Below are 54,579 nucleotides of genomic sequence, written 5' to 3'. Positions count from 1 at the left end.
ACCCGCTCGACGCTGCGCGACTGGGGGCTGCACGACCTGAGCGACGACGCCGCGCTGGTGGTGTCGGAGCTGGTGACCAACGCCATCAGGTACGCGATGTACGCACGCGGGCGGCGCGGCATCGAACTGCTGCTGATGCGGGTCGCCCCGCACGTCCTGCTGGCGGTGGCCGACCCGAGTGACGAGGTGCCGCGGCCCAAGGAGCCCGACTTCATCTCCGAGAACGGGCGCGGGCTCTACATCGTCGAGACGTACAGCCAGTGCTGGGGCTGGGACCCGCTGGCGAGCGGCGGCAAGGCCGTCTGGGCGCTGTTCCGCGCCGACGCCCCTTAGAGGACCCCTTACTTTCCGTACGACCCCCTTGACCTGCTTTCATGCGCGGTCGTGCGCTTATGCGTGCACATCTGCGTGACCAAAACGCTATATTGGTCACCAGTCAACAGTCACCGGGAGGCGGGGCATGCGGGGCGAGCACGACGGGCGGGCCGACCGGATCCTCGACGCGGCCAAGGAGTTGCTGCTGCGCTGGGGATACCGGCGGGTGACGATCGACGAGATCGCGAAGCTGGCCGGAGTCGGCAAGGGCACCATCTACCTGCACTGGCGCACGCGCGAGCAGCTGTTCTTCGCCGTGGCGGCCCGCGAGGCGGTCGCGATGCTGGACGCGGTGGCCGCGGCCATGCGGGCCGACCCCGACGAGATCATGCTGCACCGCTACATGCGCAGGTTCTTCCTGGAGGCGATGGACCGGCCGGTGCTGCGGGCCCTCTTCACCAGGGACGCGGAGACGCTCGACAAGTTCCTCTCCAGCCCGGCCAGGAGACCGCTGGAGGGCGCCAAGCTGATCGCCTCGCGCGACTACCTGCGGGTGCTGGCTAGGCACGGGCTGCTGCGCGCCGGGCTGCGTCCCGAGGATCTGGACTACTCGCTGCCGACGATCGTGTTCGGGTTCTTCGCGATCGAACCGCTGCTGCCCGCCGACGTGCCGCTCGGGCTGGAGGAGAAGGCCGGGCATCTGGCCGACACCCTGCGCAGGACGTTCGAGCCCGAGCGGCCGTCCGCACGCGAGCCCGCGGCCGGCGAGGTCGTCGAGATCTTCGAACGGCTCTCCCGTGACTTCGAAGACGCCGCTTACGGAGGCAAGCATGGATCATGACATCGGCGGGCTGCACCACGTCGGCCACCTCGTGCACGACATGGACCAGGCGCTCGACCGCTACCGGCGGCTCGGGTTCAGCCTGCCGGGCCCGGCCTATCCGGTGCTCGGCGAGCCTCCCGAGCCGTTCGGCCTGGGCAACACGCACGCGTACTTCCCCGGCAACTTCGTCGAGCTGGTCACGGTCGCGGGATCCGGGCGGGTGCCTGGCGACGCCAGGCTGATCCCCCTGAAGGCGCCCGAGGAACGGCTGGCCGCGCTCAAGGATGCCGTCCGCGGCACCGCGGCCACCCTGGAGGCCTGCCTGCGGCGTTTCGAGGGCGTGCACATCCTGATGTTCGACGCGCGGGACATCGACCGGGCCGCCGCGCGGCTGGCGGCGGCCCGCGTCGGGCACGGCGGCGTACATGCCGCGCAGCGCCCGGTCGAGACGGCGGACGGGACCCGGATGGAGCCCGTCCGCTATCTGGAGATCGACGGCGTCGTGCCCGGCCGCGTCCCCGAGGGGCGGGTCGGGCTGGCCGCCAACGACCGCGCCGTGGCCGGCGCCCCGGCCGGCGCCGACCACCCCAACGGCGCGCACGCCCTGGTGGAGTGCGTGCTGTGCGTGGCCGACGACGCGATCGACGAGACCGAGCGGCGTTACGAGCGTTACCTGGGGCGTACGGCACGGCGGGCCGGGCCCGTGCGGGTGTTCGAGCTCGGAGGAGAGGCCAGGGTCACGCTGGCCGCCGCGTCGGGGCTGGGCGAGCTGCTGCCAGGGGGTACCGCGGCGGCGCTGCCCGGCTTCGTGGCCTACGCGGTGGGCGTGAACGACGCCGCGGCGACCGAACGGCTTCTGCGCGCCGGCGACATCCCGCTGGGCAGGACCTCCGCCGGAGAGCTCGTCGTGCCCGCCCGCGCGGCGTTCGGCGCCGCGATCATCTTCCGCGAGACCGGCCGCCCCTAGTCGCCCTTGGCGCCGTCGATGCGCTCGCGTAGCAGGTCGGCGTGGCCGTTGTGGCGGGCGTACTCCTCGATCATGTGGACGAGGATCCAGCGGTGCGAGCACTCGGCGCCCCGGTATTCGCCGACGGCGTCCAGCGGTGCGGCGGCCGAGAGGGCGCGGGCCAGCTCGATCTCCTCCCGCCACGTGGCGAACGCCTCCTCGACGGAGGCGGTGTCGACCTCGTTGAAGTCGGCGTCGTTGTCGCGGTCTTTGTCCCACAGCTTGGGGATGTCCTCGCCGTTGAGCATCCGGCGGAACCAGACCCGCTCGACGTGCGCCATGTGCCTGACCAGGCCCAGCAGGGACAGGGTGGAGGGCGGCGCGGAACGCAGGCGCAGCTGCTCGTCCGTCAGGCCGGCGCACTTGACGGCGAGCGTGGCGCGGTGCCACTCGAGCCAGTTGTCCAGGATGGTTCGCTCGTCGCCGAACCGGGACGGGGGAACGCGGGTGTCGGCATTGGTGTCGGTCACGCGGCCCGACTCTACCCGGCGGCCCGCTCTCGCCTCGGCCGAGCCTGGAGGAGGCGGGACGCCGCCGCGCGCACGGTCTCGTCCCTGACGGTGGCGACGAAGTCGTCCGGCGTGTCGCCGCACAGGCGGCTCAGCCCTGGGGTCTCCTCCAGGAGGGACTGGATGAGCGCTCGCTGGGATGTCAGGCGGCGGGGGCGGCGGCCGGCGTCCATGAGGCATCCGTGCTTTCCCGCGTAGACGAAGGCGGGCGGAAGGCGCAGACCCGGCTCCAGCGTGATCGGGTGCGCGAGCGTGCTCCTCGTGTAGTTGGGCTCGGTGAGGTCGAGGGCGGCGAGCTGCCGCTCGTCCAGCCACAGCACGAACAGCCTGGACGTCTCGCCGGGCGTGTCGATCGGCGCGGCGGGCACGTAGCCCGCCCTGCTCACATGGGCCGAGACGCCGGGGGCGACGCCCGGCACGTCGGCGAGCGTCATGGGGACGACGCTGCACACCCCGTGGCCGCGGAACTTCCTGCGCACCTGGCTCGGCGCGGCGTTGGATCCCACGGCGACGACGCGGTGGCGAGCCGACAGCGGCCGGCAGCCCCGGTGTGCCAGCAGTGTCCTGAGCGGCTCGCCGGCCGCGCGCCACTCCCCCGGGCTGCTGCCCGACGGCTGGAGCGGCACGTACGCGTCGTCGACCAGGACCCCGGAGGTCGCCGGGATCCGGCCCGGATAGGTGAGGGGGCGGGAGATCGGGTCGTCGTCGAACAGCTCGAACATGTCCTTGCCCGTGACGGGGGCGGGACTTCACAGTCTATTTAACGCCGGGTGACCACCGCCCACAGCCGGGCCGTGCTCTGCCGGCGCCCCCAGGCGATCACGGCACAGAGCACGAGCGCCGTCAGCGGCAGCACACCGCCGCCGCCCGACACGAACAACTCGGTCAGCGTCGCGCCCGCCATCAGCCCGACGAACGCCAGACCCGCCAGGCCGGCCAGGCGCGGCACGAACAGCGCCACGGCCCCCGCCACCTCCAGCACGGCCACCAGGTTGCGGAACCAGTCTCCGAACCCGATGGCCTCGAACGTGGACTTCGCCGGTTCCACGTTCGAGAACTTGCCCATGGCCGATATGAGGAAGAAACCGGCCACGACAACCTGGAGGATCCAGAGGATGACGGAAAGGGCGCGCCCACTGGCGGCCGTACGGTCGGCCTTGCTCTCTGCGGTGGTCACGGCGTTCTCCCTCGTCGATCGGCTGCTTGCTTCGACGCTAGGGCCGGGCGCGGCCGGGGAGAATCGGGTTGGCTACCCGGCGGGGGTGCACGTAGATGCACCCCTGCCGGGAGTCGGCACATATCGAAGGCCGCCCACCGTTTCGGTGAGCGGCCTTCGCGGCCTGGTCGGGGCGACAGGATTGAACCTGCGACTTCTTGCTCCCAAATCATTTCAAACAAGGTTCGCTTTGGCCGCGCCACCCCTTGGCCGGCGGCGAGAGTGCGGGACCGTCCGCCAACGTCCATGATTGACCACGGTGATTGTCACGCAGTCCGTCACTCAGCCGACCGCGTGACAGGCACGGACGCCAGTGTCATCAACTCTAGGGACACAGCCATGTAAGGCCGAAGCGTCCCGTCTCGACGGCCATAATGGCGCTTCGCCCACCCCTTCCAGGCCGCGCTTCGCACGCAGAAGCGCTGCAACATGTTGCAGCCGTCCTTCCGCGCGCAACGCCACTGGCCAAGCGTGCCAAGCACCTCTTCGCCTCTGCCGGGGACAGCGGGGACACAACCAGCAGAGGGTGTCCCTCTTGATCTCTTCTCTTTCCGCTGGTGAGACCCAGTCGAGAGACACCGGGGACGCTGGGGACTCCTCCGTCCCGCAGAGTTTCCAACGCCGCCGGAGGTGACAGCGCCGAGCCCTTTCAGTTGCAGGGCATCGGCGATCAACTCGTGTTGCGGTCTCCTGGTTCGGCGCCATCCTCGGGGGGCTTCGGACCGGCGAACGAGCCCAGGCCCGGGACCGTGTAGATCACGCCTTCCTCGCGAAGGTGCGCGATCACCTTACGCGCCGTTCCGCGCGCGATGCCGAACTCCTGCACCATCGACTGCTCGGAGTCCACCAGGTCGCCCGGCGACATGGCCGCGATCCGCCGGCGCATCTCATCGGCCACCTGCCGCCACACGGGGCGGTCCTTCCGAGACTCCATCACAGCTCGACCGTAAGCAGGCATGCACGTGCTCACAAATGCAGCTGGTCACCTCCGAGTGTGATTACTGCGGCAAGGTCACGGACCGCGTCCGCACAGGGCTATGCGTCGTCGGCTTCCCATCCAGCTCGCCTTCCGTCTCTGCCCTGCCTGTACGGCCGGCACGGGAAGCTCGTGAACCGTATCTCGCCCCAGCTGGAGTATGACTGGGAGATGTTCCACAGCTCTCAGATGAGCGTACGGTCCCAGGGGCCTGAAACGACGTTCATCTATGGATGATAGATCACTGGTAGGAGTTCCACATTTGCTGGAACCGCAGCCATCCTCGGGAGTCGAAACCGGGCGGGACGATGTCAAGCCGGTCGTCGAGGCCGGTGAAGTGGGCGAGAGCGTTGACGGTCCTGACGTAGTTGAGCACGTTGAGCAGATAAACCCGATCACCTCTGGTGAGCTCCTCGTTCTCGTCGAGCCGTCGGAGCAGGAGGGACGCCTCTGCCAGGGTCTTGACCGGGTAGGGGTGTAGCGCGTCGACGAGGAGATACGACCGGGAGTCGAGGAAGACGACGTTGCCCCGGCCGACCATGTCCATCGTCTCGCCGGTCCATTGGCTGTAGTGCAGAGCGTTGCGTGTGAATTTCCGGATCTCGGCCATGAGCTCGGGGTTGTCCTGCGCCAGGTGGAACAACCTCGTGAGTGACGGACTTCGTTGCGCGTCAAGGAAAAGCTCCTGGCCGAAGCGAGCCGGGCCGATGTTTTCCAGCCAGCGCCGTCCTGCTTCGAGGTACACGTCAGGAGGTGGATTCCGGTTGGCCTTCTCGGCGTATCCGGTCGCGAGATCCGGGCTGCTGAGGCTTTCCAATCCGTAGTACCGATGCTGGATGGTGACGATGGCGGGCATCTTGTAGATCCGCTCGGGGTCGGCTTTGACTGCGCCGACGATCTCGTTGAGAACGCGTCCAGGCCACGCGACTTCCCATACATAAGACCGCTGGCGGGGGACATGGTGGGCTCCGTGGAGGTCCTGGAGCATCGCGTAGCGGCTTTCCTTATCGCGCAGGATGCGCAGCAGCTCAAAGACCACGTCAGAGCGCCCGATGTGATCGGGATCGAAGTCCGGCGAGCGCCAGTTCATGACTCTGGCGGACGTGTTGTGGTCGATCTTGAGGATGCTGTCCTGGAGTTCGTAGACGAGGTGTTCGCCGCCGCGGGCGATGTAGATCGGCGCCGTGTCGCCGACCCCCATCAGGAATTCCCTCGTCCCTGGGCGCACGGCGTAAATGGAGTCACTCGGGGGTCGCCAGGAGGCCAGAGCCTGGTCCAGGGCATCGGTGAATCGGTTCGTGTCGCGGAGCCGGCCGGAGTTCACGGTGTCGTGCACGCGGCCGAAAGCGGCTGGATCGAGTTCTTCCAGACGGCGCAGCGGGGCCTCGAAGCGGGGATCGCCGATCCTGGTGTTCCAGTGGTGGGGGATCGCTGGAGAGGTCAGGTGCTGCCCGTCGGCGCCGAGCGCGCTGGAAAGGACGGTTTTGCCGAGGGTGGTCAGGTCCAGGTCGCCGTTATAGAGCATGGTGGCCAAGCTCGCCAGGCCGCCGGCCAGGCCGTACTGGGCGGCTTGACCGTAGAGGGAGTGGGTGGCGGCGGCGAGAAGTTTCTCCCACAGGCCCATCTCGGCTCGTGACAGGCCGAGCCCCTTGGCCAGAGCAGGGGTGGACAGCCGGGTCAGTCCGCCGGCCAAGGCACCTTTGAACAGGCCCATCAGGCCGCCGGTGGCTGCCGAGGTCGCGAGCTGGAGCTGGTCGAAGCCGTCACGGCGGCCGCCTTCGATCTGCAGGTACTGCACGGCAGCGCCCACGCCGGCGCTGATCGCGGCGAACAGCGCAATGTGGATCAAAGCCATTTTGGCGATCATCGCTACGGTCAGCCTGGCAAGTTGCAGACGGGCGGGGATGGCCGCGAGGCTGGAGCCGCCGGTGGCCGCGGCGGTGGCAGCCAGGTGGCCGAATTGCACGACCAACAACCACACCGTGGCCTCGATCAGGTACTTCGTGTGCTGGATCAGCACGCCGACCGCGTTCAGCTTGATCGCTGCATGGATCAGCCGGGTGACCAGGTTGGCGACGTGCTTGTCGGCAGTGATGGCGACGTGCTCGGCGAACGCCTGGTGGGCCGCGCCGTCCCAGGCCCGGCCGATCCGGCGGGCGCTGTACGGGTCGGCGACCGCGGTGCCCGCGACGATCTGGTGGGCGGCCGTCACGCAGGCGTCGGCGAGCCGGAAGCAACCTCCCTCATCGCCCTGTGGCCAGTCCGCCCCAACCACCCAGCCGATCGATGGCTTCATCCACGCGGGGATGAGCACGTCGTCGAAGCTCATCCAGCTGAGCTATCGCCGTCGGCCAGCTTGTAGTTGCGCACGCTGACGCGCAGCCTGTCGGCGCCTTCGCCAAGGGCGTGGATATAGGCATGGAAGGCGTCGAAGATTTCGTTCTCGATCTCCGGCAATTGGTTTTCCAGCTCGGCGCCGTACTGATCGTCTCCGAGCGTGCGGCGGTCGCGATCGAAGGCGGCACGCAGGATGTCGCGGGCGCGAGCGATCCGCGTCTGCTGGTCCTCGGCGGAACTGGCGCTGGCTTCTAGCGCGGAATACTCGACGTGCATGCCGTCGAAGGTCACCGGCGTGGCGGCGCGTCGACGCCGAGGTCGAGGGGTTGGGGCAGCAGCGAGTCGAGGGTCATGCCAGGGCCGAAGATCTCCTCGTTAGGCAGGTCGTCGGGGAGCAGCGGGCGTATGAGCTCCTCGGCGCGGGCGGTCGCCTGCGCGGTGGCTTGGGCGATCTGCTCCATGATGGCGGCGGCCAGTTCGGTGGCCGACAGAGTGCGGTGAACGCGCGGGTTCAGCTCGATGGCGTAGACCTGCCCGCGTGCTCCCAGGGTCACGCCGACCATGCCGTCTCGGGACTTGGAGGTGCACCGCAGCTCATTCAACTCGCGGTGTAGGTCGTGGACCTGCTGGGCGCGCCGGTTGTATTCCATGGCCAGTTCGTCGATGGTTGCGCGAAAGCTGTCAGGCATTCCCACTCCCGTTAACTTCATATGTCCAGTGCGTGATCAACCTATCGTGTGAGCTGCCCCGGGTTGGTAGGAGGCTCCCAAGACTGGAAGGCTGGGAGTCGTGCCCGCACCGAGGAAGACGCGGGCCTCGTCGTTACGGGTTTCCAGTCAGGAATGCTGCGCTCCGGACTTGCCGGCCAGCAACTCTTTCGTGTGTCAATCCCCTCAAACCGTGGAGACGGTCCTATGCCACAGCGGCCCTCAGCAGGGCCGATGATGCCTGCCTCTTCTCGATCATCTGACGCTCGAATGTGACAGGCGACAGCCCATCGTTGGCGCTGTTCCTCCGCTTGACGTTGTAGAAGTCCGCGACCCAGGTCGCGATCTTCAGCCGAGCCTCCGCACGTGTCCTGAAGCGCTGCCGGTGCACGAACTCGACCTCCAACTCGCCCACAACGAGGGGATCCATCGCCAAAGCCGCCAAGATGCCTCCACACTGGCCGCCTCGCACTGGGTCGGCCCAGGCGCCCACGTCGACGGCCTGCCCGCCTGCTCCGACGACGCCTGCTACCGGGCGATGGACTGGCTGCACCAGGTCCAAGACTCCGTCGAGCACAAGGTGTTCGACCAGGTCGCCACCCTGCTCAACCTGGAAGTCGACTCTGCTGTTCTTCGACACCACCTCCACCTACTTCGAGATCGACGAACCGGACGAGCCGATCGCCCGCGATCGGCGCGGCATCCGGCTGCCAGACCCCGACAACGGCGACGACAACGGCGATGGCGGTGGTGACGAGGCGGTGATGAAGGGCTTCCGCTCCCGCGGCAAGTCCAAAGACCACCGCGACGACCTACCGCAGATCGTCATCGGCATGGCCGTCACCCGCGACGGCATCCCGGTCCGCATCTGGTCCTGGCCCGGCAACACCACCGACACCGCCCTGATCCGCCAGGTCAAGGACGACATGCGGGACTGGACCCTATCCAAGATCGGTGGGTCGGTGATCGCGGCTTCGCCTCCGCCGACAACCGCCGCTACCTGCGCCAAGGCGATCACCACTACATCATCGGCGAACGGCTGCGTTCGGGCTCGGCCGAGGCCAAGGGCGCGCTGTCCCGCCAGGGCCGCTACCAGGACGTGGCCGAGAATCTGAAGGTCAAAGAGGTCCGGATCGGCGAGGCCGACCGGTTCGTGATCTGCTTCAACCCCGAAGGCGCGATGCGCGACGCCGCCATCCGCCAGCGTCTGATCGCCCAGTGGTGATCGCCGGCACCGACACGCTCAGCGTTACCAAACGCGCCGATTTCGCGGCAGGAGCAGAACCCTCCCGAGATCGAGCAGCGTCTGCCTCGGCGTCGGTCTGGGGCGAAGCGTGATGGGACGACATGAGCGCGTGCGTCCGTGAGCCAGACCCTAGTCACTCACTAGTCACCCAGAAGGCCCCTTCCGGATCGGAAGGGGCCTTCTAGCTGGTCGGGGCGACAGGATTTGAACCTGCGACTTCTTGCTCCCAAAGCAAGCGCGCTGCCAAGCTGCGCCACGCCCCGTCTCGCCGAGTGCGCATGCGGTCCGCGACTCCGGTACGCTTACGCCCTGACGACCGGATGAAGTCTAGACCAGACTTCGACCGGTTCGCGCGGACGTAGCTCAATGGTAGAGCCCTAGTCTTCCAAACTAGCTACGCGGGTTCGATTCCCGTCGTCCGCTCCCATGAGGAGAAGGCCAGGTCATCCGGCCTGAGGGGCCTGGCCTTCGTCGTGCCGGGCACTGGTGCTCAACCGTTGCCGAGCAGATCGTAGCCGACGAACGTGAACATGCGCTTTCCCGTGATCAGGGGCCGTGGGGAGCCGGTGAAGCGGTGCGCGCCGACGCCGAAGCCGGCGTCCGGTCCGGACAGCCATGCGAGGCGGAAGCCGCGTTCCTCGAACCACCGGCAGATCTCCGGCACCAGGTCGGGGGGCTTGCGGTGGCGCGTCCAGATGACCGTGCCGCCCGTCCGGCACAGCTGGGCGCACGTGTCGACCGTACGCTCGACGTCCTCGTCCGTGATGTTGCCGAACACGCCGCAGGCGAGCACGATGTCGGCGGGAGCCATGCCCCGGTAGTGGTCGGTGAGCGCGGCGTCGGCCGTGATCACCTCGACCTGCTCCAGCCCTCTCGTCCTGGCCGTCTCCTCGGCGACCGCGGTGTTGCGCGGGTCGAGCTCCACGAGACGCGCCAGCACGTCCTCGCGGCGGGGATGGCCGGCGAGCACCTCCAGCACGTCACGGCCCTGCCCCGCGCAGAGGCTCACGAGCCTCAGCGGGCCGGGCGGGCAGGCGTCGAGCGCCAGCCGGATCCGCTGCCGCACGACCCGTAACCGTTGCGTCAGCCGCGAGCCGGGGTCGTCGTACGCGTCGTGCCACGTCTGCCAGTCCATGGGCGAACCCTACGATCGAACGCCTCCGGATGTTCTGCACACCTGTTCCGCGCCCTCCGCGCGGCGGGGACGCCGGGCGGAGGGCGCTCGTAAGCTGGTGCCGATGCGTGCGCGACCGATCTCCCGTGACGTTCTCGTCGACGAGCTGGCCGAGCGGATCTCCGGGTGGCCCCGCGAGCGCCGGGTGCGGGTGGCCGTCGACGGTGCGCCTGCCGGACGGCCGGAAGCGCTGGCCGACGACCTGGTCGCGCCGCTCCGGCTGCGCGGCCGGTCCGTGCTGCGGGTTTCCGCGGGCGACTTCCTGCGGCCCGCGTCGCTGCGGCTGGAGCACGGCAGGGCCGATCCCGACGCCTTCTACGAGGACTGGCTCGACGTCAAGGCGCTGCGCAGGGAGGTGCTGGATCCCCTGGATGAGGACGGCTCGGGGCGGGTGCTGCCGGCCCTGTGGGACAGCCGGATCGACCGGGCGTACCGGCTGCCCTACGAGGAGCTGCCGCCGGGCGGGGTGGTGATCGTGGACGGGACGCTGCTGCTGGGGCGGGGGCTGGCGTTCGAGCTGGGCGTGCATGTGTGGTTGTCCGCGGCGGCGCTGGGCCGCCGCACGCCCGAGGAGGAGCGGTGGCGGCTGCCCGCCTACGAGCGGTACGAGCGCGAGGTGCGGCCCCAGGAGGCGGCCGACGTCGTGATCAGAGCCGATCATCCCGACCGGCCGGCGCTCCTCCTGTGACCTCAGGCGCCGGCTGCCGCATCCGGACGGCCGGATGCATGCGGCCATCCGCTCCCGCAGCCGCGCGTCGAGCTGCCGGGATGGGGCCGGAGGTGGCCGCCGGCGGGCGGCCACCTGTCAGCGTGCCGTCGGGCGCTTGCCGTGGTTCGCCTTCTTCTTCTTGCGTGCCTTGCCCTTGCGTGCTCGCCTGGCCATAAGCTCGCCTCCGGATGATCGGTGTTCTCCCAACGTCTCTCGCCCGTGCTGACCAGCGCAAGTGATCCGTACCGAACTAACATTCCCCAACAGCGCCGTGTCATAATTTGGTGGAATCTGTTGGAAGGAGCGGGCGTGCTCGCACAGCAGCGGCAGCAGACGATCCTCGAACGTGTGCGCAGCAACGGCGGCGTCCGGGTCGCCGACCTCGTACGCGAGCTCGGCGTCTCCGACATGACCATCCGCCGCGACCTCGAGGTGCTGGCCGAGCGCGGTCTGCTGGAGAAGGTGCACGGCGGCGCGACCGCTCTCGGTCCCGGATCGACCGAGGAGCCGGGCTTCACCGCGAAGTCCGCCCGCCAGCAGCAGGAGAAAGAAGCCATCGCGCGGCACGCGGCCAGGCTGGTACGCCCCGGCACCGCCGTGGCGCTGTCGGCGGGCACCACCACGTGGGCGCTGGCCCACCATCTGATCGGCGTCCCCGAGCTGACCGTGATCACCAACTCGATCCCCGTCGCCGAGGTCTTCCACCGCAACCCGCGCGCCGACCGCACCGTCGTGCTGACCGGAGGCGTACGCACGCCGTCCGACGCGCTGGTCGGCCCGGTGGCCGTGGCCGCGATCCGCCGCCTGCACGTGGACACGCTCTTCCTCGGCGTGCACGGGATGAGCGTGCGGGCCGGGTTCACCACGCCCAACCTGCTGGAGTCGGAGACTGACAGGGAGCTCGTGACGGCCGCGCACCGGCTGGTCGTCCCCGCCGACCACACGAAGTGGAACACGGTGGGCATCAGCACCATCGCCGAGCTGAGCGAGGCCGACGTGGTCATCAGCGACGCGGGGCTGCCCGAGGACGCACGCACCGAACTGACCGAACGAGCCGGAGAACTGATCATCGCGGAGGGCACGCATTGAAGCGCACCGTCACCCATCTGGCCGACGGCCGAGAGCTGATCTACTTCGACCGGCGTGACGACGCCGACCGGAGCGCGATCGACCGGCGCCCGCTGGAGCCCCGGCCGGTGGCGTCCGAACTGCGCTACGATCCGCTGACCGAGGAATGGATCGCGATGGCCGGGCACCGGCAGACGCGGACGTTCCTGCCGACGGGCACCTCCGCCGAGTGCCCGTTGTGCCCGTCGTCGGACACACGGGCGACGGAGATCCCGGCCTATGACTACGACGTGGCGGTGTTCGAGAACCGCTTTCCCTCTTTCTCCACGAATTTCGGGACATATCACGATGTGGGCGGGCTGAGTGAGGTTCGTCCGGGAGTGGGGCGGTGCGAGGTGGTGTGCTTCACAGCAGATCACTCGTCGTCCTTCTCCAAGCTCTCCGACGCCCAGGTGCGGCTGGTCATGGAGGCGTGGGCCGACCGTACGGCCGAGCTGTCCGGGATCGAGGGCGTGGAGCAGGTCTTCTGCTTCGAGAACCGGGGCGAGGAGATCGGCATCACGCTGGCGCATCCGCACGGCCAGATCTACGCCTACCCGTACGTCACGCCCAGGACGAAACTTCAGCTCGGCGCCGCGGCCCGCTACCAGGGCGCGGGCAACCTCTTCGCCGACGTGCTGGCCGCCGAGCGCGCCGCCGGGACACGGGTGGTCGCCGGCAACGAGCTGTGGACGGCGTTCGTTCCCGCGGCCGCGCGCTGGCCGTTCGAGGTGCACGTGTATCCGCACCGGCAGGTGCCGGACCTGGCGGCGCTCACGGAGGAGGAGCGTGCGGCGTTCGCCCCGCTCTACACCTCGGTGCTGCGGGCCTTCGACGGGCTGTTCGGGGTTGTGATGCCGTACATCTCGGCCTGGCACCAGGCCCCGGTGCGGCGGGACCGCGAGCTCGCGTACCTGCATCTGGAGCTCTTCAGCATCCGGCGGGCGCCGAACAAGCTCAAGTATCTGGCGGGCTCGGAGTCGGCCATGGGCGCGTTCGTCAACGACGTGTTGCCGGAGGAGGCCGCGCGCATGCTCCGGTCACAAGTAGATCAAGAATAGATTTCGGCTTAAGGTCGCATGACTCGTGATCTACCACTAATATCCCCTTATGCATCGGCCGTAACAGCCGTTGCACCGCCTAATCCCGGGCGAGTTGCCCGGGAGCCGGGGACCCATCGCACCTGGGGTGAATCCACTTCGGTGGTAGGGAAACGCAGCTCCCATACCCGAACCCGTCAGCTAACCCGGCCGGCAGAGGGAGAGGAACACCTACGTGGCGGCTTCGTCCCCCGCGAGTCTTGCCATCGGTCTCATCACCGCCGCCGCCGTCGTCGTCTCGGCGACCCCGGCGTCCGCGGCCCCCAAACCCAAGGAGTCGGAGCTGCGCGCGCAGCTCAAGCAGCTCAACAACAAGGTCGACAAGCTGATCGAGGCGTACAACCTCAAGCGCGTCGAGCTGGCCAAGGCGCAGGAGTCCGCCAAGGCGGCCAAGGCCCGGCTGGCCACCGCCGAGGAGGCGCTGACGACGGCCGAGAAGCGCGTCGCCGAGATAGCACGTCTGCGCTACCAGAACGGCAACCCTGCCGTGCCCGCCTTCATGCTGCCCGAGAACAGCGGCGGCGCCGCGGTGCTCAACCAGGTCACCGCCGAGCAGCAGGCGTTCGTGCAGGGCGTGATCAAGGCGCGCGACGAGAAGAAGAAGGCCGCGGTGGAGGCCGACGAGCTCGCCGACAAGATCCGCAAGGACGCGGCCGAGGTGGCCGGCCGGCGCGACGAGGCCGAAGACGTCATCGACGACATCCAGAAGAAGCTCCAGGACCTGGTGCCGTTCGGCACCAACCGCAGGGCCGACGGCGGCTGGGCGCCCGAACTGCCGTCCGGCTCCGACAACATCACCCCGCGCACGCGGCTGATGAAGGAGCAGATCGGCAAGAACTTCGCGCTGCCCTTCACCGTCGGCTGCTTCCGCTCGGGCTCGAGCGGCGAGCACCCCCTGGGCCGGGCCTGCGACTTCATGATGAGCACGGGCGGCTCGATGCCCTCCGCCGCCAACGTCGCCCTGGGCGACCGCATCGCGGAGTGGGCCATCAAGAACCAGAGCAAGCTGGGCGTCAAGTACGTGATCTGGAAGCAGCGCATCAACCACGGCTCGGGCTGGAGCTCGATGTCCGACCGCGGCAGCATCACCGAGAACCACTACGACCACGTGCACATCTCGATGAACTGAGGGCCGGGGGATCACTCGGCGGCGGGCCACCGGTTCGGCGATCAGCGCGACGACGGGTTGACGAGCCCGCCGTCATAGGCGGCGATGACGAGCTGGGCCCGGTCGCGGGCTTGCAGTTTCGCCAGGAGCCGGCCGATGTGGGTCTTGACCGTGCCGACGGTGAGGTGCAGGTGCTCGGCGATCTCGGAGTTGGACAAGCCCGTGCCGACGAGGGTGAGCACCTCGCGCTCGCGCTGGGTGATGTGGCCGAGGTCGCGCGTGGCCGGGGCAGGATGGGAGCGTCGCACGACGTCGGCGATGAGCCGGCGGGTCACGGTGGGCGCCAGCAGCGCCTCGCCGGCGGCGACGACCCGGATGGCGGCCAGCAGCTCGGTCGCCGTGGCGTGCTTGAGGAGGAAACCGCTCGCGCCGGCCCGGAGCGACGCGTAGACGTAGTCGTCCTGGTCGAACGTGGTGAGCATCAGCACGCGCGTGCCGGGAATGGCCGGGTCGGCACAGATCCGCCTGGTCGCCTCGATGCCGTCCATGTCCGGCATGCGCACGTCCATGAGGACGACGTCCGGACGATGCCGGCGGGCCAGGTGCACGGCTTCGGCGCCGGTGCCCGCCTCCCCCACGGTGGCCAGCCCCGGCGTGGTGTCGATGAGGACCTTGAAGCTGTCGCGTACGAGGACCTGGTCCTCGGCGAGCAGCACCCGGATGGGCGCGGACTGACTGTGCGGGGCGGCGTCGATGCTCATGCCGGGTCGCCGTTCGGGTCGTAGGGCAGCCGGGCCGCCACGCGGAAGCCCCCTTCAGGCCGCGATCCCGCGCTGAACGTGCCTCCGTACGCCTTCGCCCGTTCCCGCATGCCGATGAGGCCGTGTCCGCCGTGGCCCGGTCGCGACGGCCGGCCGTGGCGGGGGCCGTCGTCGACGACCTCGATCACGGCTTCGCGCCCGTCGACGTCCACGGTGACCGAGCAGCGCGTCGGCCCCGCGTGGGTGACGACGTTGGTCAGGGCCTGTTGCACGATCCGGTAGACCGACACCGCGACCGCGGGAGGGAGCGCGGCCTCCTCGCGGACGGACAGAGCCACCTCGACCCCGGCGGAACGGGCGTGTGCCGCCAGCTCGGGCAGGTCCGCCATGCCGGGAACAAGCAGGCCGGCCTGCTGGGGATCGGCGTCGGAGCGCAGGAGGTCGAGCACGCGGTGGATCTCGGTGAGCGTGCTCCGGCTGGTCTGCTCGATGACGGACAGCGCGGCACGGACCTCCTGCGGGCGGGCGTCGGCGACGTGGTTGGCGACGGTGGCCTTGACCGCGATCAGGCTCATGCTGTGGCCGATGATGTCGTGCAGCTCCCTGGCGATGCGCCTGCGCTCGTCGCCCACCGCGGCCTCGGCGAGGTGGCGGACGAGGCGGGTGGTCGTGTCCCGCTTCCAGCGCACGGCCGTGCCGAGCGTCCAGGCGGCCGCCAGCAGCACGCCGATCATGCCGATCTCGATTGGCCAGTAGGGAGGCAGCTCGCTGGGCGTGCCCGCGGGCGAGAGGCCGGGAAACACCTGGGCGTAGAAGATCAGGACCGTGATCGCCGCGACGGACAGGCAGGCCGCCAGGCCTGCCAGCGACCAGGCGATCGAGGCGGTGGAGGCCACGAGGTACAGAACGAGCACGGTCGGCAGGAAAGACACCGAGAGCGCGCCCGCCGCGGCGGCGCCGGCCACGATCGCCGCCGCACCCCCGGCGCATGCGAGAGCGAGCATGGCCGGCGGCCGGCGCCGCCGGAACGCGACGGGAAAGCTCACGACCGCCGCGACCGGCCAGGCCGACCAGGCGGGCCATGACGGCGACGGCCCCGGCGGATCGACCAGGGTGTAGCCGACGAGCAGCGTCACGATGACCGCCACCACCGCGTCGGCAGGACCACTCCGGCCGAGCCGCCGAGCCCAGTTCATGACGAGAAGTTATCGCCTCACCACGTCATCCGGCATCTGCCCACGGTAGGACAACCGCGTCTGTCCGGGGTCGTACCGGCCTCGTGCATGCCGCACCAAGATGCGACCCCAGCCGGACGCGCTCCCGCCGCGCCGCCCATCACCATGCTGCTGGGCCCGGCACACAGAGCCGCGCCGACACCGACAACGACGGGCAGGAACGCATGCATGTTGAGCTTCGCCGGCGGATCACGCGATGGCGACGGGCCGGCGCGGAGCGACGGGCCGTCAACGCCACGGCCAACCTGAGCCGGCAACCGCCGTTCCCCGGACGATGGGTGAGCGCCGTCGCGCTGATCAGCGGCCCTGCCCTGCTCATGACCGGGATTCTCCTACGCTCCCCGTTCCACTTCTTCTTCCCTGATCAGCTCGCCGCCTACACCAGGCACCCCACCCTGGTCACCGCCGCCTATGCCTGCTTCGCCTGCGGGATCATCCTGCTGTGTCCTGCGATCATGACGCTGGCGCAGAGGATCGCCGCCACCGCACCGCTGTGGGGGTTGTGGGGCGGCTGCCTGGTGATCGCCGGCCTGTTCACCCGGACCTTCCAGTACGGCACCGACCACCTGGCCTTCCACCTGACCGACAGCCTGGGCCTGTCGTCGATGATCAACGGCATCGACGACTATTACCTGGCATGGCGGGACACGCGCTGGCATCCGTTCAGGACGTTGTCGGGGCCGGCCTTGCTGGGCTGGATCGTGCTGGCCGTCGGCGCCTACCGCTCCGGCGCGCTGGGTCTGGGCCGCTCGGTCGCGCTCGGCCTGATGTCGGCGCTCGCGCTCGGGACACTCAAAGGCACCCAGATCCCGCAGTCGGTCATCGCCGCGGGCGGGATCTGCGTCGCGCTGATCCCCCTCGGAATCTCGCTGCTGCGCAGCGGCCCCCCGCCGGGCAGACGCGCCATGATCTGGCTCGCCGTCATCCTCGGCTGGCTCATCCTGGGTGCGGCCTTCGGCCCCGCCTTGGCGCCGTTCACGCGGGGCTGAGAAAGCCCGGCCGTCAGCTCACGCAGAGCTGAGACAGCCCGGCCGTCAGCTCACGCAGGGCTGAGACAGCCCGCCGGTCAACCCGTCAGCCCGTCAGCCGCAGCGGGTTGACCAGGTCGGCGTAGATGAGCAGGCCCGCCATGATCATCATGACGATCGCGATCGCGTAGGTCAGCGGCAGCACCTTGGCGATGTCCACGTAGCCGGGCTCGGGCCGGCGCATGATCTTGGCGTAGGCCCGCTTGAGGCCCTCCCACAGGCCACCGGCGATGTGCCCGCCGTCGAGCGGCAGCAGCGGGATGAGGTTGAACATGCCGATCGCCAGGTTGAACCCGGCCAGCAGGTTGACGAAGATGGCGATCTTCTTCTCGTTGGACAGGTCGGAGGCGAGGATCTCGCCGCCCATGCGGCCCGCGCCGACGACGCCGACCGGGCCCTCGGGGTCGCGCTCCTCGCCGGAGAAGGCCGCGTGCCAGACGCCGACCATCTTCTCCGGCAGGTTGAGCAGCGAGCCCGCCACCCTGCCCGTCAGCTCGCCCATGTAGCCGATGACCTGCCCGAGGTTCTGTTGCTGCATGACCTCGGTGGGCAGCACGCCGAGGAAGCCGACGTTCCTGTCGATCTTCTGCGGGTCTTCGAGGTTGGGGCGGTCCTGGGCGATGAGCGTGACGTTGAGCGTCATCGGCTTGCCGTCGCGGACGATGCCGAGCCGCGCGGCACCCGGCCCGTGGGAGCGGATCAGGTGGGTGGCGGCGGCCCAGTCGGCGATCTTCTTGCCGTCGAGGGAGACCAGCCGGTCGCCGGACTTCAGGCCGGCCTGGGCGGCGGGGGTGGGCCTGTCGGTGGGCTTGCACGTGGTGCGCTGCTCCGAGACGGGGATCACGCACGTGTTGGTCTCGGGCGAGACGATCGGGGCCCACGTGGGCAGGCCGATGCCGACCAGCAGGATGCTGAAGAAGACGAAGGCCAGCACGAAGTTCATCGCCGGGCCGCCGGACATGATGATGACCTTCTGCCACCACTTCTTGCGGTAGAAGACGCGGTCCTCGTCGCCCGGCCGCACCTCTTCCAGGGCGGCGTCGCGGGCGGACTCGATGAGCCCCTGGAACGGGCCCGTCGCGGTGCTCCTGGCCTTGGAGGGGTCGTCACCCGGCCGCGGAGGCAGCATGCCGATCATGCGGATGTAGCCGCCGAGCGGGATCCACTTGATGCCGTACTCGGTCTCGCCCTTCCGCCGCGACCAGGCCGTCGACCCGAAACCCACCATGTACTGGGTCACCCGCACACCGAAGATCTTGGCGGGCACCAGGTGACCGAGCTCGTGCAGCGCGATGGAGAACATCAGCCCGAGGAGGAAAAGGATGATCCCCACGAGATAGAGCCAGTTCATCTAGTCGCGCTCCACGGCAGACGGCAGGACCGGCGAAAAAACCGCCAACCCAAGGGTAGTCGAATCTGCCGCGCGGTACGGCTTGCCCGCTTTTTGGAACGCATTGACAGTACGCGATCAAACGATCACCCTAAGAGACGATGAAGGGGGAGTCCTTGATCCGCATACTGATCGCCGAGCACCTGCCGTTGGTGCGTCGTGGCCTGCTGGCCATCCTTGGAGCCGAGCCCGATCTGCGGGTCGTGGCGCAGGCGGGATGCGCGGACGACGCGGTGCGGGCGGCCATCGAGAGCTGCCCCGACGTGGCCGTCGTCGACGCCGGCCTGCCGGGGAGCCCCGTTCTGGCGGGGCTCTCCGAGCAGGCGCCGGGATGCAGGGTGCTGATGTTGTCGGCCGATCCCCATCCAGGGCAGGTGCGCAGGGCGCTGGCCGAGCGCGCACTGGGGTTCATGAGCCTCTGTGTGCCGCCGGAGCGGCTGGCCGAGGGGGTGCGCCTGGTGGCTGCGGGCCGCCGGGCCATCGAATCCGAGCTGGCCGCGGCCGCGCTCCAGTGTGAGACGAATCCGCTCACCAGGAGAGAGCTCGACGTGCTGCGCGTCGCGGCCGGCGGGGCCCGCTCGACCGAGATCGCCGACCAGCTCTTCCTGTCGGTGGGCACCGTGCGCAACCATCTGTCGCGCATCATGTGCAAGACCGGGGCCCGCAACCGCCTCGACGCCGTGCGCATCGCCAGCGACCAGGGCTGGCTGTGACGGGACCCGGTGGAGCCGCGCCGCTCCGCCGGGGCCCGAACCTCTAGAGGATCCCAGCAGCGTCGAGCACGCTGCCAGTGACTGCCAACACGACCTGAACCATGTGGTTCGTCATCAGGGGCGCCAGATCAGCACCAATGCGCAGTCGTCGTTGTGGCCGGAGGCCATGGCGTTGACCAGCGGCCGCGCGCCGTCGCGGAAACCGGACGGCAGCAGCCGCTCCGCCTCGCCGAGCAGCCGGTCGAGCCCGGCGTCGATGTCGCGCCCCGGTTGTTCGATGAGGCCGTCGGTGAAGAGCAACAGCGCATCGCCCTTGCGCAGGGTGCCGCTGTCGGGCTCGCAGTGCAGGTCGGGCACCACGCCGAGCACCACGCCCTTGGCCGTGGCCACCTGCCAGTTGCCCGTGCCCGCGTCGAACTTCACCACCGGGGGATGCCCGGCCGAGGTGATCGTGTAGTCGCCCGTGTCGAGGTCGAGCCGCACGTGCACCGCGGTCACGAACCCCTCGTCGCCTCGCTGGCGGTGCAGGTAGGTGTTGCACGCGGGCAGGAAGTCGTCGACCGATCCGAGCAGCCCGCCGAACGTGCCGGACAGCAGCAGCGCCCTGGTGCCCGCGTCGACGCCCTTGCCGGACACGTCGACCAGGGCGATCTCGACGGAGTTGCCGTCGCGCATGGAGACCAGGAAGTCTCCCCCGAACGACGACCCGCCGGCCTGCTTGAGCACCACCTTGCCGCCCCAGTCCTTGGGCAGCGGGGGCAGCTCGCCCTGGCTCCTGAGGCGGTCGCGCAGCTCCAGCAGCATGGCGTCGCCGCGCAGCCCCTGGACGCCGAGCTTTCCCCTGGTGCGGGCCATGAGCACGGCGAGCACCGTGGTGAACACGATCGTCACGGTCAGCCCGACGCCGATCCGGCCGGGGCCCAGCCCGATCGCGATGTAGCCGAGCGCGACGCCGACGCCCACGAGGAGCTTGACCAGGCTGCGCAGTCGAAGCTGGAGCCCGCCGATCAGGGTGACGAGGATGAGCAGGGAGGGCGAGAACCATTCGGTCGAGGCCTTGACCGCGAGGAACCCGATGACGAGCGCGAGGACGGTCAGCGTGATGAGCAGGTTGCGGTCGCGGGCCAGCGGCCCTCGCCGGATGAACCGGACGGCGGCCACCAGCCCCGGCACCCGCACCAGGACGGCACGGACCCGTGGCGGGATCAGCGGCGCCGGTCGGGAACTCATGATGGGCCTGACTGTATCGGTCTGACCCGTGTTTGGGCAGCCCACTTGACCAAGGCCTTGATCATTAAGCACGGATATTCGGTGGCCCTCCCGCTTTGCCCGCTCCTACCGTGGACAGATGACGTATCCGATCCGCCCGATTGACGAGTCCGAGTGGCCGGCGTTCGCGCTGGTGCTCGAAGAGGCGTTCGGCTGGCGGCCGAATCCCACGCAGAACGAGCGCTACAAGGCCGAGACGGAGTTCGACCGCACGCTCGCGGCCTTCGACGGAGACCTTGTCGCGGGCGTCACGTCCATCTACAGCCTCACCATGACGGTTCCCGGCAGGCAGCTCCCGGTCGCGGGCGTGACGGCCGTCAGCGTGCTGCCCTCCCATCGCCGCCGCGGCGTTCTGTCGTCGCTGATGCGCAGGCAGCTCTCCGACATCCGGGAGCGGGGGGAGAGCGTCGCCGCTCTCTACGCCTCCGAGGCTTCCATCTACGGCAGGTACGGCTACGGCAGGGCGTCGAGCGAGCTGTCGTTCCACCTCAGGAAGCAGGGTTCGGCGTTCGTCGCCAACGCTCCGTCGGACCCGTCGCTCAGGCTCAGGGTCGCCAGGCCCGCCGACGTACGCGCCGACCTGGAGAAGGTGTTCGCCTCCGTCGTGGCCCGGCGTCCAGGGCGCTACGAGCGCAACGCGCGGTTCTGGGACAACGTGCTGGCCGACGAGGAGGCCGACCAGGGCGGGGCCGGCCCGCTGCGCTCGGTGCTGGCCGAGGACGACGGCGGCGTGCGCGGTTACGCCCTGTTCCGGATCAAGTCGTCGTGGGACGCCAACGGCCTCCCCGATGGAGAGCTGAAGCTGCAGGAGTTGGAGGCGGCCGACCCGGCGGCCTACGCGCTGCTGTGGCGCAGCGTGCTCGACCGCGATCTGGTCTCCCGGGTCGACGCCCGTCCCAGGCCGGTGGACGACCCCCTGCTCACGCTGCTGGCCGACCCGCGGCAGGTGCGCGCGAGCTGGAACGACGAGCTGTGGGTGCGCCTGGTCGAGGTGGAGGGCGCTCTCGTCTCCCGGTCCTACTCCGCGCCGGTCGACGTGGTGATCGAGGTCGAGGACGACGTGTGCCCGTGGAACGCCCGGCGCTGGCGGCTCACCGCCGGCCAGGCGGGCGCGGAGTGCACGCCCGTCGAGGACCAGCCTGACGTGACGCTGCCGGTGACCTCGCTCGGCTCGGCGTTTCTCGGTGACGGCCTGCTCATGCAGCAACTGGCGGCGGGGCTGGTGCAGGAGCACTCCCCTGGTGCGCTGCGTTCGCTGGCCACCGCCATGTCGTGGAGCCCGAAGCCATGGTCGGGGCTGACGTTCTGACGTAGGGTCGGGGACATGGCCCTGCAAAGCCTGCAGATCACTGCGACCGTCGCCATGCGTGCCCGCGACGTGTCGAGACCGTCGAGGGAGCAGCAGGAGGCCGCCGACCGGCGGCCTCTGCGCGACGAGATGCCCAGGCGCGACGCCAAGCGCAAGGGCTAGGGCAGGGAGGGCAGCTGGCCGATCGTCTCGTAGGTGTCGAGCTGCGCGATCCGCCTGCTGTGGCGCTCGCTGCCGGAGAACGACGTGGTCAGGAAGACCTCCACGAATCTGGTCGCGTCGTCGACGGCGTGCATGCGCGCGCCGACGCTGACGACGTTGGCGTTGTTGTGCTCGCGGGCCAGTGCGGCCGTCTCCTCGCTCCAGGCCAGTGCCGCGCGGATGCCGCGCACCTTGTTGGCGGCGATCTGCTCGCCGTTGCCCGAGCCTCCGATGACCACCCCCAGGCTGCCGGGGTCGCCCGCGACGCCTTCGGCCGCGCGCAGGACGAACGCGGGATAGTCGTCCTCCGCGTCGTAGACGAAGGGCCCGCAGTCGATCACGTCGTGACCGTGGTCCTTGAGCCAGGACACGAGGTGGTTTTTCAGCTCATAGCCGGCATGGTCGGCACCGATGTAGACACGCACGTGACCAGTCTTCCACAGCCTCGCCGATCGGGCCCGCTTGCTAGAGTAAGGACCCGTCCCGCAGTCCAGTCCTTACGAAAGCAGAAATCGTATGCGCGAGATCCGCATCATCGGCGATCCGGTGCTGCGCACGACCGCCGATCCCGTCACCGACTTCGACCGCGACCTGCGCCGGCTGATCGACGAGATGTTCCAGGCGATGTACGCGGTCAACGGTGTCGGCCTGGCGGGCCCCCAGATCGGCGTGTCACGGAGGTTGTTCGTCTACGACATCAGCGGGCGCAAGGGCCACGTGATCAATCCGCGGCTGGCCGTCGACGATCCGGAGGAGGTGCTCGACGAGGAAGGCTGCCTGTCGGTGCCCGACCGCCGCACGGGCCAGCCGATCTACGCCCCCGTCGCGCGGTCCGCGGGCGTGACCGTCGAGGGCGTCGACCGGCTGCAGCGCCCCGTGCGCATCAAGGCGCGCGGATCGCTGGCGCGCTGCTTCCAGCACGAGACCGAGCATCTGGACGGCAAGCTGTACGTCGACCGCCTCCCCAGGAACGAAGCCCGCGACATCATGCTCAGGGCGTAGGTTGGCCGCATGAGCGTACTTTCAGGAAAGGGCGCACTGGTCACCGGAGGCTCCAGAGGCATCGGCCGGGCCGTCGTGGAGCGGTTGACCGGCGACGGGGCGGAGGTCGTGTTCTGCTACGAGCACTCGGAAGAGGCGGCGCGGCAGGTGGCCAAGGAGACGGGGGCGCACGCCGTACGCGCCGATCTGGGTGACGAGGACGATCTGGAGCGGTTGTTCGCCGAGGCGGAGGCGCGGCTGCCCGGACTGGACGTCCTCGTCAACAACGCCGCGCTGAGCCTGCAGAAGCCGCTGACCGACATCACCGGCGACGACTACGAGCGGGTCTTCGCTGTGAACACCCGGGCGGTGTTCCTGGCCACGCAGTGGGCGGGCCGGGTCATGCGCGACGGCGGGCGGATCATCACGATCTCGACGCTCAACACCCAGGTGCCCGCGCCCGGGCTGATGCTCTATTGCGGCAGCAAGGGGGCGGTCGAGCAGTTCGCCAAGGTGGCGTCACGCGAGCTGGGCGGGCGGGGCATCACCGTGAACGTCGTCTCGTCCGGCGCGACCGACACCGACATGCTGCGCGGCGCCAACCCGCCGGAGGCGCTGGAGCAGGCGGAGAGGTTCGCCGCGCTGCAGCGTCTCGGCAGGCCCGACGACATCGCCGCCGTGGTCGCCTTCCTGGCGGGCCCCGACGGGCGCTGGGTCACCGGCCACAACGTGCACGCCACCGGCGGGCTGTTCGTCTGACCCGCCGGCGCGCCACCTCCGGCGGCTACAGCTGCAGCGCCTTGATCTCCAGGAACTCCTCGAGCCCGTACTCGCCGAGCTCCCGGCCCACACCCGACTGCTTGTAGCCGCCGAAGGGGGCCATCGGGTTGAACCGGCCGCCGTTGACGGCCACCTGGCCCGTGCGGAGCCTGCGGGCGACCGACACGGCGTGTTCCTCGGTGCCCGCCCAGACGGCTCCGGCCAGGCCGTACTTCGTGCCGTTGGCGATCTCGACGGCCATGTCCTCGGTCGTGTACGGGATCAGCGACAGCACAGGGCCGAAGATCTCCTCCTGCTCGATCGTCATGCCCGGCTCCACGCCCGCGAACACGGTCGGCTCGACGTAGTAGCCCCGTTCGTGCGGCTGCTCGGTGCCGCCGGCGACCAGTCTGGCGCCCTCCTCCTGCCCCCTGTTGATGTAGCGGACGACGCGCTCGCGCTGGGTCGCCGACACCAGCGGGCCGATCCTGGTCGACTCGTCGAAGGGGTCGCCGACGGTGTAGCCGCGCGCCGTCTCGACGGCCAGCCGCACGGCCTCGTCGTACTGGTCGCGGTGGACGATCATGCGGGTCAGCGCCGAGCAGGTCTGGCCGGCGTTGACGAAGCAGTTGGCCACGCCCACCTTGACGGCCAGGGGCAGGTCGGCATCGGGAAGGATGATATTTGCCGACTTGCCGCCCAGCTCGAGCGCGACCCGCTTGACCGACTCGGCCGCGAGCGAGGCCACCCGCCGGCCCGCGCCGGTCGAGCCGGTGAACGACACCATGTCGACCTCAGGGTGGGCGGCCATGGCCTCCCCGACCACCGGTCCACGCCCGCTGACCAGGTTGAACACCCCCGCGGGCAGGCCGACCTCGTCGAAGATCTCCGCCAGCGCGTACGCCGCGAGCGGCGCCACCTCGCTCGGCTTCAGCACCACGGTGCAACCGGCGGCCAGCGCGGGGCCCACCTTGCAGATGATCTGGTGCAGCGGATAGTTCCACGGCGTGATCGCCGCCACCACCCCGACCGGCTCCTTGAGCACCAGCGAGTTGCCGGCCCGCGACTCGCGCGGATGGCTCTCGGCGAGCCGGGCGTAGGAGGACAACACGGTCGCGGGCATGAGCGTCTGCACCTTGAGCGCGAAGCCGAGCGGCGCGCCCATGTCGGTGGCGATCGTCTTGGCGATCTCGTCAGCTCGCTGTCTCAGCAGCTCGGCGGCGTCGCCGAGCAGTTTCCCGCGTTCGGCGGCGGCGGTGTCCGACCATCGGGGGAAGGCTTGCCTGGCCGCTCGCACGGCCGCCTCGACGTCGCCGGGCGAGCCCGCGGGGACGCGGTCGATGATCTCTTCCGTGGCCGGGTTCACGACCTCGATGGACTCGTCCGACATCGACGCGGTCCAGGAGCCGCCTACATAGAGCTGACGCATTGCACCATCCTGACAGCGCTTCACACGGCAATGCGAGGGCTCATCCCGGGCTGGGATGAGCCTTCTCCACCGCCGACGGCCTTATTCCACCGCCAGCGTACGACGACTCAAAGGGCATAGACGGATGCGTCAGTCGAATTGCGGTCGTTTGGTGCGCGTGCGCTTCAGCTCGTAGAAGTCCTCGTACGCGGTGACCGCCAGCACGCCGTCCCAGAGCTTGCCCGCGTCCTCACCTCGGAGGATGCGGGTGATCACGGGCCCGAAGAAGGCGTTGGCGCCGAGGCGGATGATGGGCGTGCCGACCTCCTGGCCGACGAGCGTGATGCCCTCGTCGTGGGAGGCGCGGATGGTGGAGTCCCACTCCTCGGAGTGCATGGCCTCGACGAGGCTCTTGTCGAGGCCGGCCCGCTCGAGCGCGGTCTCGACGGTCTCGCGCAGCCGCTCGGGCTCCTTGCTCCTGCCCTCGTTGTGCAGCAGGGTGCCCAGAGCGGTGTAGAGCTCGCCGATGGCCTGCTCGCCGTGCTTCGCGGCGGCCGCCGCCACCACCCTGACCGACCCCATGGCCCGGGCGGCCCGCTCTCGGTAGTCGTCGGAGACGTCTTTGTCCTCATTGAGGATGTGGAGCGACATCATGCGCCAGCGCGGCTCGATGGGGCGAACCTCCGCCACCTCGATCAGCCATCGTGACGTCACCCACGCGAAGGGGCAGGATGGGTCGAACCACAGGTCCACGGGAATCTTTTCAGTCACGTGGGGCCATAACCTGAGGTGGTTCGGGTCCTATTCCCGCCGTGGCAGGATACCGACAAACTTCTACGAAGCGGTGAAAAGGAGCGCAACTTGGCAGGCAACCTGACCCGAGACGAGGCTCGTGAGCGCGCCCGGCTGCTGAAGGTCGAGTCTTACGAGGTCGCACTCGACCTGACGGAGGGGGACGAGCGCTTCGAGAGCGTCACGACGGTCCGCTTCGCCAGCACCAGCCCGGGCGCGTCCACCTTCATCGATCTGCACGGCGCCCGCGTGCGCAAGGTCGTGCTCAACGGCGAGGAGCTCGACGTGGCGGGCTACGACGCCGCCAACGGGCGATTCCCGCTGCCCTCGCTCGCCGAGGCCAACGAGCTGCGCGTGGACGCCGACTGCTCCTACATGCGCACCGGCGAGGGGCTCCACCGCTTCGTCGACCCCGTCGACAAGAACGTCTACCTGCACAGCCAGTTCGAGACGGCCGACGCGCACCGCATGTACGCCTGCTTCGACCAGCCCGACCTCAAGGCCACCTTCCAGCTCACCGTGCTGGCCCCGGCCGGCTGGGAGGTCATCTCCAACGCCGCCGCCACCAACGTGGAGGAGCTGCGCGAGCAGGCGGGCAAGCACGGCACGGTGCCCGCCGCCCGGCGCTGGCAGTTCGCGCCCACACCGGTCATCTCCACCTACATCACCGCGCTGGTGGCCGGCCCGTACCACAAGGTGACCTCCGAGCACGACGGCATCCCGCTGGGCGTCTACTGCCGGGCCTCGCTGGCCGGCCACCTCGACGCCGACAACATCCTGGAGGTCACCCGGCAGGGCTTCGACTTCTTCCACCGCGTCTTCGGGGTGCGCTATCCCTTCGGGAAGTACGACCAGCTCTTCGTGCCCGAGTTCAACGCCGGCGCCATGGAGAACGCCGCCTGCGTCACGCTCCTGGAGGACTACGTCTTCCGCTCCCGCGTCACCGACGCGGTCGTCGAGCGGCGCGCCGAGACGATCCTGCACGAGATGGCGCACATGTGGTTCGGCGACCTCGTCACCATGCGGTGGTGGGACGACCTGTGGCTGAACGAGTCGTTCGCCACCTACATGTCCGTGCTCGCCCAGGCCGAGGCCACGCGGTGGGGCAAGGGCGCGTGGACGACCTTCGCCAACGTGGAGAAAGCCTGGGCCTACCGCCAGGACCAGCTCCCCTCGACCCACCCGATCGCCGCCGACATCCCCGACATGCAGGCGGTCGAGGTCAACTTCGACGGCATCACCTACGCCAAGGGCGCCTCGGTGCTCAAGCAGCTCGTCGCCTACGTGGGCCTGGACAACTTCCTGGCCGGCGTACGCGACTACTTCGCCGAGCACGCGTGGGGCAACACCGAGCTGAAAGACCTGCTCAACGCGCTGGAGCGCACCTCGGGCCGTGACCTGTCGTCCTGGTCGAAGGAGTGGCTGGAGACCTCGTGGGTCAACACGCTGCGGCCCTCGTTCGAGGTGTCAGGAGGCCGGTTCACGAGCTTCGAGGTGCTGCAGGAGGCGCCTGCCGAGCACCCGACGCTGCGCTCCCACCGGGTCGCCATCGGCCTGTACTCCCTGGCGGGCGGCGAGCTGACGCGGACCAGGCGGGTGGAGCTCGACGTGGTGGGCGCCCGCACGAACGTGGCCCAGCTCGTCGGCGAGGAGCAGCCCGACCTCGTGCTGATCAACGACGACGACCTGACCTACGCCAAGGTCCGCCTCGACGAGCGCTCCTTGAAGACGCTGGTCGACGGCGGCATCGCCGCGTTCACCGAGTCGCTGCCGCGGGCCCTGTGCTGGTCCGCGGCATGGGACATGACCCGCGACGGCGAGATGTCCACGCGCGACTACGTCCAGCTGGTCGTCTCGGGCGCGGAGACGGTCTCCGACATCACCGTCCTCCAGGCGGTGCTGCGGCAGGCGCGCATGGCCGTGCAGCAGTACGCCGACCCGGCGTGGCGGCAGGAGGGTCTCGAGCTGCTGGCCGGCAGGCTGCGCGCGCTGCTCGCCTCCGCCGGGCCGGGCTCCGACCACCAGCTCGCCTTCCTCCAGGCGTTCGCACCCGTGGCCGGCTCCGGCGAGGACCTCGACCTGCTGCAGGGCATCCTCGACGGCTCGTCCGTGCCCGAGGGCCTGACCGTCGACGCCGACCTGCGCTGGTCGCTGGTGTACGCGCTGGTCTCCTGCGGCCGCCTGACCGAGGCGGACATCGACGCCGAGCTGGAGCTCGACCCTACGGCGACGGGTGAGCGCTCGGCGGCGCACTGCCGGGCCGCGATCCCGACCGCCGAGGCCAAGGCCGCCGCGTGGGACCGGATCGTGGGCGGCGAGCTGGCCAATCACATCGCCCGTACGACCATCGGCGGCTTCCAGGACCCGCGCCACCCCGAGCTGCTGGCCCCCTACCGCGAGAAGTACTTCGCCGAGGTGGGGCGGATCTACAAGGAGTGGACGTTCGACCAGGCGTCCACGTTCGCCGTGGGATGCTTCCCCGCGCTGCTCATCGAGCCGGCGACCGTCGAGGCCGCGGAGCACTACCTCGCCGACGAGGAGCCGCCGCAGGCGTTGCGCCGGCTGATCCTCGAGGGTGCCGACGGCGTGAGCAGGGCCCTGCGCAACCGGGAGAAGGACGCCGCCGCCTCCTGACGCGCCCGCCGCGGGCCCCCGCCAGCCCGGCGGGGGCCCGCGGGCTGCGCCGACTTGGCCATGGCGGCGCAGCGGCGATGTTAGCCTCAAGTACGTGCTAGGCGCCGGGACCACGCTCAACGATCGCTACGTGCTGACCGGCCGTCTCGGCGGCGGCGGCATGGGCGAGGTCTGGCGTGCCGACGACACGGTCCTCGGGCGCGCGGTGGCGGTCAAGGTGCTCATGCCCGCGCTCACCGAGAACCCCTCCTTCACCCAGCGTTTCCAGAACGAGGCCAGGGCCATGGCCACGCTCCGGCATCCCGGCGTGGTCGACGTCTACGACTACGGCGTCAGCGAGGTCGCCGGCCGCCAGGTGAGCTTCCTGGTCATGGAATACGTGGAGGGCGAGTCGCTCGACCACGTGCTGCGGCGCGGCGCGCTCGGCCCGGAGGCCACCATGCGGCTGGTCGCCGAGGTGGGCGACGCGCTGGCCGCCGCCCACGCGCAGGGCATCGTCCACCGCGACGTCAAGCCGGCCAACCTCATGATCAGGCCCGACGGCAGCGTGGCGCTCACCGACTTCGGCATCGCCCACTCCGTCTCCGCGGGGCATCTGACGGCCACGGGCACCATGCTCTGCTCGGCCGGCTACTGCGCCCCCGAGATGGCCACCAGCAGCGACGTGACCCCCTCGGTCGACGTTTACGCCCTGGGCGTGGTGGCGTACGAGTGCCTGACCGGACAGTTGCCGTTCCAGGGCGATACGCCCGTACAAATCATCTTCAAGCACCTCAACTCCCCCGTCCCGCGCCTGCCCGCCGACGTGCCGGCGGGGCCGCGGCAGGTGGTGGAGCGGGCGCTGGAGAAGGCGCCCGAGGCGCGCTGGCCGACGGCCGCGCTGATGGCCGAGGCCGCGCGCAAGGCGATGGCCTCTCCCACCACGCTGCCCGTCCCGCGCCGCCGCAGTTCGCTGCGGGCGGTGGTCACCATCGCCGCGGCGGTGGCGGTGTCCGCGGCGGTGGCGGCATTCGTCTGGTTGCGTCCGGTGACGCCCACGACGGTGAGCCGGATGGAGCCGCCGACCGTCACCGCCACGGCCGCGGTGACCTCGCCGTCGCCTTCGGTCACCACGAAGCAGCCGCTGCCGCCGGCCAAGCGCACCTCCAGCCCCAGGCCCACCCGCTCCAGCACGACGGCGCCGACGCCCACCCCGACGGTCACCGCCACCGAGACCGAGACCCCGACCGTCTCGCCGACCACTCCTCAGCCCGAGCCGACCGAGGAGCCCACGACTGACGAGCCCGAGGAGCCGACGTCGGAGCCCACGATCTCCCGGCCGCCGCCTCCGGGCGAGATCCAGTGCATCCGGGCTCCGTGCCCGTGACCGGCCCCCGGCGCCGGCGTCCTTAACGGCTCGCCGAACGTGAGAAAGTCTTTCGCGTGGACTCGACTCGTGACCTTTTCGTCGCCCTTGCCCGCCGTTATGCCTTCGCCGACCTCGGTGCGCTGGCCCCCGCCGCCGACATCGCCGAGGTGTGCGAGTTCGGCCAGCGGCTGCTCTCGCTCGACGCCGAGGACTTCGCGGCCGAGGCCCGGGTGGTGCCCGCCGACCTGCGGCGGCGCGCGCGAGCGTGTCACATGCCGCAGACGCCGCGCGAGCAGCCGCGCGGGGCGCTCGAGTCCCTGCGGCCCGCGTACGAGCTGCTGCTCGAGGTGATCTCGGTACGGTGGCACCGGCGCGAGCTGAGCCCGATGATCGCCGCGGTGCACATCGCCAGCGAATACCTGCCGCTGCTGGCCTTCGAGCCGCAGCTCGGCCACGCGGGCGACCCCGCGCGCTGGCCCGAGGCGCTGAGCGTGGCGGGCAGCAGGTTCGGCGTGATCGGCGACCGGGAGTGCGACCACACGAAGTCCGAGCAGTCGGCCACCAACCGGACGCTGCGGGTGTCGGCCGAGCCGGCCGAGGGCTGGCGGGCCTACTTCGACCGCCAGCACAGCCAGGTCGCCGGCGCGCTCGCCGTGTGCGTCGCGACCTGCCGCAACCCGTGCACGGCCATGGACTGGATCGAGCCGGAGCCGCGGGCCGACCTCCAGCTGCGCGCCCGCACGGCCCTGGCCTTCGCCGAGACCCCGCTCGTCCGGCTGCGCCACGCGGCCCCGGTCGGGCACGGGTTCGGGGTGCCGTCGCCGGAGGAGGTGCTCGATGCGTGGGAGCGCAGCCGGGCCGGGCTCGACAAGAACGCCATCGGGTCTGCGGCGCTGAAGGACGACGGGTTCCCCCTGCCGGGGCTGCCCGCGCTGTTCTCGGCCGTCGCCGACGCCCCGATCGAGCCGGCGACCCTGCTCGACGGGGTCAGCCGGCACATCGTCAGCCTCCTCGAACACGACTGACGCCCCTGCCGGGGGTCAGCGGTGGGCCGCGGCCTGCTCCGCGAGTGCGGCGATGCCGTACAACAGGCCGCCCACCAGGTCGCCCACGCTGAACGAGGTGGCCATCGACATCGCTGTCAGCCGGCAGGCGCTGTCGGGCAGCCGGAGCCGGGCGGCGTCGCCGGTGACGATCTCCAGCGCCCGCCCCACGGGATCCACGAAGATCACCACGGCGTCGGCGGCCTCGTCGCCCAGGGCGGCGTGCAGGCGTTCGGCGAAGTGCCGCCGGGAGCCCTCCGGCTCGCCGATGAACAATCCGAACCGCAGGCCGCTTCGCCGTTCCGCGGCCTGCACGGCCTTCCTGATGTCGTCGGCCTGTGCGGCGGTCAGTCCGCGCATCGTCACCTCACCACCCCGCGGACGCGCCGCCGACGCGCCTGCCGGGCTCTGCCGTCTCGGCGGCGGCCACCCAGTCGTGCTCGGGAACGTCCGTCCAGTGCGCGACCCGGTCGGCCAGCACCAGCGCGGACGTGCTCACCCCGCGCTCGCTCCTGGACGGCCCGCCGATCCACACCGGCCACGCTCCCCGGCGCCGCGGCGCCCGGCCCGGCACCATGACCAGCAGGCTGATCAGCACGAACAGCCCCATGGACACCCCGATGAGCAAGAGCAGAATCTCCGCCGCGCTGTTCACACCCTGACCGTAAACCGCTCCGGCGGGTCCGGCCAGACCCCGGCGCGGGGTGTCTGGCACATGGATGGCGCTGGATGACGCTGGGTGGCGCGGCGGCGGGACGGCGGCGGGACGGCGGCGGGACGAACCCGCGCCGGCCGAGCCGGACATGATCGGCGCACCCCCGCGCCACGTTAGGATCTTTCGCGAGGGCCGGCACTCCTGCGGGCGGATGGCCGGGTCCGACGGTGCTCCGAGCCCGTGGGCATCTCTAGAGAAGAACTTAAGACATACCCGGAAAACACGCGTGGAACACGATGAGCTGGGCCATAAAACTATGGACACGGCAACACTAGGAATCGATCGAACCCCCGGGCTACGGTGAGTTACGTGGACTCCGACATCCAGCGAGAAGACGGTCACAACGCGTCACCCATCTGGGTGAGCGACAAGCCAGAAAGCGAGCAGACCGCCGCCGCGAAGCCTTCGGCGCCCACCTCCACGTACGCGCCGGTCAAGCGCGTGTCCATGCGCAGCCTGCTGCAGCAGCCGCGGGTCCGCCGCCTGCGCAACCGCGCGATCCTGGCGGTGGTCGTCGGCCTCGTCGTGGGCTTCCTCGTGGGCGACTGGCGGGCCGGTGTGACCGCGGGCGTGCTCGCGGCCATCGCGGAGGCGATCTATCGGGCGCGCTCCAACTCCTCCGTGCCCGCGTGGCGGCGCACGTCCGTGGCCGAGCGCCGCACCGAGGCGCAACTGCGCAAGCTCGAGCGCAACGGCTACCGCACGCTGCACGCCAGGGCGATCCCGGACAGCGAGGCCCAGATCGACCACCTGGTGGTGGGCCCGACGGGCGTGTACGCGGTCGACTCCGAGAAGTGGGACAAGCGGCTGCCCGTGCGCGTTCAGATGGGCAAGAAGCTCTTCCACGGGCCGTTCGACATGAAGCCCCGCATCAACGAGGCCAAGTGGGAGGCGTCGCAGGCGAGCGAGCTGATCAGCAAGTCGTTCGGCCGCGAGGTCTCGGTCGTGCCCTCCCTCGCCATCTACGGGCCGCAGGTGCCGTGGAAGATCATGACGATCCGCGGCGTGGACGTCTACCAGGGCGACCGCGCCCGCAAGTGGATCACCAAGCGGGAACGGGCGCTGACCGAGGGCGAGATCGACCGGATCTACGACATCGCCGCCCAGGTGCTCCCGGCCCGCTACGGCGAAGACTGAGCCACCTGGTGGCTGGGCGTTCGACCGCCGGCTTCTCTCCCATCGCCGCAGGCTGAACGCCCCTCGGAGCGGCCTCCTCGTGCGGTCCGCCCGTCCCTCGTCGTGGTGCGGGCGGGCCGACAGCAGTCCGATGCATGGACAGGCGTCTCAGTTGCCGGGCGGGTGGCCGTAACATGTGAAGACTTGCTAGCGATGGGAGAAGCACAATGCCGGCCCTCAGGTCACGTACAGTCACCCACGGCAGGAACATGGTCGGTGCCCGGGCCCTGCTCCGGGCGACCGGCGTAGCCGGGGGCGATTTCGGCAAGCCCATCATCGCGGTGGCCAACAGCTTCACGCAGTTCGTTCCCGGCCATGTGCATCTGCGCGAGGTCGGCGACGTGGTCGCGTCGGCCGTCAGGGAAGCCGGCGCCATCCCCCGCGAGTTCAACACGATCGCGGTCGACGACGGCATCGCGATGGGCCACGGCGGCATGCTCTACTCCCTGCCCTCGCGCGAGCTGATCGCCGACGCCGTCGAATACATGGTCAACGCCCACTGCGCCGACGCGCTGATCTGCGTGTCCAACTGTGACAAGATCACGCCGGGCATGCTGCTGGCGGCGTTCCGGCTGAACATCCCGACGATCTTCGTCTCCGGCGGCCCCATGGAGGCCGGCAAGGCACCGGGCAGGAAGCTCGACCTGATCGACCCGATGATCGCCGCCGCCGACGAGTCCGTCTCCGACGCCGACCTGCTGGAGATGGAGGAGGCCGCCTGCCCGACGTGCGGCTCCTGCTCGGGCATGTTCACCGCCAACTCGATGAACTGCCTGGCCGAGGCCATCGGCCTCGCGCTGCCCGGCAACGGCACGATCCTGGCCACGCACAAGTTCCGCAAGAAGCTGTTCGAGGACGCCGGCCGGCAGCTGGTGGAGATCACCCGCCGCTACTACGAGGAGGACGACGAGTCGGTGCTGCCGCGCTCGATCGCGACCCGCGAGGCGTTCGAGAACGCGATGACGCTCGACGTGGCGATGGGCGGCTCGACCAACACGATCCTGCACATCCTGGCCGCGGCCCGCGAGGCCGAGGTCGACTTCGGGCTCAAGGAGATCAACGAGCTGTCTCTGCGGGTGCCGTGCCTGTGCAAGGTCGCCCCTGCCACCAGCAAGTTCCACGTCGAGGACGTGCACCGCGCCGGCGGCATCCCGGCCATCCTGGGCGAGCTCGACCGGGCCGGCCTGCTGCACCGCGACGTGTCCACGGTCAACGGCGGCACGCTCGCCGACATGCTGGCCGGCTGGGACGTGCGCTCGCCGTCGGTCCTGCCGGAGGCCGTGGAGTTGTGGCACGCGGCGCCCGGCAACGTGCGCACGGTCAAGGCCTACTCGCAGGACAACCGCTGGGACTCCCTCGACCTCGACCGGGCGGAGGGGTGCATCCGCGACATGGAGCACTCCTACACCGCCGACGGCGGGCTGGCCGTCCTCTACGGCAACATCTCGCGTGACGGCGCGGTGGTGAAGACCGCAGGGGTCGACGAGTCGATCTGGAGATTCAGCGGGCCCGCGGTGGTGTTCGAGTCGCAGGAGCAGGCCGTCGAGGGCATCCTGGGCGGGCGCGTCAAGGAGGGCGACGTGGTGGTCATCCGCTACGAAGGCCCCAAGGGCGGGCCCGGCATGCAGGAGATGCTCTACCCGACCTCCTTCCTCAAGGGCAGGGGCCTGGGCAAGGCCTGCGCCCTCGTCACCGACGGGCGCTTCTCCGGCGGCACCTCGGGGCTGTCGATCGGCCACGCCTCGCCCGAGGCGGCCGAGGGCGGCACGATCGCGCTGGTCGAAGACGGCGACCTCATCGACATCGACATCCCCAACCGGTCGATGGAGCTGCGGGTGACCGAGGCCGAGCTGGCGGCCCGGCGCGAGCGGCTGCTGGCCGAGCTCGGCCGCTTCCGTCCGCGCGACCGCGACCGGCCGGTCACCGTGGCGCTGCAGGCCTACGCGGCGATGACGACGTCCGCGTCCACGGGCGCCTCGCGCGACCTGACGCAGCTGTCGCGATAAACGCTGCCCCTGTACGGCAGGCGACCGGGTTCTCGCCTGCCGTACAGGCCCCTCCCTCGCCGCACAGATTTTCGAAAATTGTCGGTGGTCGTCCGTATTCTTGGGGTATGACGACAGTCGTGAAGCACGATACTCGCCCGCTGACGACCGCCGAGATCGCCGCCCTCGCCCTCTCCCTCGCCCACCTCGGAGCGGGTCCGCAGGCCGTCACCGCCAGGCGTGGCCTGCAGCACGCACTCGAGCACCTGGAGCTCGACGACGACGTCATCTCCACCACCCTCGCGACCCTCACCGAGCCGCTGCCCGTCGACGTCGCCTCCCGGGCCAGGCTCATGGCCGACGCCATCACCAGCCGCCTCATGATCCGCCTCCACTACCGCGACGCCTACGGCACCGTCACCGCGCGCGACGTCGAGCCGGTGACCTGCCTGGTCCACCGCGAATACTGGTATCTGGTCGGCGTGTGCAGGATGCGCCGGGCCATCAGGGCGTTCAGGTTCGACCGGATCATCGCGGTCGAACCCACGCTCACGCCGTCCCGACCGCATCTCGCCGACCGGTTCCTGCCGTTCCAGCGCCGCAAGCGCGCCAGGGCCGCGTAAGAGCCCTGCCGCTTGTCCGGCCGGCCGTGCCCCCGGCCGTTGGGCCGGGGGGCCAGGCTCCCCCGCGTGCGCGTCCGGGGGATCCGGCTCATCAGCCCTGCTGGTCGTGGCATCCGGGTGTACGGGCCCGTCCGCCGGCGCCCCGCTTCCTGGCCGCCGCGCCACAGCGGCCGGCGGCCCGCCAGGTCGTCGTGGAGAGCGCGCTGCCCGTGGCTGAGCGGCGTGCTCAAGACGGCGTGCTCCGGCCAGGCGGAGGCGCGGGATCTGCTCGCCGATCCCGGCGGGCGGGCCGGTGACGAGGCCGGCCGGAGCTACGCCGTGAAGCCCGGCCGGGCGCGACCGTCGACGCCACCGGTGCGTGGCCTCTCAGGAGGAGCAGCAACCTCCGCCGCAGCAGCCGCCGCCCCCCTGAGGTGCGGCCGCGCCGCCCGTCATGGACACCGTGGACAGCAGCTTCACCGTGTCGTCGTGGCCCTCGGGGCAGGGGGCCGGGTCGTTGGAGGCCGACATGGAGCGGGAGACCTCGAACGTGGAGCCGCAGGCGCGGCAGCGGAAGTCGTATCGCGGCATGAGCCGAGTTTACCGCCGGCGGGCGTACGGCCATCAAGGGCTGCCGCGCCTCGCCGTCAATAGGTGAGATGCGCGTAGTCGGACACCGGCTCGTAGCCGATGGCCTGGTAGATGGCGTTGCTCGTCGGGTTGTCCAGGTCGGTGAAGAGCACGACGTGCTCGCACCGCTCGGCCAGGCCTGTCCGGCTGGCGAAGGCCGTGACGGCGGCGCCGTAGCCGCGCCTGCGGCACGAAGGTGGTGTGTAGACGGGCCCGATGCGGCAGACCCCGCCGGCCGCCGGTGAGAGCCCGGCGAAAGAGACCGGCGCCTCGTCCACCTCCCACACGAACAGCTCGCGGCGCGCCAGCCGCTGCGCCGCCCGCTCGGCCAGGTCGGCCGCGGGCATCTCCACCTCGTCGTGGAACGCGTGATACCAGCTCACCAGCAGCGGGAAGTCGCCGGGGACGGCGATCCTGCCCCGGCCGGGCACGTCGGGCACGGTGAGGGTGCCGAGGCGGTAGAGCCGCTCCGACACCGTTCTGCCGGGCTTCCCGAGCAGCCGGACGGCCTCGGAGGTCACCTCGACGGGGCCCACGAGCGTGGGCAGCTCGCGATCGAGCGCCTCGACCAGGGGCGCGACGGCCTCGACGGGCATCGAGAAGAGGCCGATGGGATGCGGCGGAGTGCGGAAGACCGCGCCGCGAACCTCGTCGTCCACCGTCCACCAGCCGAAGAGCGGATCCTTGGCGGGCATGCCCGCGCGCAGGTTGGCCAGGACGGTCAGCGGGACGGTGTTGCGCACCGGGTCGCCGAGCAGGAAGGGCTCGGCGACCGCGGCGTACTCCTCAACCTCTGAGGTGAAGGTCCACATGCCTGCTCATGTTGTCAGGACGCGAACCCCCGCATCAAAACCTTTCAGGCCGCGGCATCGAGGTAGGGCGCCCACTGCGGGTCCCCGACGAGCGAGGCGCCGATGAGCCTCCAGTGGGCGCCCCGCGGCACCGCCGGGCTGACGCGAAGCGTCCACCCCAGCTCCTCCAGGTATTTGTCGGCCTTCCTGTGGTTGCAGGTCGTGCACGAGGCCACGCAGTTCTCCCAGGTGTGCGTGCCTCCCCTGGACCGCGGGACGACGTGGTCGATGGTCTCGGCCCGCTGCCCGCAGTAGGCGCAGCGGTAGTCGTCGCGCCGCATGAGGGCGGCCCTGGTCAGCGGGATGCGCGACCGGTAGGGAATGCGGACGTATCTGCGGAGCCTGATCACCGAGGGGACGTCGAGCGTACGGCTCGCGGAACGCAGCACCGCGCCCCGGCCGTCGCGGTGCACGACGTCGGCCTTCTCCCGCAGCACCAGCACGATGGCCCGGTGCAGCGAGAGGGTGGTCAGTGGCTCGTAGGTGGCGTTGAGCAGCAGGACTTGGCGCATCATCGGGCCTCTCCCTGCTGCGCGCGTATCAAAGGGGACATGCCGCGGCATGTCCCGCCTGTCGGCCCCTCCTGGGGCACTCGTGCTTCCGTCACGTGGACCTCCGCCGGACGGCCCAGCGGATGGTCACCACGGCACCGTCCTGTCACCAAGTCTGGCGTTTGCACCGTGGTCCCCGCCACCCCAAAAGCATCCGACGGACTGACTAAAGGGACGCACGGTACGTTTTATGCCCGCTCGACCAGCGCTTTACGCATCCCCGTTGGCATAGGGTTCCTGGCATGACGCGAGAGCCGTACCCGACCGCACGACGCGAAGAAACCAGTGACATCCTGCACGGAACACCCGTGCCCGACCCCTACCGGTGGCTCGAGGACCCCGACGGTCCCGAGACCAAGGGATGGCTGCTCGCGCAGGCCGAGCTGTTCAGCCGGGAGCGCGGTCCGCAACGTTTCAAGAGCCGCATCGCGGAGTTGCTCAGGTCGGGCTCGGTGGGCGTGCCTGCCTGGCGCGGCGGGCGCCACTTCTTCTCCCGCCGCACCCCCGACCAGGAGCACGCCGTCTACTACGTCGTCGAGCCCGACGGCACCGAGCGGGCGCTGATCGACCCCATCGACATCGACCCCTCCGGTCTGACCACGCTCGACGCGGTGCAGCCCGACAAGGAGGGCCGCCTGCTCGCCTACCAGATCTCGGTGGGGGGCAACGAGGAGTCGGTCCTCTACGTCATGGACGTCGCGACGGGGCAGCGCGTCGAGGGGCCCATCGACCGCTGCCGCTACTCCCCCGTCGCCTGGGTGCCCGGCGGGGAGGCGTTCTACTACGTGCGCCGGCTGCCCAGCACCGAGGTGCCGGAGAACGAGACGCAGTTCCACCGCCGCGTCTACCTCCACCGCGTCGGCACCTCCACCGAGGACGACGTGATGATCTTCGGGCAGGACCTGAAGATGACCAACTACTACGGCGTCTCCGTCTCGCGTGACGGGCGCTGGCTGCAGGTCTCGGCGCACGAGGGCACCGCGCCGCGCAACGACATCTGGGTGGCCGACCTGACGGAGTCCCCCGCCGACCGGCCCGAGCTGCGGGTGGTGCAGGAAGGCGTGGACGCGCAGTCGGCGCTGCTGTTCGGCCGCGACGGCCGCCTCTACGTCCACACCGACCGCGACGCGCCGCGGGGCAGGGTGTGCCTCGCCGACCCGGCCGCGCCGGGCTTCGAGACCTGGCGCGACCTCGTCCCCGAGGATCCCGAGGCGGTGCTGAGCGACTTCGCGATCCTCGACGACCTCGAGCGCCCGGTCATGCTGGTGGGCTGGACCCGCCACGCCATCAGCGAGATCACCGTGCACGACCTCGAGACCGGCGAGCGCGTGGGCGAGGTGCCCGCGCCCGGCCTCGGCTCCATCGGCGGCATCGCCGAGCGTCCCGAGGGCGGCCACGAGGCGTGGTTCGGCTACACCGACAACACCACGCCGCCCACCATCCAGCGCTACGACGCCCGCACCGGCGAGACCACGCTCTGGGCCGCCTCCCCCGGCGCGGTGGAGGTGCCGGAGGTGCGCACCTCGCAGGTCGTCTACCGGTCCCACGACGGCACCGACGTCCGCATGCTGATCATCTCTCCGGCCGGCGAGGCCTCCGGCCCTCGCCCCACGATCCTCTACGGCTACGGCGGCTTCGGCCTGTCCATGACGCCCGGCTACTCCGCCTCGATCCTGGCCTGGGTGGAGGCGGGCGGCGTCTACGCCATCGCCAACCTGCGCGGCGGCGGCGAGGAGGGCGAGGAGTGGCACCGCGCGGGCATGCTGGCCAACAAGCAGAACGTGTTCGACGACTTCCACGCGGCCGCCGAGCATCTCATCGCCACCGGCGTCACCACGAAGGAGCAGCTCGGCATCTCCGGCGGCTCCAACGGAGGCCTGCTCGTGGGCGCCGCGCTGACGCAGCGCCCCGAACTCTACTCCGCCGTCGTCTGCTCCGCGCCGCTGCTCGACATGATCAGGTACGAGAGGTTCGGGCTGGGCGCCACCTGGAACGTCGAATACGGCTCCGCCGACGACCCCCAGCCGTTCGCCTGGCTGCGGGCCTACTCGCCCTACCACCAAGTCAACGAGGGGGTCGCCTATCCCGCGACGCTCTTCACCGTCTTCCAGTCCGACACGCGCGTGCACCCGATGCACGCGTGGAAGATGTGCGCGGCGCTCCAGCACGCCACGACGAGCGAGCGTCCCGTGCTGCTGCGCAACGAGACGGAGGTGGGCCACGGCGCCCGCTCGGTGAGCAGGACGGTCGACCTGTCGGCCGACACGCTCACCTTCCTGGCACGGCACACCGGCTTGTAGCCTCGACACCATGAGCGCGTTGGGGCCGTCCATGGTCGAGGCCGCCCCCAGCGCCCTCCTGCGCCCCTACGTGACGCGCCTGTGCGCCTACAGCGAGCGATACGCCGAGCCGGTGACCAGGTCCGAGATGGCGATGCCGGGGGCCGTGCTGATCCTCGCCTTCGGCACGCCGATGGAGGTGCAGGGGCAGCGGGTCTCGGCGTTCGCGGGCGGGCTCGGCGACCGCTTCACCGTCACGCGCACGACGGGGCCGACGGAGGGCGTGGAGGTGTTCCTCACGCCGTTCGGGGCGCGCCGGCTCTACGGCCTGCCGATGCGGCATCTGACCAACCGGGTCGTGCCGGTCGGCGACCTGCCCGGGGCGTGGGAGGACACGGTGGTCGGCAGGCTGGCCGAGACGCCGTCATGGCATGACCGGCTGGCGCTGGCCGACCGGCTGCTGTGCGAGCGCATCCTGTCCGGCCCTGAGCCGGGTCCTGAGCTGCCGTGGGCGTGGGCCCGGCTGCTGGAGTCGGGAGGCCGCCTGAGCGTGTCGTCGCTGGCCGAGTCGCTCGGCTGGAGCCATCGCCATCTCGTCGCCCGTTTCCACGACCAGGTCGGGCTCACGCCGAAGACGGCCGCGCGGGTGATCAGGTTCGGCAGGGCGGCGCGGCTGTTGCGGGCGGGCACCTCCATCGCGCGGGTGGCGGCGGAGTGCGGCTTCTACGACCAGGCCCACATGAACCGTGAGTTCCGGGTGCTGGGCGACACGACGCCCGGTCAGATTCATCCAAGACCCGAGCCCTCGGAACGGGCACACTGAGGTGTATGAGCAGAACCGTATACGCACTGGCCAGATACCACGACTGCCAGGCCGCGCTCGACTTCCTGACCTCCGCGTTCGGGTTCGGGGTGCACGAGGTGGCCAAGAACGACGAGGGCGCCGTCAACCACGCCGAGCTGATCGTCGGTGACGACATCATCATGATCGGCCAAGGTGAGCCGGGCGGTCCGGGGATCTACGTCGCGGCCGACGACGTCGACGCCCATCACGACCGGGCGAGGGCCGCGGGTGCCCGCATCACCATGGACCTCGTGGACCAGCCGTACGGGTCACGCGAGTACGGCTGCGCCGACCCGGAGGGCAACGCCTGGTACTTCGGGACGTACCGGCCCTGACGGGTTTCTGTCGGTGGCGGCTGCCACGATCTGGGGGCATGACCAACGATCCGCTCGCCCCCTACCGCTGGCTCCAGGCCGCCGACGGCGACCCGGTCAACCCCCTGGGCGACATCTACTGCGTGTCCTTCTTCCGCGGGCTCGGCCCCGCCGAGGTGCTGCGCCGCTTCGGCCCGGCCGGGCCGCCGGGCCGAGAGCTGAGCTTCGCCGAGCTGGACGAGCAGGTCCACGCGTTCGTCGAGGGGACCGGCGGGGGTGACGGCGGCGGTCACGTCGGCGTGGTCCCGGTCGGCGAGTGGTGCGTCGCGGTCGAGCTGTGGGGCTGGACGGCGACGTTGCCGGAGGTCATCGCGCCGCTCTCGCAGGGCTGTGAGGTGGTGACCGTGGGCAGGCACGACTACGCGGAGGACGACTTCAGCTACGCGGTCGACGGCGCCGTCGTCACCACCTTCCGGCCCATCATGCCCAGCGAGCGGCATGGCGATGACAAGGACCGGCTCAACGAGCTGATGTGCGAGGTGGGGCTGACCCCCGAGGAGGAGCACGACGGGTGGGAGGCGCGGTGGGAGGACATGTCGGCCAACGGCCTGGCCCGGGCGTTCCTGCTGGCGGCCCGGATCACCGGGGTGGAGTTCACCGCCGGCCTGCTGTCGGGCCCGCTGCTCGTCGGCGCCATCGGCGAGCGCTAGGAGAGCTCAGCGGGGGAAGACGACGGTCTTGTGCCCGTCGAGCAGCACGCGCTGCTCGGCGTGCCACGTGACGGCCCTGGCCAGCGCCACGCACTCCACGTCACGCCCGATGGCCGCGAGGTCCTCGGGCGAGTGACTGTGGTTGACCCTGGCCACCTCCTGCTCGATGATCGGCCCCTCGTCGAGGTCGGAGGTCACATAGTGGGCGGTGGCGCCGATCAGCTTGACCCCGCGGTCGTGCGCCTGGCGATAGGGCCTGGCGCCCTTGAACGACGGCAGGAACGAGTGGTGGATGTTGATGGCCCGGCCCGCCAGCTTCTCGCAGAGCTCCTCCGACAGCACCTGCATATAGCGGGCCAGCACCACCAGGTCGACCTGATAGTGCTCGACCAGCGCCAGCACCTCGGCCTCCTGCCTGGCCTTGGTCTCGGGCGTGATCGGCAGGTGGTGATAGTCGATGCCGTGCGCCTGAGTGAGCGGGCGCAGGTCGGGATGGTTGGAGGCCACCGCGACGATCTCGATGTCGAGCGACTTGGCCCGCACCCGGTAGAGCAGGTCGTTGAGGCAGTGGTCGAACTTGCTGACCATGATCAGCACCCGCGGCTTCCTCGCCACGTCGCGCAGCCTGAACTCCATGGCGAAGTCGGGCGCGAGCTCGGCGAAGGCGCTGGTGATCTCGTCCTCCCCCAGCGGGCCCGCGAACTGCACGCGCATGAAGAACCGGTGGGCGGCCCTGTCTCCGAACTGCTGGCTCTCGATGATGGTGCAACCGCGGGCGGCCAGCAGGCCGGAGACGGCGGCCACCACACCGGGCCGGTCGGGACACGACAACGTCAGTATGTACTCGGCGGGATCGGTCATGCCTTCACTCTCGCGGGCGTGGGGTTAGCGGGCGCCTTGCGGTCGGTCTGGGCAGCGTACAACCGAGGCGGCCGCGTCCGAGAGTACCTGCCGCGACGGGGTTTCCAATGTGCGGTCGAGGGCGGCGAAGTGTCCGGTCATGAGCGGCTGACCAGGGGTTGACCCCACGGGTCTCCGCCGGGCAATCAGCCGCAAAACGAGGTCTTCATCCATCTTCCACACGAACGCGGGTAGTTCTTGGTCATCGAGGAAAGACTGTATCCGGGGGTCACGGGGCAGTCGTCTTTCCGCCATGAGTGCCGTGAGTGGATCGAGCTGGCCCCGCCCGGGCAGGGCGGGCCGGGATGGAGCGCTTGCCGTTGGACGCCGTCGTGCTGATCGTGGTCGCCGGTCTGTTCGCCGTCGTTTCCGGGGTCAACGACGGCGGCGCCGTCCTGGCGACCGGCCTCAAACTGCCCACGGTGCGCCCGGCGACCGGTGTTCTCGTGCTGGTGCTGATGGTGGCGCTGGTTCCGCTGGTCACGCACCAGGTGGCGCTCACGTTCGTGACCAGGCTGGCCACCTTCGACGAGCCGGGCGGGCGGCTGGCGATGACGTGCGCGGTGGTCGCGGCGCTGATCGTGGTGACCGTGCTCAGCGCGAAGGGCCGGCCGACCAGCCTCACGCTCGCCGTCGTGGGCGGTCTCACCGGCGCCGGGCTGGGCTGGGGGCTGCCGGTCTCGGCCGGGTCGGTGGGGCTGGTGCTGGCGTTCGGGCTGGCGGCTCCCTTCGCGGGAGGCCTGCTGGCCTGGGTGCTCATCCGGGTCCTGGTCACCGTGACCACGGCGCGCGCGCTGCCGCGCTGGCACTGGGCGGGCTTCCTGCTCCAGACCCTCGCGTACGCGGCCAACGACGGGCAGAAGATGCTGGCCGTGTTCATGATCGCGCTGGGCTTCCCGGGCGCGCCGCTGACGTACACGTCGCTGGTGGCCGTCCTGTTCGGCCTCGGCACCCTGTACGGCCTGCCCAAGGCGGGCCGTACGCTCGGCCGCGAGATCATCGCCTCCAGGCCACCGCACGGAGTCGTGGCGGAGCTGGCCGCGGGCACGGCGGTGATCGCCTCCGCGTCCGTCGGCATGCCGGTGAGCATGACCCAGTCCATCGCCGGCGGGCTCATCGGCGCGGGCGTCGCGCAGGGGGGCGGCCGGGTCCGCTGGTACGCCGCCGTCAAGATCGTTGTTGCCTGGCTGCTGACCCTGCCGGCGAGCGGGCTGCTCGGCTGGGCGCTGGCGTCGATGGTGAAGGGGATCGCGAGCGTGGAACTGACATGAAGGGGAGGGCGAGCGGTGGAGCGCCGTTGCGCATCGAAGGCGGCCGGGCCGTGAAGCGGCTGCGGCGGATCCGCGACCTCATGACCGGTCGAATGGACAGCGCGCTCACGGAGGCGCTGCTCGGGCAGCTGGAGGCCACCAAGGAGGGCGCGTGGCTGGCCATGGCCATGATCGGCGGTGAGGTGGGCAGGACAGGCGCGCACGAGCAGATGCGCGCGATCGAGCACCTCGGCGACGAGGAACGGGCCCGGCTCGTCGACGAGCTCAAGACGGCCCTGGTCACGCCCATCGACCGCGAGGACCTGTTCAGGCTGTCGCGCTCGATCGACGACGTGCTCGACTCGCTGCGGGACTTCGTCCGCGAGTCCCATCTCTACCGGGTGCCCGACCAGATCCGCTTCACCCCCCTGCTCGACCAGGTCATCGTCGGCATCGACGCCCTGGAGAACGCCGTCCGCGACCTCGCCTCGCGTCCCTCCGCGGTGGTGCAGGACGCGCTGGAGGCGAAGAAGGCGGGCGGGGCCATCCGGCGGATGTACCAGTACGAGATCTCGCGGATCTTCTCGGGAGAGCTCACCGCGGACGCGATGAAGCAGCGCGAGCTGGTGCGCCGCCTGGAGATCGTGGGCGTGTCCATCGGCGACGCGGCCGACGCGATCGCCGACGGCGCGATGAAGCGCTGACGCGGGCAGGCCTCCTTGACGAAGGCCGGCACTGATCTTCCCTGGGTTGGTTGCCCGGCTCCGCGCCGCCGGGCTCCACTGTGAAGATGCCCGCCGTACGGCCTCGCGTGGCGGTCGCTCGCCTTCCCGTGAGCGACCGTCTCCTGGCCGGCGTGCTCGGGCCGTACGTCGAGTGGGTGCCCGGCAGGACGGCGGGGGAGATCGGCGTGGACGGCCGCGTCGCCGGCGGAGCCGTCGGCGGCGGCGAAGCGCTGCCGCTGCTCGTGGCCGGCGACGACGCGCGGGCGCTGGCGCGCTTCGCGGAGCGGATCTTCGCGCACGCCAGGCTGCGTACGTTGCTGGCCGGCGACTGGGGGCCGCGCGACCTGATCGAGTTCCACACCCGGCACAAGATGCAGGTGCTCGCCCACGACCCCGCGCGTTACCGCGAGGCCGGGCGTGTGGTGGCCGGGGCTGGCATCCGCCCGCCGGGTGCGGTGGCGGGCGAGTACGCCGAAGTGTTCCGGCGGGCACTCGCCACTCCCGCCACGGTCGGCAAGAACGTCAACGTGCTGCAGCACTGCCTCGGCATGCTCGGCCTCGACCCCGCCAGGCGGGACGAGGCGCTGGCCGCCATCGACGCCTACCGGGCGGGCCGGGCGCCGCTGAGCCGCCCCGCGACGCTGCTGCACCGGCAGGCCACCGGTTACGTGCGCGACCAGACGTACTTCGCGCCCTACCCGGACGGCCTGCGGGACGCCCTGGGTAGTCTCTTCCCGGATGAACACCCCACAGGAGAGCGTCAGTGACCGCCCCGCGGCGCGCGTCGTCTGTCTCGACCGTGACGGCCGGGTGCTGCTCATGCACTGGTACGACCCGGTCAGCCGGATGGACGTCTGGGAGCCGCCGGGCGGCGGCATCGACCCCGGCGAGACGGCGCTGGAGGCGGCCAGGCGCGAGCTGACCGAGGAGACCGGGCTGCCGGGCTCGGCCGTGTCCGGCAGATGCGTCGAGGTCGGACGGGACTTCTCGTGGCTCGGAGTCCGGTACGTGAAGACGGAGCCGTTCTTCCTGGCGGTGTTCGACGAGGTCCGTCCGAAGGTGGTCCCCAAGGCGCTGACGGAGGAGGAGCGCCACGTCTTCCGCGGCCACGCCTGGGCCGAGGAGCTGCCCGACGGGGTCGAGCCTCCCCTGCTGGCCGAGGTCGTGGCGGCGCTCACGGCAGATCCACGGTGACGCCCGCGGACGCGACCCCGAGGGGGCCGTCGTACGACGTGGCGGCCGCCTCCAGTGCGGGCTCGGAAGGGGTGTCCGGCCACAGGTGGGTGAGCAGCAGCCGGGCCGCGCCGGCCGACGCCGCGGTGCGGCCCGCGTCGAGGGCGCTGGACAGGTAAGGCGCATCCTCATCCGGCACCCGTTCCGGATATGTCGCCTCTGCCACGAACAAGTCCGCATCCTTCGCCAACGCCACCAAGGAGCCGGACGGCCCCGTGTCGCCGGTGTAGGCGATCACCCGGCCTCCGGCGCTCAGCCGCAGCCCCGCGTTGGGCACGTGGTGCGGCAGGTCGAAGGGGTCGAGGCGGAGGGGCCCGAGGTGCCGCGGAACGCCGGGCGCCAGCTCGTGCGCCACGAAGCTGCCGGCCAGCATGCGCCGGTTGTCCAGCGCCAGGACGGCGTCGAGCGCGCCCGGCGGAGCGTGGACGGGCAGCGGGGGAACGGACCGGCCGGCGAGCGCGCGGGCGCGCAGCAGCGGGTTGAGATCGGCGCAGTGGTCGGGATGGCCGTGGGTGACCAGCACCGCGTCGACCTCGCCGGCCTGCCGGCGCTCCAGCAGCCTGGGCAGCGTGGCGTAGCCGGGGTCGACGTAGAGCACGAAGCCCTCCTCCTCCACGACGTAACCGCTGCACGCCTGGCCCGCCGCCGGCCAGGCGCCGCATCCGCCCAGAACCGTGAACTTCACGCGTCGCCTCCCGCCGAGTGGCCCAGCTCCGCCAGCGTCGCCGCCAGCAGCCCGCGCAGGAGCGTGCCGGACACCTTCTCGTGCTCGGCCTCCACGGACAGCCCCTGGTTGACCTGCTCCTGGTAGAGCTCGCGTTCGCGCGGGCCGGTGTAGGGCTGCGCGGTCAACGCCACGGCCACGGTGGTGCGCGTGCCGCCCCTGGGCAGGACGGTCACGGCGTGCGTACGCAGGCAGGTCTCGTCGGGGGCGCCGTACCAGCCGCACTTGACCGCGGCCTCCGGCGAGCGTGTCGCCTCGCGCGCTCCGAACGTCTGCGCCCCCTCGACCTGCCGCATCCACTCCATGACGGTCGCCGCGGCCGGATCGCCCGCCGCCCCGGCCTGGGCGAGCACCGCGTACGCGGTCGCGACCTCGTCGGCGGCGACCTCGACCGAGCCGAACCTGGACGGGTCTCCGTTCGGCGGTGACCAGGCCACGCCCGTGCGCCGGCGGATGTCGTCGAGGATGACGCCGGGGCCGATGGCCAGCCACAGGTTGAGCGTGTCGGCGTTCGACGAGATGACCACGGCGGGCTCGGCGTGGCGCCGCCACCGCTCGGCGTCGGGGATGCGGCCCGCGCTCACCCACGCGTACAGGGGCTTGAGCAGGGAGGCGCAGCGCAGGCGCGCCATGCCCGACTTGATGCTCACCTGGCGGGCGGGCGGCCCGCCGTAGCCACGTCTGATGCCCGCGGCCTGGGCACTGGCACCGGCATCGAGGTCACGGAGCAGCTCGTTGAACGACACGCACCCCACCGTAGACCTACGGCGCGCTCCCCCATCGCCCTTCGTACCACTCGACGCTCGGCGGTTCTCCGGGCAGCTCGGTGGCGCCGGGCGCGCGCAGGCCGTCGAGCGCGATGGCCAGCAGGCGCTCCCTGACCTTGCGATGTCCCTCGTCGGGCGGGCCCGGAGCCGGGCGGCTGAACTGCTCCATGAGCAGCGAGATGTCCAGCGCCGTCACGTCGCTCCTGAGCACGCCCGCCTCGTGCGCCCTGGTGACGAGCCGGTCGGCGACCACCTCCGCCAGCCGGGCCACCCGCCACATCTCGCCGGTCACCTCGATGGTGCCCGCGATCGGGGCCAGCGCGCCGGAACGGAACTCCACGCACGTGCGTACGTACAGGACCAGGCCGTCCCACGGATCGGCCTCGGCCAGCCCGTCCTCCGCGGCCTCCACGGCACGCTCCATGGCGATCAGGCACAGGCGCTGGAGCAGCTCCTCCTTGGTGCGGTAGCGGCGGTAGAGGCTGCCCATGCCCAGGCCCGCCTGCTTGGCGATGGCCGACACCGGGGCGTCGAACCCCTGCGTGGTGAAGACCTCGTGCGCCGCCCGCAACAGGCGCAGATCGTTGCGCGCCGCCTCGGCCTGCCGGCCGCGTCTGCTCATGGGGTCCAGGATATTCCGGAGCGAACGGCTCCGTTACACTTGTCGGAGCGAATCGCTCCGATTAAGGGAGGTTGCGGCGTGCGCGCGGTGGTGGTGCGGCAGTGCGGAGGGCCGGAGGCGCTGGTCCTGGAGGAAATGCCCGACCCGGTCGCCGGGCCGGGGCAAGTGCTGATCAAGGTCATGGTGGCGGGCATCACGTTCGTGGAGACGCAGGTGCGGGCCGGTCGCGGGCCGCGGCCGGCCGAGCTGCCCGCGATCCTCGGCAACGGCGTGGCGGGCACCGTGCTGGCCACGGGCGAAGGCGTCGACCCCGCACTGGTCGGCACGCAGGTGGTGAGCACGCTCGGCGGTTACGGAGGTTACGCGGAGCTGGCGGTGGCCGGAGCCGGCGACCTCATCCCCATCCCGGAGAGCCTGTCGCCCGAAGTGGCGGTGGCGCTGCTCGCCGACGGGCGCACCGCGGTGGGCCTGGCGACCGCCGCGGCGCCCCGGCCCGGCGAGTGGGTGCTGGTGGAGGCCGCGGGCGGTGGCGTGGGGAGCCTGCTCGTGCAGCTCGCTCGCGACGCCGGAGCCCGCGTCGTCGGCGCCGCGAGCAGCGCCGCCAAGCGCGACCTCGCGGCCGGCCTGGGGGCGGAACTGACCGTCGACTACACCGACCCAGGCTGGACGGAGCTGGTCCGCGCGGCCACCGGCGGGCTCGACGTGGTCTTCGACGGCGTCGGCGGCGAGACCGGCGCGGTCGCGCAAGGATTGCTCAAGGACGGGGGCAGGATCAGCGTGTACGGCATGGCGGGCGGCCCGATGACCACGCCCGACCCGCGCGTGACGGCGGTCGCCTGGCCCGCGACGGACATGCGCGACCTGGCCCGGCAGGCGCTCACGCTGGCCGCCGCCGGGCGCCTGCGTCCCACCATCGGCGCCACGTTCCCCCTGGAGTCGGCCGCCGCGGCGCACGCGGCCATCGAGGCGCGCGGCGTAACCGGCAAGACCCTGCTCCGGATCTGACCGGCACCGGGCCGCGCCCCACCATCCGTCCCACCCCCGGCTTCGTCCTCGCGCGCCACCACGCCGACCGGCCCACACCGGCACCACGCGGACCCGGCGCATACCGGCAACACCCTGAGCGCCGCACCGGTGCGGGGCGCTGCAGGTGCTGGGCGCGGATGCCCATGCCCGTGCGAGTGCCCGTGCCCGTGCCCGTGCCCGCGCCCGTGCGCGCGCCGGGTGCCGGTTCGGGCGGGTGCCGGTTCGGGCGGGTGCCGGTTCGGGCGGGTGCCGGTGCGATGCGGTGCTGCGATGCGGGGTGCAGGCGGTGCAGGCGCCGGTTCGGGATTCGTGGGGGTTGGACAGGGTGGTCAGAGGGAGGTGGTGAAGCGGGCGCGGAGGTCGGCCAGGCGGTGCACGGGTTCGTTGCTGTAGACGAGGCGCACGTAGCGGGGGGCGACCGTCTCGCCCCACGCGGTCATCGGGGTGGCGGCGACGCGGCCGCGTTCGAGGAGGCGGGCGGAGAGGTCGGCCGCCGTCATGCCCAGGGCCTCGGCGTCCACCAGGCAGGACCAGCCGCCGCCGGCCCGGACCACGGGCAGCCCGTCGAGCTGCTGGACCACCGTGTCGTGGCGGGCCTGGTATTCGGCCACCGCCTCGGCGACGCCCGACGGCTCCCTGAGGGCGGCGGCGGCGCCGATCTGGTGGAAGCCGCTGGCCACGGTGGTGTTGTAGATGACCGCCACCATGATCCGGGCCATGACGTCCTGAGGGCCCGCGATCCAGCCGATGCGCCAGCCGATCATGCGATATTCCTTCGACATCGAGCCGATGATGATCGTCCGCTCGGCCAGCCCGTCCACCTGGCACGGGTGTACGCGGGGATGCCCGTCGAAGACGATGCGCTCCATGGCCGCGTCATAGACGAGGTAGGCCCCGGTGCGCTCGCAGACCCGGGCGACGGCGGCCCAGTCGTCGCGGTCGAAGACCACGCCCGACGGCATCGACGGGCTCATCAGCAGCAGGGCGGCCGCCGTGCGGACCTCGTCGAGGGCCGGCCTGTCCAGCCTCCAGAAGCCGCCGTCGACGCGCAGCGGCACGAGGTGCGGGCGCGCGCCGGACAACCGTACGCGCTGCAGCAGCCCCGCGTATGTCGGGTCGGTCAGCACCACCGGGTCTCCCGGCTCGGTGGTGGCCAGCAGCACGGGCATGACCGCCGACGTGCCGCCCGAGGTGATGGCGATCTGGCGGAGGGGGTCGAAGTCCAGCCCGGTGCGGACGCGCAGGTCTGCCGCGATCGCCTCGCACAGCTCCGGCAGGCCGGTGAACGGCAGCCAGCTGTTGCCCGTGCCCGCCGCCAGAGACTCCCTGGTCGCGGCGACGGCGGCGGGCGGTGGTGGGACGTCGGTGTCGAGGTTCTCCATGCGCAGCACGTCGGGGTCGGACCCGGCGGCGGCCGCCACCTGGTCGATGTCGAACGGCTGGACGTGCGCGAACCGGGAGTTGGGCCGCATGACAGGACCTCCGCGAGCGAGCGTGTTCCGTATATGGAACAACGTCCTCCCCGCCGCGGGATGTGTCAAGCGCCGGACCGCACCACCGCCACGGCCAGCGCGACGGGCACGAGCGCGACCACCGCCAGCACGGCGGCCACCCGCCACCGCCGCGCCACCCCCTTCTCCGTCACGAACGCCCCCACGGCTCCCGCCCCGCCGAAGGCCAGCGCGGCCGCGACGACGTGCACGAACGACGACGTCCACGAGGGCAGTGACTCGCCGGCCAGCCGGAACGCCACCAGCACCCCGGCCGCCGCCAGCGCCACCCGCCGCCCAGGCCGTACCCCGGCCCGCTCCAGCGCGCGGGCCGACCAGGCGAGCAGGCCCAGCGAGATCAGCACGACGACCCCGACGGCCGGCACCAGGCATCCCCAGTCGTCGCAGCCGACACCCGCCCACGCCAGGCGTACGGTGGCCCACCACAGCACTCCGAGCGCGGCGCACACTGCGGCAGCCCGCCCCACACGCCCCGTCATGGACTCATCGTCCCATCAGGACGGCAGGGCGGCCCGGCGCTCGTCCGCCTCCGCTTCGGTGTCGCGCCCCAGGGCCCGCAGGGCAACGGCCCGGTTGGCGTAGAGGTCGGGCTGGGGCTGGAGCTCGATGGCCCGCGACAGGTCCTCGGCCGCGCCCTCCACGTCTCCGGCGGTGAAACGCAGCACTCCCCGGTTGCCCCAGGCGGCCGCCAGCCGGGGCGCCTGCCCGACGGCCAGGTCCAGCACCACCCTGGCCTCGGCGAGCCGCCCCGCCGCCGTCTCCAGCTGGCCCAGCACCGTGAGCAGGTGCGGGTTGCCCGGGTCCAGCGCGAGCCCGGCCTGGACGTCTCCCCTGGCCTCGTCGTCCCTGCCGGCGGCGGCCAGCAGCCCGGCCCTGTTGATGTAGGCGTCCACGTACGCGGGGTCGAGCTCGATCACCCGGCCCAGGTCGGCCAGCGCCCCCTCGACGTCGCCCCGCACGGTACGCAGCTCGGCCCGGTTGTAGTGCGCCTCGGGCAGTGGCGGCCCGGCCCGCATGGCCTGCTCGAAGTCGGCCAGCGCCTCCTCGTGCCGGCCGAGCCCGAACAGCAGGTTCCCCCGCTCCAGGTAGTGGTCGGGGAAGACCGGGTCCACGGCGATCGCGGCGGCGTAGTCCTCCAGCGCCTCCTTGGTACGCCCGAGCGCGGCCAGCAGCTGGGCCCGGTTCGCCAGCAGCACCATCCGGTGCAGCGGGTGCCGCTCCCCCAGCTCGCCCGCGAGCTCGATGGCCGACTCGACCAGCGCCAGCGCGACGTGGAGCCGGCCGTGCCGCAGCTCGATCAACGCCAGGCCGTTGCGGTCGAAGCCGAGCTTGAACGCCCGCTCCAGGGGGTCGGGCAGGAGCGTGGAGATGGCGATCGCCTCGTTGACCCATTTCCTGGCCCTGACCAGGTCGCGGCGGGCGGGGTCGCGGTGGCGGGCATCGAGCATGGCGGTGCCGTACGCGCCGGCGGCGTGCATCGCCGGATCCTGGCTGACCTCGCGCACCCGCTCCCACACCGCGAGGGCGTCGGCGGTGCGGTCGAGCCCGCCCAGCGCGGTCGCCGTACGCTGGGCGAAGCGCCACCAGAGCGCGCCGCCCGGCTCGGTGCGTGACATGCCGAGCTCGCCCAGCTCGGCGACGGCGTGCAGGAAACCCTCCCGCACGCACCGGTCCACCACGGCCCGCAGCTCGTCGGCGTCGCGGTCGTCGGGCGGGTGCGGCGGTCCGCCGGAGAACACCGTGATCTCCAGCGTGGCGGGCGGGATCCGCCGCATCATGACCTCGAGCAGCTCGACGTCCGTGGCATCGGCCTCGGCGGCGTTGCACACCACGAGCGCCCGCCCGGGAGGCACGGCGTCGCGGAAGAACTCCGTGAGCCCGTTGGCCAGCCGCAGCGTGCGCCGGGGAGCGGGCACGAGGATGCGTTCCTCCTCGGACAGCTCCGCGTCTATCGTCACTCGCACGGCCGGCACGATCCCGTCCAGCTCCGGCGCGGCCGCCCTGATCTCGATGTCGTGCGCCGCCACGAGGTCTCTGGAGCGTTCCACAACGGACGGCACCAGGTGCCGCAACAACGCGGCGGCGACGGTGTACGGGCCACGCGGCCGCCGGTGCCCGTCGATCACCGGCATCAGCAGTCGCGCGAGCCCGGTCCGGACATGCGGTTCGCCCGGGACCCTGTGGTGAGACCTCGTCTCGGTCACCCCTTGTGAATGACGCTGGAGGTCCCCGCGAGCCTCACGGTGCCGGGCTTGCGGACGATGATGCGCTTCATGATGCACCTCTCCACTCGGGGGTAATTCCCCATTATTAGGGCACTCCACCGAATATCAAGGTTCATGCTAAATAAGTGGTGGATTAACGGATAAAAACCACTTGCCTTTTGAATGGTATTTGTAACCTATTGGGAGCGAAACCAGCGGTGCAATCCTGTGGTACGCGTACGTTCGGACTGCTCCATCAAGTCACACAGGCACCTGCCGAGCAGCGTGACCGACTGGCAGCAGCCGGGTCGGGGCAGGTTGCGTGCCCTGACGATGAGGGTGGCCCGCTCGATCAGCCGCTCCAGGCTCGGTTCGCCCCCGCCCTTGAGCGAGCGGGTGTGCCAGGGGCACGACGCGACGTCCTCGCAGGCGGTCTTGGCGATGATCGGCGACGGGGCGCCGTCCAGCCGCAGCGGATCCACCCGTTTGATCCTCAGGTCGGCGAGCCGTTTGGCGGCGGTCCTGGTGGCGCCCACGAGGAGATCGCGATGGCCCCGCCCGCGACGCAGGGCGGCCGACCTGGCCGGCAGTGCGAGGAGCATCGCCCCGGCCATCAGCCCGCCCCCGACGACCATGCTCCAGCCCATCGCCTCGTCGAACCAGATCACCGCGATCGCGGCCACCCAGACGGGTTGCGACGACATCAGGATCGCGCTGGGCACGGCGGGCACGTGCGCCTGGCCGTACGAGCGGGCCAGGAAGCCCAGCGCGCACGAGACCACCGACAGATGCGCCAGGACCGACCAGTCGTGCAGGCCGGTCGGCAGCACGATGCCGTCGCGCACGGCGTAGCCGCCCGTGAGCAGCCCGATGGTGAACAGCTGGATCACGGTCAACGCGTACGCGTGGAAGCCCACCCCGCGGTTGGACAGATGCGCGAGCAGGAGCGTGTGGCCGGAGTAGAGGGCGGCGGCGGCCAGCGTGACGCCGAGCGCGAGCACCGAGACCTCGTGGTCCTCCATCCCCTGCAGCAGCGTGAACACCATCATGCCGGCCAGCGCGAGCACGACCCCCGCCCAGATCCGCCGCGGCACCCTCGCCTTGTGCAGGATGAGCGCCAGGATCGGCGTGATCACCACGCTGCAGCCCACGGCGAACCCGGACACCGCCGACGGCAGCCCGTGCAGGGCGACCGCCTGCCCGACCTGCCCGAGCCCGAACATGACCCCGAGGATGATCCCGTAGATCCACGTCACCCGCGGAAGACCCCCGAGGCAGCCAGGCCTGATCGCGAGCAGCGTCAGCGCCGCGAGCACGTAACGCTCAGCGAGCAGATCCTCGACCGGTATACGGCCGATGAGATCCTTCATCAGCGGGAAGGCCGACCCCCAGGCGGCGCTGACGAACAAGAGAAGCACAGCTCCCAGGAGGGGGCGGGGAGCGGGCAAGACTGCCATGCCCAAAAGCATCTCACTACTATTCGCAGCCGTAGATGTACAGTGAGCAGCCGGTGATGGTCCTCTACAACTCGGTGTTAAGAGCCTCACCCGCGGGTTCGTACTTCCTTATCCGCGACAGTGGAAATCGGCCTTCGCTGATGGATCCGTCAGGCTGATCATCCGCAATCGTCCGCTTCACGAGAATGCCGCATGTCACTCTGCGTGACGGAAGCAGCCGGCGGACACGTCACGCCGGCAGCGCCGGAAGTGCGGGGAACGGTCACCCGAGGAGGGGGTCCGCCCCAGGAGGGGATGGG

General features: G+C 70.7%; 58 protein-coding genes, 2 tRNA genes, 1 pseudogene and 1 riboswitch (1 of these 62 only partly in view). Of the genes and pseudogenes, 30 read left to right on the top strand and 31 right to left on the bottom strand.

Going from position 1 to position 54,579, the window contains the following annotated elements:
- The 3 genes from E1292_RS14350 to E1292_RS14340 all read left to right on the top strand — a co-directional run.
- Positions 1-333 carry the 3' portion of an ATP-binding protein gene (locus E1292_RS14350; RefSeq protein ID WP_132595632.1) on the top strand. Its footprint begins 147 nt before the window's first position, so the window shows 333 of its 480 coding nt (coding positions 148-480); its start codon lies off the left edge, out of view; the stop codon is at positions 331-333.
- 127 nt (positions 334-460) lie between these two features.
- Positions 461-1,156, top strand: a complete 696-nt coding sequence (locus E1292_RS14345) for a TetR/AcrR family transcriptional regulator (protein WP_132595631.1) — start codon at positions 461-463, stop codon at positions 1,154-1,156.
- Positions 1,146-2,105 (top strand): VOC family protein, encoded by a 960-nt coding sequence (locus E1292_RS14340; RefSeq protein ID WP_132595630.1) that lies wholly within the window; start codon positions 1,146-1,148, stop codon positions 2,103-2,105. The genes E1292_RS14345 and E1292_RS14340 overlap by 11 nt, the downstream gene beginning before the upstream one ends.
- Here the strand turns inward: E1292_RS14340 and E1292_RS14335 are convergent.
- The 8 genes from E1292_RS14335 to E1292_RS56110 form a co-directional block, all read right to left on the bottom strand.
- Positions 2,102-2,614 carry a DinB family protein gene (locus tag E1292_RS14335; protein ID WP_246090110.1) on the bottom strand — a complete coding sequence of 171 codons (513 nt, stop codon included), beginning with the start codon at positions 2,612-2,614 and terminating at the stop codon, positions 2,102-2,104. The two genes, E1292_RS14340 and E1292_RS14335, sit on opposite strands and share 4 nt — an antisense overlap.
- Before the next feature lie 11 nt (positions 2,615-2,625).
- Complete coding sequence (locus tag E1292_RS14330; RefSeq protein WP_132595629.1) at positions 2,626-3,375, bottom strand: hypothetical protein; 750 nt, start codon at positions 3,373-3,375, stop codon at positions 2,626-2,628.
- 38 nt (positions 3,376-3,413) lie between these two features.
- Positions 3,414-3,830, bottom strand: a complete 417-nt coding sequence (locus E1292_RS14325) for a DoxX family protein (protein WP_132595628.1) — start codon at positions 3,828-3,830, stop codon at positions 3,414-3,416.
- Between the two features lie 709 nt (positions 3,831-4,539).
- Positions 4,540-4,803: a GntR family transcriptional regulator gene (locus tag E1292_RS14320; protein WP_220446821.1), complete on the bottom strand. Its 264-nt coding sequence runs from the start codon at positions 4,801-4,803 to the stop codon at positions 4,540-4,542.
- A gap of 283 nt (positions 4,804-5,086) precedes the next feature.
- A complete protein-coding gene (locus E1292_RS14315; RefSeq protein ID WP_132595626.1) occupies positions 5,087-7,174 on the bottom strand; it encodes a WXG100-like domain-containing protein in 2,088 nt (695 codons plus the stop codon).
- Entirely contained in the window at positions 7,171-7,473 is a 303-nt protein-coding gene (locus E1292_RS14310; RefSeq protein ID WP_165974530.1) for a hypothetical protein, read from the bottom strand. Before E1292_RS14310 ends, E1292_RS14315 begins: the two co-directional genes overlap by 4 nt.
- Positions 7,470-7,871 (bottom strand): YbaB/EbfC family nucleoid-associated protein, encoded by a 402-nt coding sequence (locus tag E1292_RS14305; RefSeq protein WP_132595624.1) that lies wholly within the window; start codon positions 7,869-7,871, stop codon positions 7,470-7,472. Before E1292_RS14305 ends, E1292_RS14310 begins: the two co-directional genes overlap by 4 nt.
- 223 nt (positions 7,872-8,094) lie before the next feature.
- Positions 8,095-8,319 carry an IS3 family transposase gene (locus E1292_RS56110; protein WP_439331889.1) on the bottom strand — a complete coding sequence of 75 codons (225 nt, stop codon included), beginning with the start codon at positions 8,317-8,319 and terminating at the stop codon, positions 8,095-8,097.
- An 18-nt stretch (positions 8,320-8,337) separates the two neighbouring features.
- On the opposite strand from E1292_RS56110, the pseudogene E1292_RS56105 reads away from it, so the two are divergent.
- Positions 8,338-9,155 (top strand): annotated as a pseudogene (locus E1292_RS56105) (IS1634 family transposase); the annotation flags it as partial.
- Positions 9,156-9,321: 166 nt separating this feature from the next.
- Here the strand turns inward: E1292_RS56105 and E1292_RS14290 are convergent.
- Positions 9,322-9,398: transfer RNA gene (locus tag E1292_RS14290), tRNA-Pro, on the bottom strand.
- Between the two features lie 89 nt (positions 9,399-9,487).
- On the opposite strand from E1292_RS14290, the gene E1292_RS14285 reads away from it, so the two are divergent.
- Positions 9,488-9,558 (top strand) — tRNA-Gly (locus E1292_RS14285).
- Between the two features lie 67 nt (positions 9,559-9,625).
- Here the strand turns inward: E1292_RS14285 and E1292_RS14280 are convergent.
- Positions 9,626-10,270, bottom strand: coding sequence for a class I SAM-dependent methyltransferase family protein (locus E1292_RS14280; RefSeq protein WP_132595621.1), 645 nt, complete (start codon positions 10,268-10,270; stop codon positions 9,626-9,628).
- A gap of 103 nt (positions 10,271-10,373) precedes the next feature.
- Between E1292_RS14280 and E1292_RS14275 the strand changes: the two genes are divergently transcribed.
- Entirely contained in the window at positions 10,374-10,997 is a 624-nt protein-coding gene (locus tag E1292_RS14275; protein ID WP_132595620.1) for a nucleoside/nucleotide kinase family protein, read from the top strand.
- Between the two features lie 117 nt (positions 10,998-11,114).
- Here E1292_RS14275 and E1292_RS56100 read toward each other — a convergent pair whose 3' ends face one another.
- Entirely contained in the window at positions 11,115-11,192 is a 78-nt protein-coding gene (locus tag E1292_RS56100; protein WP_371252575.1) for a 50S ribosomal protein bL37, read from the bottom strand.
- A 135-nt stretch (positions 11,193-11,327) separates the two neighbouring features.
- Here E1292_RS56100 and E1292_RS14270 point away from each other — a divergent pair, with 135 nt between their 5' ends.
- From E1292_RS14270 to E1292_RS14260, 3 genes are all read left to right on the top strand, one after another.
- Positions 11,328-12,107, top strand: coding sequence for a DeoR/GlpR family DNA-binding transcription regulator (locus E1292_RS14270; RefSeq protein ID WP_132595619.1), 780 nt, complete (start codon positions 11,328-11,330; stop codon positions 12,105-12,107).
- The gene (gene galT / locus E1292_RS14265) at positions 12,104-13,186 is read left to right on the top strand and encodes a galactose-1-phosphate uridylyltransferase (RefSeq protein ID WP_132595618.1); all 1,083 of its coding nucleotides are present in this window, start codon (positions 12,104-12,106) and stop codon (positions 13,184-13,186) included. The genes E1292_RS14270 and galT overlap by 4 nt, the downstream gene beginning before the upstream one ends.
- A gap of 66 nt (positions 13,187-13,252) precedes the next feature.
- Positions 13,253-13,395, top strand: a riboswitch (cyclic di-AMP (ydaO/yuaA leader).
- A 5-nt stretch (positions 13,396-13,400) separates the two neighbouring features.
- Entirely contained in the window at positions 13,401-14,354 is a 954-nt protein-coding gene (locus tag E1292_RS14260; RefSeq protein ID WP_132595617.1) for a coiled-coil domain-containing protein, read from the top strand.
- Positions 14,355-14,395: 41 nt separating this feature from the next.
- Here the strand turns inward: E1292_RS14260 and E1292_RS14255 are convergent, their stop codons facing one another.
- The gene (locus E1292_RS14255) at positions 14,396-15,094 is read right to left on the bottom strand and encodes a response regulator (RefSeq protein WP_132595616.1); all 699 of its coding nucleotides are present in this window, start codon (positions 15,092-15,094) and stop codon (positions 14,396-14,398) included.
- On the bottom strand, positions 15,091-16,290 hold the full coding sequence (locus tag E1292_RS14250) for a sensor histidine kinase (RefSeq protein WP_132595615.1): 1,200 nt from the start codon (positions 16,288-16,290) through the stop codon (positions 15,091-15,093). The genes E1292_RS14255 and E1292_RS14250 overlap by 4 nt, the downstream gene beginning before the upstream one ends.
- A 203-nt stretch (positions 16,291-16,493) precedes the next feature.
- Between E1292_RS14250 and E1292_RS14245 the strand changes: the two genes are divergently transcribed.
- A complete protein-coding gene (locus E1292_RS14245; RefSeq protein WP_220446818.1) occupies positions 16,494-17,318 on the top strand; it encodes a hypothetical protein in 825 nt (274 codons plus the stop codon).
- 85 nt (positions 17,319-17,403) lie between these two features.
- On the opposite strand, the gene E1292_RS14240 is transcribed toward E1292_RS14245, so the two are convergent.
- Positions 17,404-18,708, bottom strand: a complete 1,305-nt coding sequence (locus E1292_RS14240; RefSeq protein ID WP_132595614.1) for a M50 family metallopeptidase — start codon at positions 18,706-18,708, stop codon at positions 17,404-17,406.
- A gap of 155 nt (positions 18,709-18,863) precedes the next feature.
- Between E1292_RS14240 and E1292_RS14235 the strand changes: the two genes are divergently transcribed.
- On the top strand, positions 18,864-19,460 hold the full coding sequence (locus E1292_RS14235) for a response regulator transcription factor (RefSeq protein WP_132595613.1): 597 nt from the start codon (positions 18,864-18,866) through the stop codon (positions 19,458-19,460).
- 114 nt (positions 19,461-19,574) lie between these two features.
- On the opposite strand, the gene E1292_RS14230 is transcribed toward E1292_RS14235, so the two are convergent.
- Positions 19,575-20,690, bottom strand: coding sequence for a PP2C family protein-serine/threonine phosphatase (locus E1292_RS14230; RefSeq protein WP_132595612.1), 1,116 nt, complete (start codon positions 20,688-20,690; stop codon positions 19,575-19,577).
- A gap of 118 nt (positions 20,691-20,808) precedes the next feature.
- On the opposite strand from E1292_RS14230, the gene E1292_RS14225 reads away from it, so the two are divergent.
- Both E1292_RS14225 and E1292_RS51065 read left to right on the top strand, forming a co-directional pair.
- Positions 20,809-22,038: a GNAT family N-acetyltransferase gene (locus E1292_RS14225; protein WP_132595611.1), complete on the top strand. Its 1,230-nt coding sequence runs from the start codon at positions 20,809-20,811 to the stop codon at positions 22,036-22,038.
- 15 nt (positions 22,039-22,053) lie between these two features.
- Complete coding sequence (locus E1292_RS51065; protein ID WP_165974529.1) at positions 22,054-22,200, top strand: hypothetical protein; 147 nt, start codon at positions 22,054-22,056, stop codon at positions 22,198-22,200.
- Here E1292_RS51065 and E1292_RS14220 read toward each other — a convergent pair.
- Positions 22,197-22,664: a ribose-5-phosphate isomerase gene (locus tag E1292_RS14220; protein WP_132595610.1), complete on the bottom strand. Its 468-nt coding sequence runs from the start codon at positions 22,662-22,664 to the stop codon at positions 22,197-22,199. The two genes, E1292_RS51065 and E1292_RS14220, sit on opposite strands and share 4 nt — an antisense overlap.
- A gap of 91 nt (positions 22,665-22,755) precedes the next feature.
- Here E1292_RS14220 and def point away from each other — a divergent pair, with 91 nt between their 5' ends.
- Positions 22,756-23,241 (top strand): peptide deformylase, encoded by a 486-nt coding sequence (gene def, locus E1292_RS14215; RefSeq protein WP_132595609.1) that lies wholly within the window; start codon positions 22,756-22,758, stop codon positions 23,239-23,241.
- Positions 23,242-23,250: 9 nt separating this feature from the next.
- Positions 23,251-23,979: an SDR family oxidoreductase gene (locus E1292_RS14210; protein WP_132595608.1), complete on the top strand. Its 729-nt coding sequence runs from the start codon at positions 23,251-23,253 to the stop codon at positions 23,977-23,979.
- A gap of 25 nt (positions 23,980-24,004) precedes the next feature.
- On the opposite strand, the gene E1292_RS14205 is transcribed toward E1292_RS14210, so the two are convergent.
- A complete protein-coding gene (locus tag E1292_RS14205) occupies positions 24,005-25,408 on the bottom strand; it encodes an aldehyde dehydrogenase family protein (RefSeq protein WP_132595607.1) in 1,404 nt (467 codons plus the stop codon).
- Positions 25,409-25,537: 129 nt separating this feature from the next.
- Entirely contained in the window at positions 25,538-26,158 is a 621-nt protein-coding gene (locus E1292_RS14200; RefSeq protein WP_132595606.1) for a mycothiol-dependent nitroreductase Rv2466c family protein, read from the bottom strand.
- A gap of 90 nt (positions 26,159-26,248) precedes the next feature.
- Between E1292_RS14200 and pepN the strand changes: the two genes are divergently transcribed.
- From pepN to E1292_RS14185, 3 genes are all read left to right on the top strand, one after another.
- The gene (gene pepN, locus E1292_RS14195) at positions 26,249-28,813 is read left to right on the top strand and encodes an aminopeptidase N (RefSeq protein WP_132595605.1); all 2,565 of its coding nucleotides are present in this window, start codon (positions 26,249-26,251) and stop codon (positions 28,811-28,813) included.
- Positions 28,814-28,907: 94 nt separating this feature from the next.
- Entirely contained in the window at positions 28,908-30,179 is a 1,272-nt protein-coding gene (locus E1292_RS14190) for a serine/threonine-protein kinase (protein WP_132595604.1), read from the top strand.
- 56 nt (positions 30,180-30,235) lie between these two features.
- On the top strand, positions 30,236-31,186 hold the full coding sequence (locus E1292_RS14185) for a hypothetical protein (RefSeq protein WP_132595603.1): 951 nt from the start codon (positions 30,236-30,238) through the stop codon (positions 31,184-31,186).
- A gap of 15 nt (positions 31,187-31,201) precedes the next feature.
- Here E1292_RS14185 and E1292_RS14180 read toward each other — a convergent pair whose 3' ends face one another.
- Positions 31,202-31,564 carry a DUF5130 family protein gene (locus tag E1292_RS14180; protein WP_132595640.1) on the bottom strand — a complete coding sequence of 121 codons (363 nt, stop codon included), beginning with the start codon at positions 31,562-31,564 and terminating at the stop codon, positions 31,202-31,204.
- A 7-nt stretch (positions 31,565-31,571) separates the two neighbouring features.
- Positions 31,572-31,859 (bottom strand): hypothetical protein, encoded by a 288-nt coding sequence (locus E1292_RS14175; RefSeq protein ID WP_132595602.1) that lies wholly within the window; start codon positions 31,857-31,859, stop codon positions 31,572-31,574.
- 369 nt (positions 31,860-32,228) lie between these two features.
- Between E1292_RS14175 and E1292_RS14170 the strand changes: the two genes are divergently transcribed.
- The 3 genes from E1292_RS14170 to E1292_RS14160 all read left to right on the top strand — a co-directional run bounded on the left by E1292_RS14170 (position 32,229) and on the right by E1292_RS14160 (position 35,703).
- A complete protein-coding gene (locus E1292_RS14170) occupies positions 32,229-33,056 on the top strand; it encodes a nuclease-related domain-containing protein (RefSeq protein WP_132595601.1) in 828 nt (275 codons plus the stop codon).
- A 206-nt stretch (positions 33,057-33,262) separates the two neighbouring features.
- Complete coding sequence (gene ilvD / locus E1292_RS14165; protein WP_132595600.1) at positions 33,263-35,101, top strand: dihydroxy-acid dehydratase; 1,839 nt, start codon at positions 33,263-33,265, stop codon at positions 35,099-35,101.
- A gap of 107 nt (positions 35,102-35,208) precedes the next feature.
- The gene (locus tag E1292_RS14160; protein ID WP_165974528.1) at positions 35,209-35,703 is read left to right on the top strand and encodes a helix-turn-helix transcriptional regulator; all 495 of its coding nucleotides are present in this window, start codon (positions 35,209-35,211) and stop codon (positions 35,701-35,703) included.
- A 366-nt stretch (positions 35,704-36,069) separates the two neighbouring features.
- Here E1292_RS14160 and E1292_RS14155 read toward each other — a convergent pair whose 3' ends face one another.
- The 3 genes from E1292_RS14155 to E1292_RS14145 are packed head-to-tail and all read right to left on the bottom strand — an operon-like array spanning position 36,070 to position 37,675.
- Positions 36,070-36,273 carry an FmdB family zinc ribbon protein gene (locus E1292_RS14155; protein ID WP_132595599.1) on the bottom strand — a complete coding sequence of 68 codons (204 nt, stop codon included), beginning with the start codon at positions 36,271-36,273 and terminating at the stop codon, positions 36,070-36,072.
- A 56-nt stretch (positions 36,274-36,329) separates the two neighbouring features.
- Positions 36,330-37,124, bottom strand: a complete 795-nt coding sequence (locus E1292_RS14150; protein WP_132595598.1) for a GNAT family N-acetyltransferase — start codon at positions 37,122-37,124, stop codon at positions 36,330-36,332.
- Between the two features lie 44 nt (positions 37,125-37,168).
- Positions 37,169-37,675 (bottom strand): HNH endonuclease, encoded by a 507-nt coding sequence (locus E1292_RS14145; RefSeq protein ID WP_132595639.1) that lies wholly within the window; start codon positions 37,673-37,675, stop codon positions 37,169-37,171.
- 281 nt (positions 37,676-37,956) lie between these two features.
- Between E1292_RS14145 and E1292_RS14140 the strand changes: the two genes are divergently transcribed.
- From E1292_RS14140 to E1292_RS14125, 4 genes are read left to right on the top strand one after another with little or no spacing between them, the layout of a single operon-like run.
- Positions 37,957-40,014, top strand: coding sequence for a prolyl oligopeptidase family serine peptidase (locus E1292_RS14140; RefSeq protein ID WP_132595597.1), 2,058 nt, complete (start codon positions 37,957-37,959; stop codon positions 40,012-40,014).
- Between the two features lie 10 nt (positions 40,015-40,024).
- Complete coding sequence (locus E1292_RS14135) at positions 40,025-40,816, top strand: helix-turn-helix domain-containing protein (protein WP_132595596.1); 792 nt, start codon at positions 40,025-40,027, stop codon at positions 40,814-40,816.
- Positions 40,817-40,821: 5 nt separating this feature from the next.
- Positions 40,822-41,172, top strand: a complete 351-nt coding sequence (locus tag E1292_RS14130; RefSeq protein WP_132595595.1) for a VOC family protein — start codon at positions 40,822-40,824, stop codon at positions 41,170-41,172.
- Between the two features lie 38 nt (positions 41,173-41,210).
- Positions 41,211-41,861 carry a DUF6461 domain-containing protein gene (locus E1292_RS14125; protein WP_132595594.1) on the top strand — a complete coding sequence of 217 codons (651 nt, stop codon included), beginning with the start codon at positions 41,211-41,213 and terminating at the stop codon, positions 41,859-41,861.
- A gap of 6 nt (positions 41,862-41,867) precedes the next feature.
- Here E1292_RS14125 and purU read toward each other — a convergent pair whose 3' ends face one another.
- Positions 41,868-42,722, bottom strand: coding sequence for a formyltetrahydrofolate deformylase (gene purU, locus E1292_RS14120; RefSeq protein ID WP_132595593.1), 855 nt, complete (start codon positions 42,720-42,722; stop codon positions 41,868-41,870).
- 359 nt (positions 42,723-43,081) lie between these two features.
- On the opposite strand from purU, the gene E1292_RS14115 reads away from it, so the two are divergent.
- From E1292_RS14115 to E1292_RS14100, 4 genes are all read left to right on the top strand, one after another.
- Positions 43,082-44,032, top strand: a complete 951-nt coding sequence (locus tag E1292_RS14115; RefSeq protein ID WP_132595592.1) for an inorganic phosphate transporter — start codon at positions 43,082-43,084, stop codon at positions 44,030-44,032.
- A gap of 26 nt (positions 44,033-44,058) precedes the next feature.
- Positions 44,059-44,715 (top strand): DUF47 domain-containing protein, encoded by a 657-nt coding sequence (locus E1292_RS14110; protein ID WP_246090109.1) that lies wholly within the window; start codon positions 44,059-44,061, stop codon positions 44,713-44,715.
- A gap of 128 nt (positions 44,716-44,843) precedes the next feature.
- Positions 44,844-45,503: a YbgA family protein gene (locus tag E1292_RS14105; protein ID WP_246090108.1), complete on the top strand. Its 660-nt coding sequence runs from the start codon at positions 44,844-44,846 to the stop codon at positions 45,501-45,503.
- Complete coding sequence (locus E1292_RS14100) at positions 45,475-45,930, top strand: NUDIX domain-containing protein (protein WP_132595590.1); 456 nt, start codon at positions 45,475-45,477, stop codon at positions 45,928-45,930. The genes E1292_RS14105 and E1292_RS14100 overlap by 29 nt, the downstream gene beginning before the upstream one ends.
- Here the strand turns inward: E1292_RS14100 and E1292_RS14095 are convergent.
- Genes E1292_RS14095 through E1292_RS14085 form a run of 3 tightly spaced genes read right to left on the bottom strand, consistent with a single transcriptional unit; the run spans position 45,911 to position 48,082 of the window.
- On the bottom strand, positions 45,911-46,654 hold the full coding sequence (locus tag E1292_RS14095; RefSeq protein WP_132595589.1) for an MBL fold metallo-hydrolase: 744 nt from the start codon (positions 46,652-46,654) through the stop codon (positions 45,911-45,913). The two genes, E1292_RS14100 and E1292_RS14095, sit on opposite strands and share 20 nt — an antisense overlap.
- Entirely contained in the window at positions 46,651-47,439 is a 789-nt protein-coding gene (locus E1292_RS14090; protein ID WP_132595588.1) for a hypothetical protein, read from the bottom strand. Before E1292_RS14090 ends, E1292_RS14095 begins: the two co-directional genes overlap by 4 nt.
- A 16-nt stretch (positions 47,440-47,455) precedes the next feature.
- A complete protein-coding gene (locus E1292_RS14085) occupies positions 47,456-48,082 on the bottom strand; it encodes a TetR/AcrR family transcriptional regulator (protein WP_246090107.1) in 627 nt (208 codons plus the stop codon).
- A gap of 78 nt (positions 48,083-48,160) precedes the next feature.
- On the opposite strand from E1292_RS14085, the gene E1292_RS14080 reads away from it, so the two are divergent.
- Positions 48,161-49,087, top strand: a complete 927-nt coding sequence (locus E1292_RS14080; RefSeq protein ID WP_132595587.1) for a zinc-binding dehydrogenase — start codon at positions 48,161-48,163, stop codon at positions 49,085-49,087.
- Positions 49,088-49,437: 350 nt separating this feature from the next.
- On the opposite strand, the gene E1292_RS14075 is transcribed toward E1292_RS14080, so the two are convergent.
- The 4 genes from E1292_RS14075 to E1292_RS14060 form a co-directional block, all read right to left on the bottom strand.
- Positions 49,438-50,580 carry a pyridoxal phosphate-dependent aminotransferase gene (locus E1292_RS14075; RefSeq protein ID WP_132595586.1) on the bottom strand — a complete coding sequence of 381 codons (1,143 nt, stop codon included), beginning with the start codon at positions 50,578-50,580 and terminating at the stop codon, positions 49,438-49,440.
- A 65-nt stretch (positions 50,581-50,645) separates the two neighbouring features.
- On the bottom strand, positions 50,646-51,098 hold the full coding sequence (locus tag E1292_RS14070; protein ID WP_132595585.1) for a hypothetical protein: 453 nt from the start codon (positions 51,096-51,098) through the stop codon (positions 50,646-50,648).
- A 15-nt stretch (positions 51,099-51,113) separates the two neighbouring features.
- Positions 51,114-52,751, bottom strand: a complete 1,638-nt coding sequence (locus tag E1292_RS14065; RefSeq protein WP_132595584.1) for a tetratricopeptide repeat protein — start codon at positions 52,749-52,751, stop codon at positions 51,114-51,116.
- A 269-nt stretch (positions 52,752-53,020) separates the two neighbouring features.
- Positions 53,021-54,241 (bottom strand): DMT family transporter, encoded by a 1,221-nt coding sequence (locus E1292_RS14060; RefSeq protein WP_165974527.1) that lies wholly within the window; start codon positions 54,239-54,241, stop codon positions 53,021-53,023.
- Between the last annotated feature and the right edge of the window lie 338 nt (positions 54,242-54,579).

Source organism: Nonomuraea deserti (genome assembly GCF_004348685.1).
Taxonomy (GTDB): domain Bacteria; phylum Actinomycetota; class Actinomycetes; order Streptosporangiales; family Streptosporangiaceae; genus Nonomuraea; species Nonomuraea deserti.
This window is presented reverse-complemented; position numbering and strand designations above follow the sequence as displayed.

Excerpts from the sequence above, each read along its gene's own strand:
- E1292_RS14240 (WP_132595614.1), bottom strand. The coding sequence starts at position 18,708 with ATGAACTGGCTCTATCTCGTGGGGATCATCCTTTTCCTCCTCGGGCTG.
- E1292_RS14075 (WP_132595586.1), bottom strand. The coding sequence starts at position 50,580 with ATGCGGCCCAACTCCCGGTTCGCGCACGTCCAGCCGTTCGACATCGAC.
- E1292_RS56100 (WP_371252575.1), bottom strand. The coding sequence starts at position 11,192 with ATGGCCAGGCGAGCACGCAAGGGCAAGGCACGCAAGAAGAAGAAGGCG.
- E1292_RS56110 (WP_439331889.1), bottom strand. The coding sequence starts at position 8,319 with ATGGATCCCCTCGTTGTGGGCGAGTTGGAGGTCGAGTTCGTGCACCGG.
- def (WP_132595609.1), top strand. The coding sequence starts at position 22,756 with ATGCGCGAGATCCGCATCATCGGCGATCCGGTGCTGCGCACGACCGCC.
- E1292_RS14205 (WP_132595607.1), bottom strand. The coding sequence starts at position 25,408 with ATGCGTCAGCTCTATGTAGGCGGCTCCTGGACCGCGTCGATGTCGGAC.
- E1292_RS14125 (WP_132595594.1), top strand. The coding sequence starts at position 41,211 with ATGACCAACGATCCGCTCGCCCCCTACCGCTGGCTCCAGGCCGCCGAC.
- E1292_RS14070 (WP_132595585.1), bottom strand. The coding sequence starts at position 51,098 with ATGACGGGGCGTGTGGGGCGGGCTGCCGCAGTGTGCGCCGCGCTCGGA.
- E1292_RS14225 (WP_132595611.1), top strand. The coding sequence starts at position 20,809 with ATGACGTATCCGATCCGCCCGATTGACGAGTCCGAGTGGCCGGCGTTC.
- E1292_RS14180 (WP_132595640.1), bottom strand. The coding sequence starts at position 31,564 with ATGCGCGGACTGACCGCCGCACAGGCCGACGACATCAGGAAGGCCGTG.
- ilvD (WP_132595600.1), top strand. The coding sequence starts at position 33,263 with ATGCCGGCCCTCAGGTCACGTACAGTCACCCACGGCAGGAACATGGTC.
- E1292_RS14145 (WP_132595639.1), bottom strand. The coding sequence starts at position 37,675 with ATGCGCCAAGTCCTGCTGCTCAACGCCACCTACGAGCCACTGACCACC.
- E1292_RS14255 (WP_132595616.1), bottom strand. The coding sequence starts at position 15,094 with ATGAGCATCGACGCCGCCCCGCACAGTCAGTCCGCGCCCATCCGGGTG.
- E1292_RS14140 (WP_132595597.1), top strand. The coding sequence starts at position 37,957 with ATGACGCGAGAGCCGTACCCGACCGCACGACGCGAAGAAACCAGTGAC.
- E1292_RS14065 (WP_132595584.1), bottom strand. The coding sequence starts at position 52,751 with ATGCCGGTGATCGACGGGCACCGGCGGCCGCGTGGCCCGTACACCGTC.
- E1292_RS14155 (WP_132595599.1), bottom strand. The coding sequence starts at position 36,273 with ATGCCGCGATACGACTTCCGCTGCCGCGCCTGCGGCTCCACGTTCGAG.
- E1292_RS14150 (WP_132595598.1), bottom strand. The coding sequence starts at position 37,124 with ATGTGGACCTTCACCTCAGAGGTTGAGGAGTACGCCGCGGTCGCCGAG.
- E1292_RS14160 (WP_165974528.1), top strand. The coding sequence starts at position 35,209 with ATGACGACAGTCGTGAAGCACGATACTCGCCCGCTGACGACCGCCGAG.
- E1292_RS51065 (WP_165974529.1), top strand. The coding sequence starts at position 22,054 with ATGGCCCTGCAAAGCCTGCAGATCACTGCGACCGTCGCCATGCGTGCC.
- purU (WP_132595593.1), bottom strand. The coding sequence starts at position 42,722 with ATGACCGATCCCGCCGAGTACATACTGACGTTGTCGTGTCCCGACCGG.
- E1292_RS14320 (WP_220446821.1), bottom strand. The coding sequence starts at position 4,803 with ATGGAGTCTCGGAAGGACCGCCCCGTGTGGCGGCAGGTGGCCGATGAG.
- E1292_RS14340 (WP_132595630.1), top strand. The coding sequence starts at position 1,146 with ATGGATCATGACATCGGCGGGCTGCACCACGTCGGCCACCTCGTGCAC.
- E1292_RS14135 (WP_132595596.1), top strand. The coding sequence starts at position 40,025 with ATGAGCGCGTTGGGGCCGTCCATGGTCGAGGCCGCCCCCAGCGCCCTC.
- E1292_RS14245 (WP_220446818.1), top strand. The coding sequence starts at position 16,494 with ATGCATGTTGAGCTTCGCCGGCGGATCACGCGATGGCGACGGGCCGGC.
- E1292_RS14315 (WP_132595626.1), bottom strand. The coding sequence starts at position 7,174 with ATGAGCTTCGACGACGTGCTCATCCCCGCGTGGATGAAGCCATCGATC.
- E1292_RS14345 (WP_132595631.1), top strand. The coding sequence starts at position 461 with ATGCGGGGCGAGCACGACGGGCGGGCCGACCGGATCCTCGACGCGGCC.
- E1292_RS14100 (WP_132595590.1), top strand. The coding sequence starts at position 45,475 with ATGAACACCCCACAGGAGAGCGTCAGTGACCGCCCCGCGGCGCGCGTC.
- E1292_RS14085 (WP_246090107.1), bottom strand. The coding sequence starts at position 48,082 with ATGAGCAGACGCGGCCGGCAGGCCGAGGCGGCGCGCAACGATCTGCGC.
- E1292_RS14330 (WP_132595629.1), bottom strand. The coding sequence starts at position 3,375 with ATGTTCGAGCTGTTCGACGACGACCCGATCTCCCGCCCCCTCACCTAT.
- E1292_RS14210 (WP_132595608.1), top strand. The coding sequence starts at position 23,251 with ATGAGCGTACTTTCAGGAAAGGGCGCACTGGTCACCGGAGGCTCCAGA.
- E1292_RS14130 (WP_132595595.1), top strand. The coding sequence starts at position 40,822 with ATGAGCAGAACCGTATACGCACTGGCCAGATACCACGACTGCCAGGCC.
- E1292_RS14250 (WP_132595615.1), bottom strand. The coding sequence starts at position 16,290 with ATGAACTGGGCTCGGCGGCTCGGCCGGAGTGGTCCTGCCGACGCGGTG.
- E1292_RS14230 (WP_132595612.1), bottom strand. The coding sequence starts at position 20,690 with ATGAGTTCCCGACCGGCGCCGCTGATCCCGCCACGGGTCCGTGCCGTC.
- E1292_RS14280 (WP_132595621.1), bottom strand. The coding sequence starts at position 10,270 with ATGGACTGGCAGACGTGGCACGACGCGTACGACGACCCCGGCTCGCGG.
- E1292_RS14305 (WP_132595624.1), bottom strand. The coding sequence starts at position 7,871 with ATGCCTGACAGCTTTCGCGCAACCATCGACGAACTGGCCATGGAATAC.
- E1292_RS14275 (WP_132595620.1), top strand. The coding sequence starts at position 10,374 with ATGCGTGCGCGACCGATCTCCCGTGACGTTCTCGTCGACGAGCTGGCC.